We start from the raw sequence: 57,671 nt of genomic DNA on the forward strand, positions 1-57,671 counted from the left end.
GATCACGTTATTGAGCTTGGTCCCGGTTCAGGCATGCTTGGCGGTGAGATTGTTTTTCAGGGCAGCGTTGACGATTTGCTCGGTAAATCGCAATCACTTACTGCAAAATATTTACGCGGAGAACTTTCCCTTGATAAGCCTGAGGAGAGACGCATACCTTCCGAATGGATAAGGATGCGCGGAGTTACAACAAATAATCTTAAAAATCTGGATGTGGACATTCCGCTGGGTATATTGTGCTGTTTCACCGGTGTTTCCGGCTCAGGAAAAAGCTCGCTTGTGGTGGATTCCATGTACAAGCATCTGGCATTGTCGCGCGGGATAAAGGTTGATCAGCCGGGGCAGATTACCGGTATTGAAGGCATTGATAAGATTGAAAAAGTAATTTCAATTGACCAGTCTCCCATCGGAAGAACTCCGAGGTCTAATCCTGCGACCTATACTAAAATATTTGACGAGATCAGAAATATATTTGCGGCGACAAAAGAATCTAAAAAACGCGGATATAAGCCGGGTAGATTCAGTTTTAACGTGCGTGGCGGACGCTGCGAAGCCTGTCGCGGTGATGGTCAGATAAGGGTTGAAATGCATTTTCTACCGGATGTGTACGTGACCTGTGATGTCTGCAAAGGTAAGCGTTACAATAGCCAGACGCTCGAAGTGGACTACAAGGGGCGCAATATCGCTGAAGTCCTTGATATGACCGTCCGGCAGGCGAAAGTTTTCTTTGAAAATCATCCTACTTTGAAGCGTAGACTTGAAGTTTTAGAGCAGGTCGGGCTTGAGTATTTACAGCTCGGTCAGCCGGGAACAACTCTTTCGGGCGGAGAAGCTCAGCGCATTAAAATATCGCGCGAGCTGGGCAAAAGACGTTTGCCCGGTACTCTTTATATTCTTGATGAGCCGACCACGGGATTGCATATGCACGAAGTCGGTAAGTTGATCAAAGTTTTGCAGCAGTTGGTAGAAAAAGGGGCAACGGTTATTGTTATTGAACACAATACCGATGTAATCCGCGCTGCTGATTATGTTTTTGATCTAGGGCCGGGCGGAGGCGAGTCCGGTGGACAGATTGTCGCAAAAGGCACACCGGAAGAGATAATGGAAAATCCCGAGTCGGTTACAGGGCAGTTTTTATTATAGCTTGCGATTGCGGTAAATTAAGCGGTTCAAACAAAAGCTCCGTATAAACTTTCGAGTGAGTTTATATGGAGCTTAACAATCAGTCCATCGGAACATATTCAATCACTATGTTTTCAAGGTAGCTGCGGACCTTGGCAGTGCACTCAGGAACTTCAGCCATGATTTTATCGCAAGCTTTATTTTCAATAAGACTGCCAAGTCTTGTTAGCTCTTCAAAGCCGTAAGATGATCCTGTTCCTTTCAGCTTGTGTCCCAGCATTCTGATTTGGTCGAAGTTCTCAGCTTTTATAGCCTCTTCGAGTTCACCCAATTCTTTATGTCTGATTTCAAGATACCGGGGCATGATTTCTTCGAGATCTTCATCCACTTTTATGATTAATTTGTTGCTCATGGTATTCCTCCAGAATAAAAAAGGAAAGTCGCACTTCTATGAATAGAAGGCATACTTGAACTTCTATTATTAATCCTTAATGGAATCTTTTTCTACTTTTTTTAATTCTTTTTCTTTGTCGTTACTGAGATCAGAGTCTAGAAAACTCTTGGTTTTGGGTAGCTGTAAGAAGAAGCTACTGTAAGATCCGACCTTTGCGACAAGATTTTTGAATTGGCAGCCTAAAACATGTCCGCCGGCAGTGCGGTCTTTGGTAATGAAGTGCCAGTGGAATCCCGGAACTCCTATTCCCTTTACATAGGAAGGGCTTTTGATGCCGATAAGCGACCCTTCTATTTCAGTAAATTTGAAGATGCTTTGATTTTTTACCACTTCAACGAGGGGTGGGTAAGGTTTCTTTTGTTCGGGAACACTTCGTGTCCGCATCATGCTGAATCTGCCGTCTATGCGGATGGCAAAGAAGATGTTTGTAGATGGAAGGGCATTGGTTATTTTCTGGTTTAATTCTTCAAGTGATGAAGTTGAGTCTATTTTCAGTATGGAATCTGTTTTGAAGATGAGGGCATCAGCAAAAGGGACTCGGGTAAGATTATCAACTGCGGCAGCTTTTCCGTTATATCCTACTCTGTAAACTTCACCGTCGATAAAAACCATTTCACCGTTTAGGCCGTTAAAGGTGCCTATTCCGAAGTCTCCGTGTGTCTTTAGTTCGGAAACGGTCAAATCTCCATCATAGTTGCCAAGCAACAAAGAGTCGATAGTTGAATATTGGTAGATTGTTTCGTCTGCATTGGCCGGACTGAAAGATCCAATAAGAATCAGGAGAAAAAAGGCTATAGGGAAAATTTTTTTAAATAATTTCATTTTTTATTCGTGAGGTGACAGGTTGTTTTCAATAGGGTTTGTTTATCAAGTCTTTTAAGCCAGATGTCTCCGCTGTGTGTGGCGAATAAAATCTTTCTTCCTACATTCCCCCCCGTATCCATTGCTTTAGGGTGAAGTCCTATCGCCGATAAGGAATCTAGAGCCATTTGGATATTTCGCCCTCCTACGGCAAAGGAGTTCGGAGCTCTGACTTTTGACAAGGTTAGCCCGCTGGCTCCTCCAAATATTTTGACCTCAAGTTCATTTTTTCTGGTTCCGATGCGGAGCATGCATGCTAGCAAATGGTCAATGGCTGTGTCTACATATCTACAAATTTGGATTGATATTTGTTTATCCGGGTTAATTTCTTTTCTTGAGGGAAGAAATGCGTGGCAGATTGCGCCCTGTTTCATTCGTGGGGAAAACATTGAAATGGCTACACAGGAACCGAGCACTGTTGAAACAATCGTAGGGTTTACTCCGATGAACGCATCTCCGGTGTGGAGAAAGACATGAGGTATGTCGGAGTTCTTCAAAGACATTTATTGATCCTTTTATGCAGAAGATTGGAAAATTATACGGGAAGTTTATTTTGACATATGATCGCGGATTAGTTGGATCACTTCTTTAAATTCTTCAAGTGGAGCCGCTCCAGTTACCGTTACGCCGTTAATAACGAAAACAGGTGAAGCCGTAAATCCAAATTTTTTAGCTTCGTTGAGATCACGGTCAACAATGTTGATAAGTTGAACTGACTTGATGTCGCGATGCAGACGAGGCAGATTACCTCCGGCTTTTAACACAAGTGTGTCGAGTTCTTTCAGCCCGCCTTTATTAATTTTAGACCGATTTGCAAAAAGCAGACTGTTAAATATGATTGCTTTCTGGTGGTCCTGCAGGGCTAAAGCTTCATAATACAGTGCCGCAGGGCGGGACATTTTGTGAAAGCCTTGAGGGTTATGGCGGTAGCGGTAATTAATGTTTCGATCGTTTTTTAAAAGTTCCTTTATTGTTTTGTTTGCTTTTGAACAGCTTGCTGATTGAAAATCAGAGTAAGCAAAGATTGAAATATTCCCATCTGGATTTCCCCATAGCGGGCGATTAGGCATTGGAAGCGGAATATTCGGATTATCCAGTTGTTTTTTCTGTCTGTTCCGTATCTTAGCTTTGTTTTTCTTTTCAAGCCCGACTTGCATGAGGTCGTACAGTTCTTCTTCATGTCCTTTGAAAGCTTCTAAAATTAGTTCAGGGTTGCTCTGTAATACTGTCTTTATTTCTTTTTGGAGCGAAGTCTCAAGGGGGGATTTGGCCTCCGCAAATGAAGAAGGGAGCAAGAGTGTTGCAATTGATAAAATTGAAAGAAGAAAGCGTCTCATTTGGGCTCCTTCTAACTAAGACAGTTCTTTTGCGGCGAGCAGGGCAGATCCATAGATATTAAACATGGAGCCAAATCCTGAAATTTCAAAAACTTCGCTGATCATTCCGGTAATGTTAGCAAAAGCAATTGCTCCGTCTTCAGCTTTCAATCTTTTTGCTGTCGAAAGAATAGCCCTTAAGCCTGCGCTGGAGATGTAATCAAGGTCACCGAGATCGAAAACAATTCTGATTTCACCTTCTCTAATGAATTTGCATATTGCATCTTCAAAATTAGGAGAAGTCAGCGCGTCGAGTCTTCCTTTCATACCGACAATAAGAGCATTTTCAACTTTTTTACTACTTAGTTCCATCGTGGATCCTTATAAACCTTATGTACTATCTTTAGATTGCATATTAGATATTTAAAAAATTAATTTCGTTGATTTATATCTTTTTGTAAAGGGCTGCTCCGATGAATTTTAAATAACATTTGCTTAAGGTGTATTCATCGGGAACATATAAATATTGTGGAGGGTAAAAAGCTGATCTGTTTATGACTTTCGTGGTTTAGCTAGTTCGGTGGGCTTAATCTTACAGCATGATGGTGATAAATTGAAATGGTCAATTTCTTTTAGGCCATGCATATATCAGAACTTGTATCCGAAGGTTAAACTTCCGCCGATGGCGGCATCTTGTTTGCTGGCTCCACCAAATTTATTTCCGTGTTCGTCGTAAGTTTTCATTTCTCTTGCGAAGTAATATTCAGGGCCGACCGAAAGTGAAAATCCTTTGAAGGGTTTCCAGTCAAAATATGCTCCGGTCATCATGCTGCTCGTTGTAATATAGCCCTTAGATGCAACTGTGCTGCTATTTTTTAATCGATATGTTTTCCCGTCTAGGCCGAATTTAAAGCGAATTTTTTCCGTGTTAGAAAAAGCATATCCGGCTTCACTGAGTGCTCCTAATGTCATGAAAATACCGGAGCCGTCTTCTTTGTAGTTTTCGTACATGATGCTTACAAAAGGCATTGCAGAAGTTCGTACACTATTTGTAAAGACTCTGGCTCCAATAAGGGCCTTCCAATTATCATTAAAAATATAACCTATATTTCCGCGAACGGCTGCACCGAAAGAATTACTCATTTCTTCTTCAAAGGCAGAGGTTCCTGTTATGCCTGCTCCATAAAACCAGTTTTTATTAATTTTCCCAAAGTGTGAGTAGCCAATTGCAATTCTGTGCAATGTGTTCCACGGGTCATCTACTCCATTTCCGAAGTTCAGCTTGTCGACATTATCCCATGAATAGTTTTTGCCTTCATAACTGAATGAGAATCCGGTAGCTTTGATGTCAATTTTGCCTCCGGCAACAGTTACTGCCGCTTTAGAGTCTTTAAAGTCAGATCCGCTGATAAAAGATCCGGAAGCTTTAATCGAGATGGGGATAGAACGCTTATTGTCTTCTGCTCCGGCGTTTGCCGTAACGCAAAGCGTTAGAAGTATTAGCATTAATATTTTAAATCTACTCATGGTTTAAAAAAATCCTCCGAGTTCGGATTACATTTTGTTTTTGCTATGAGGTTTAAAATTAAAGTTATGTCTTTGAAAAAGATGTAATTTGCATGTAAAATATAGAAACAGTATAATTAAAATCAGCTATATTCAAGTTAAGAAGTATAAATGTAGAGAAGTTCTAGATGGAAGAATGTCCCTTTGCTGTTAAATTAATCAATACAGTGGTATATAATATAATTTTTTGAATGAGGGATCACACTGTTTTTCACTTTTATAGAGGTGGAATTTAATTTTTTATTACAAATTCATTTTCATTTTTAATTCATGATCAATAAATTGCACAAGAATTAGTGAAACAGCAGATAATGCTGCGGCGCCGAGAAAGACTATGCGGTAGTCCTGCATCCACGCAATGCCTGCCAGAACGGGAATCGCTACTGCTGCAATGTGATTGATGGTAAAGCCTACAGCCATGCTTGGCGCAATGTCTTTTTTATCCGCTATTTTCTGGAAGAAAGTGCGGATACCCATGGCAAAGTTGAAAAATATGTTGTCTAGAATATAAAGTATTCCACCGATCAGAGGGCTTTCGATGAATGCATAGGCAGTAAATATCAAAACTAAACTTGCGTACTCAAGACTCAGTACTTTTCTTTCGCCGTATTTATTGACAGCCTTGGCAATCAAGGGATTTAAAAAGTAGTTAATAACATTATTTACTACAAATAAAATGGTGATATCCTGAATGGAGTAACCAAATTTTTTGACCAGTAGAAAAACTGCAAACGCAACAAATATCTGTCTCCGCGCACCGGCCATGAAGGTGAGTGCGTAGAAAAGCCAGTATCTTGACTTCAGGATCATTTTTTTATGCTGAAGAGGTATTTCTTTAGATGAAGGATCTTGAAAAGAGCAGTATATGCCTCCAAGAATAGCACATGCGCCAGCAGCTATGAACATTTCTTTGTAGTCAAAAAGGCCTGAAACGGCGAAGATAGCCACTCCTACGCAAATGTTTGTAGCTGCTCCGAGACTTCTAAGTCTGGCCATTACAATTGGCGCTTCTGAGTATCCGAAATATTGTAGGGTTAAAGATTGATTAAGGGTTTCATAATAATGAAACCCGAAGGACATGATTATAGTAGTGAAAGCAATGCCCATGAAAGAAGGCATGAACCCTGTTATTGCAACACCTACGCCCATGAGAATGACAGAAAGAGCCGCAAGCCTATGCTCTTTAATGAGAAAGAGAAAATAGATTACAAATAAAGCCAGAAAGCCCGGAATCTCGCGGATTGAGCCTATCAGGCCGAATTCTCCGCCGTTTAGGCCGGCAACATCTATGGCGAAGTTGTTTAAAAGTGTTCTCCATCCCTGAAATCCTATTGCTGTTGCTATAGTCAGAATGAGAAGAAAAATATACATTTTGCGAGAATTCAGCGCAGATTTGGTCACAGGGAAGTCCTTGGGGGATGGAATGTTGGAAAGAATTTTGTCTCAAAATCAGAGTGCGAATGCTAGTCCTGAAGTTTTTGCAATACAAGCAAAAACTTAGCTTTCCAGAATTGAAAAAAATATTGTTACGGAGTTTCTTATGGCTGATTTTCCGCCACCATATTCAATAAGGGTGAGTGCGCGGGCAAAAAATGTGATAATCAAGCTGATCCCTGATAAAGGATTGGAAGTCGTTTTGCCTAAAGGTGTACGGAAGGTTGAAGTTCCGCGATTTCTTGAGAACAAGCGGGAATGGATTTTATCCGCAATTAAACATCTGGAGCAGAAAGGATTTTCACTTTCTCCGCCGGAGTTGGTGTTGCCTGAAAGTCTATTTTTAGTTGCGACTGAAACCGAAATATATATTCATAGAGTGCGGACCAGAAAGCCCGGTTTGCGAGTCCGCAAAAATGTGGACAAATTGATGTTGAGCGGTGCGGCTTGGACTGAGCAGGAAGATATTGGTGCTCTGACAGAGTTCGTCCGTACACAGGCTCGCTCTTTTTTGCTCGCGGAACTTACAAAAATTTCAAAAGAAATAGATATGCCTTTTAAAAAACTGTTCATCCGTTCTCAGCGTAAACGCTGGGGGAGCTGTTCTTCAAAGGGGAATATCAATCTTAATATGAAACTCATGTTCCTGCCGTACAGGCTGGTTCGCTATGTCTTGATTCATGAGCTTTGCCACACCGTTCATCTTAATCACTCTGCTAGATATTGGCAGCTTGTGCAGCAGGTAGAGCCTGAGTTTCAATCGCTTGAGAAAGAACTTAGTGAGGCTAGTCCGCTTGTTCCTGATTGGATTAATTTTTAGATACAAACAAGTTATGAACAAAAAGGCTATTTAGTTTTCCACAAGTGTGCAGAACATGACCATCTAATTAGAATTACAGGTTTAGTTCTGAACATGGGGCGTTCATATTTTGTAGAAAGGTCTTAAGTCGGTTCGCGACTGGCGATGAGATCTAAATGATATTTTTTTTGCTGGAAGGGATTTGTATAGATATGACTGTCTTTTATCAAGAAAAAAAAGAGGGGAGACTTTTATAGTCTCCCCTCTTTTTAAGTTAGCTGATTAAAACTGTGCGATGGCTTTTTTGAACCCTTCGGTTGAGCGTTCGATTACGTTTACGCCTACGCAGAAAGCGAGTCTGAAGTATCCGGGGAAGCCGAAGCCTGTTCCGGGTACTGCGAGAATTTTTTCTTCCTGAAGAGCGGCGCAGAATTTTACATCATCGCCACCCGGAGCTTCGGGGAAGAAGTAGAATGCACCTTTTGGCAATGTGTAGGAATATCCCGCATCATCAAGGACTTTAGCCATTGCGTCGCGTCTTTCAAGGTAGATTTTTTTATCAACCTGAGCGCCGAGTGCTTTTTCAAGCAGCTTTTGTCCGACAGCCGGAGCATTTACAAAGCCGAGAATGCGATTGGCGAGAACCAGTCCTGCGAGCAGGGTCTGTTTTTCAGGCATTTCCGGGTTGATAAGTGCGTAACCGATTCTTTCTCCAGCCAGAGAAAGGTTTTTGGAAAAAGAACTTACCACGACACTGTACGGATACAGCGGTAAAATGGAAGGTACTTCTACGCCGTCAAATGCGAGGAATCTATATGGCTCGTCGGCAACCAGAAAGATAGGTCTTTCGCGGCCGGCGTTGGCTTTTTTAAGGATATCTGTGAGCTTTTCAAGATCTTCTTTTGAGTAAACAACACCTGTGGGGTTGTTCGGGGAATTGATAAGCACAACACGGGTTTTCTCGTTGATGGCTTTTTCGATTCCTTCAAAGTCCAGCTCAAAAGTAAGCGGTTTGGAAGGAACTGTTACCAGTTCTCCGCCGTAGTTCTGTGCGTAGAATCCGTATTCCACAAAGTAAGGAGCCGGGCATAAAATCTGATCGCCCGGATTAAGAATGGAGCGATAGAGAGCATTGATTGCTCCTGCTGCTCCGCAGGTAATAATTAGATCACTTCCTTCAACAGGAACACCTTGTTCTTGCGAAACTGTTTTTGCCAGTTTTTCGCGCAAAGAAGGGTAACCGAAGTTCGGCATGTATCCAAATGCAAAAGGTTCTCCTGCACATTCGGCCAGTTCTTTGAGGCCGTCAGCAATAGCTGCCGGAGCTGGAACGTCTGGATTGCCGAGAGAGAAGTCACATACTGCGTCTTCACCGAATTTTTTCTTTAGGACCATTCCGGTTTCGAACATTTTGCGAATCCAGGATGAGCTGTCAAGGTATCCTTCTACCTGACTTGAGAGCAATTTCATCTTCTATTCTCCGAATATTTTTCTGTTAGTATCTACGGTTTCCACCAGAATTTCTGCCTTGTGGTCTACCACCTTTGCCGGGGCCTCCGGGCCTGTTGCCGGACTGAGGAGGCCTTTTCGCAGGACGTGGCCTGTTACCGCTTGTATCCTGTCCTTCGGACGGAGGCTGCGGCGGGCGGGCGTGGAGCGAGTTTTGATACAGTTCGTCCATGAGCATCCCAACCAAGGTGCATTGCTCATCATCTTGCGCAAGCTGGCGAACAAGTTCTTTGTAACGGTTGATGCGTTCTTTTTCAAGAATAGTTGTTGAGCGGTATTTGGCTTCCAGAATGGTGGTAAGCCGTTCATTGATAGTCTTCAGAATTTCTTTGTCATCCGGCAGGGTGCGGCAGTCAAAATTTATACTGTAAGTTGTCGCAATTCTCTGCAACTCCAGTTTTTGAATAACGTCTACAAGAGAAATCGCGATTCCCGATGATCCTGCTCGTCCTGTGCGTCCGGCCCTGTGAATGTAAGATTCTTTTTCTTCGGGTGGTTCATACAGAATAACGTGAGACAGGTCTGGAACGTCAATTCCGCGTGCAGCAATGTCCGTTGCCACGAGAAATTTAATTTTACCGGACCTGAGGTCTCCAAGAATGCTTTCACGTTTGTTTTGTGAAAGGTCGGAGGTCAAATCTCCGGCGTTGAATCCGAAGTTGTTCAGCACTGCTGTTACGAAATTTACGTTGGCTTTGGTGTTACAGAAAATGATAGCCGAGGTGGGATTTTCCATCTCCAGTACTCGCATGAGCTGTCTTTCGCGGCCCATAGCTGGAACTTCGTAATATGCGTGTTCAATTTCTGCTACATGGACATGTTTGCTGCTCAGGCTCAGCAACTGAGGCTTGTACATGAACTCTTTTGATAACCGCAGCACGTGCTCAGGGAAGGTCGCTGAAAACATGTATGCGCTGATCGGGCGACGGGGCAGATATGATTTTACCTGCTGCATGTCGGGATAAAAACCGATGGAAAGCATGCGGTCCGCTTCATCAAAGATAAGTGTTTTCAGGTCATTCAGGGAGAATGTCCTTCTCATCAAATGGTCAAGAATTCGGCCCGGGGTACCCACAACCATGTGTGCGCCCTTTTCCAATTGTTCTTTCTGTCTGCCGTAGCCGACTCCGCCGTATACGGAAAGAACCCGGAGTCCTGAACCTTCGAAAATTATTTCAGCTTCACGTTCAACCTGTCTGGCAAGTTCCCTTGTAGGAACGAGGATCAAAGCCTGTGTGCGATTAAGTGACGGGTCGAGTTTTTCAAGCAGCGGCAGGACAAATGCGCCTGTTTTCCCGCTTCCTGTTCTTGCCTGAACCATCAGGTCTATTCTGTCTAATTGATAAGGAAGGGATTTTGATTGAACCGGGGTCAGGCTGTCCCATCCGGTTTTTTCCAGCGCTTTTTTTATTGAATTAGGCAGGTCTTCTATGGCGATTTCTTTAAGGGCCTCTTCTGGCTCAACCACTTTGTCAGGTTCTTGATGGGCATAGTCGTTTTTTAGTTCATCGCCCACGGGGTGGTCGTCTTTTGAATTTTTCATATTCTTTTATCCTATAATATTTATGATGTAACCTTTATTACTTAAGCTAGAATAACACATTTGTGCAAAGGGTATTTTGGACGCAAAAAGTTGCTATAAGTTCAGACTATGGAATGTTCCTTTTGTAATAGTTTATAACGATTTGATTTGAATCACTTAGTAAGGATAGTGATGGAACATTAAATTATTGTTCAGTGGGTAAAGGAGCACTAATGGGGAAGGCGAAAATATTTGGAAAGCTTATGTCTGAGCAGGCTTATTTGATTATCAGATGTCTTCTTGCCGTTGTATTTTTTTATGCAGGGGCAACAAAGATTATGGATACTAATGGTTTTGCAACGGTCATCAGCGGATATGGGTTACTGCCTGATTCTCTGGTCGGTTTGTCCGCAATAGTTCTTCCCGTGGCGGAAATATTAATTGCGACTGCGCTTGTCTGGGATCTTAAAGGGTCTTTATTTCTCTACTCGATTCTGCTGCTCGTCTTTATGGGCGTCCTTGCTCACGGAATAAATATGGGACTTGATGTCGATTGCGGTTGTTTTGCTCCGGGGGATGCAGAAGGCGAAGCGTATCATTCACTTCGCGAAGCTCTTTTCAGAGATCTGTTTTTATTCTCCGGCTGTGTATATCTTTATTGGCTTAGGGGAGCGAAAGATTACAGACCTAGATCGATTTTTGCTTTTATTTCAAAAAAATAAAAATTGTTTTTGGAGGTTTTTCAATGAAATTTGTAAGAAATGTTTTTTCACTTGCCGCAGTATGCGCATTGATGTTTTCACTGGTCGGCTGTCTAGGCAGTGATAAATTTGAGCAGGAAGTTTCAAAAGAAACAGGCGCAATCAAACTTGTTCGTGAAATACAGCGCGGTGATTACGATGTGATCTCAACTGCTGAACTTAAGGCTCTTCTGGATAGTAAAGCGGAAGTGCTCGTTATCGACACCATGCCGTATGAAGCCAGCTATAAAAAAGAACATGTTCCCGGCGCAAAACAGTTCCTCTTCCCGATTCCTGATATGGATGAATGGGACGTGACCAAAACTGACGGCAAAACTCAGGAACAGTTTGTCGAAATGCTTGGACCTGATAAAGATAAAGAAATCGTTGTTTATTGTGGATTCGTTAAATGTTCCCGCAGTCATAATGGTGCAGCATGGGCTAAAAAGCTCGGCTACACCAACGTGAAAAGATACCCCGGTGGTATTTTCGCATGGAAAGGTGCTAAGTACCCTGTTGGGTCTGTTAAATAACATCCTTTAGTCTGAATTGTTTTATAGCCTCGACGCATTATGTGTCGGGGCTTTTTTTTTGGCGATCCCGTTGTAGTCTTCATGGTTGCGGATGAAAGGGGTAATGAGGTAAAGCGAATTATATATGATTCGTTTGGTAATTTGCTATTCGATAGTAATGAAAAGTTTGATACTTGCGTGGGTTTTTCCGCAGGTCTGGCCGATAAAGATACTGGCTTGGTTCACTTCGGATATCGTGAATATGATCCCGCCATCGGTAGATTCATAACTCCTGACCCAATCGGCTTCGCTGGCGGGGATGTGGATGTTTATGGGTATTGTCTTGATGATCCTATTAATTTTGTGGATCGGACGGGATTGATGGGTTATGTGCCAAGGATAGCTCAATGTGGTTCTGCTATAGTAAATACTTTAGATCCAAGTAGGCCTTCGTGGCAAGGTGCAGCCCTAAATCTTGTTGTGGATGCTGTTAAAAATCAAGATCTCGATGAAAATATTAAGAAAATACAAGAAGGACGATTCAAGAAGAGAGAACGTAGGCCAGTAAGGACTGATCTGAGGAAAAGTAAAAATAAATAAATGTGATCTCTTAGGCTGCGGGGGCTTCTCCCGCAGCCTATAGGTTTAATAAGGAAATGGAGATATGTCGAAATGAAAGGATATTACTTGTTTTATAGGGATCAGTTGTACATTTGGACAATAGTTGCTTCAATTCTCTTTCTCATGGGAAATCTCATTGGTAGAGGAGTGCTATTTGTCTTATTTTTTTGTGTAATTCTTTCCCCATTCCTTTTATCTGGCGTGCACCAATCTTTTATATCTTATTTAAAAAGTATGTTCACTTCTGTGGGATTAGTGAGAATGTTAATTCTCTCATTATCAGTGCTTTTTATTGTTGAGTCAGTTTTTTTGTTTGTTTGTATTGATTATTTTTTTGATGGCAACACAAACTTCAAAGATATAGTAAAATCATTTTTCTGGGTTGGCGTTTGGGCAATCAGTTTGACTTTTATTTACAGGAAAAAACTGATGCTAAAAGTAAATGACGAAGGAATAATTATTGCTGTTCTTACGTTGATTCTGGGATTCATATTGCAGTCTATAGGTTTAGGATACATTTACTCGTCAGCAAGCTATTTTGGATCGCCGATGAGTGTTATTTTAGATTGTTTTTGTATTGGTAATTTTATTTATATTTTGAATAGTTCTTTACGTTTTAAACAGTAATTTTGTGGACCGGACAGGATAAAGACACGGGCCTCATTCACTTTGGATATCGTGAATATGATCCCACCATCGGCAGATTCATAACCTTCGATCCAATCGGCTTAGCTGGCAGAGCTTTTTTTATTTAAGCCTCAACAGCAATAAGTATCCCCTCCGGTGTAGCCTTGCCTTTCAGCAGCATTTCTCCAGCAGCCTGACATGCTGTTTCAATATCTACCCCCGCAGAAAGTTCACACGCTTCTTTCAGTTCTTTTATTCCTTTACCTGTGGAATCGAACGCGGACAGCATTTCTCTACTATATATAAATAGTCGGCTGTTTTTTTTCATTTCGAAAGTTGAGCAGGGGAGTAACCCTTTTCCCAGTTCGCCTAGCTGTCCGCTTTGGGGTTCAATGAAAACAGTTGATCCGTCAGGTTGCAGCAATATGGCCGGAAGTGATCCCGCATTTACCAGAGTCAGTGAGTCGGTTTCACTATTTATATGAGCATATATCCCGTCAATTTTCATCATTTGATTAATGTCTAGCCGGAATGTTTCGCGTAGTGCAATCCCGACATTTCTGAAAGTTTCAGCAGGAGTATAGAGTGGCCCTGTGTTAAGGGATAAAGCCTTTCTGATGGTGTTCGCTGTTCTGTTGTCCAGTTGCGGAGGAGTGAAATTCAGCAGCAGAATACTTTCAGATTTATTGGGCAGAATGACAGATTCATAAAGGAATGTTTTTGATTTTTCTTGTTTTGCCGGGAATATCGACTTGTTTTTTCTGTGCGGGGAGTTTTCTTCGTGAGCAGGTAAGGCTGAGTTCCGCACTAAAAGTTCTGCTTGATTATTCATCATGAACTTATCGCTTGCGGCTATTTTTAAATGTAGTCTTATTCTGTGTAAAACTTCTCTATACTCGAAAGGTTTTGTAATAAAATCTACGGCTCCGGCATCAAATCCTTTTTGGGTGCTTTTTGCATCATCCAGAGCAGTTAAAAAAATAATCGGAATCTCGGAAGTTTCAGGCGACAGGCGCAAAATGGTTGCGCATTCGAAACCTGTTTCCCCCGGCATCATGATATCCAGTAATATAAGGTCTGGTTGATTTTTTACGGCGAGCTCAATGCCTGTTCTCCCGTTGTTTGCTGTAACAATTTTGTAGCCCTGCTGACGAAGAACCAATTCAAGAAATTCCAGATTGAAAGGTTCGTCATCAATGATCAAAATTTTCGGTATATAGTTTGGCTTTAAGGACATTGTTGTGAACCCTTTGCGGATATTTGTTTGATGTTAAGGTTGTTATTCTATATAACAATAAAAAATAGAATAAAAATCTTTAAACAGCTTTGAAATAGTACATTATTTTCAATTCTTTGTTGCCAGAAAACCCCATCAGGGTAAGTATGTGTTTACTCTGTGAGTGCTGTCTTTAGAGTTTTGTACGTTGCATGGTAATCGATTCAGTTTACACGGTAACAGTACATCAATAAAGCTTAGGTTTGCAGAAAGATTTATGTGAAAATTCGAAAGCAACGGGTTTGATTCTTTTGTTGTACGGAGTTTCTTTCGTTGCATGGTTCATTGGTGCATAATGACTTATGGAGTCATGCTGCATAAGGTTTTATCATAACGTATATTCCCCGGGAGTTGATGAAATGCTTATTGGTATTCCTAAAGAAGTTAAAACTATGGAAAACAGGGTCTCAATGACTCCTGGAGCAGTTGAAAGTCTTGTCCGTCGCGGTCATACCGTTGTTGTTGAAAAAGAAGCCGGCATTGGAAGTGGACTTCCGGATGACGAGTATCTTTCTGCCGGTGCTAAGATGGTCACGGCTGATGAAGCCTGGGCTGCTGAAATGGTCATCAAAGTTAAAGAACCAATTGCTTCTGAATATAAATATCTCCGAAAAGGTCTTTTGCTTTTTACATATCTCCACCTCGCCGCTGACAGAGCTCTTACCGATATCCTTCTTGAGAGCGGAACCACCGGCATTGCATACGAAACAGTTCAGCTTCCCGACCGTTCGCTCCCTTTGCTCACTCCTATGAGTGAAGTTGCAGGCCGTATGGCTGCTCAGGAAGGCGCTCTGCATCTTGAAAAACCTAAAGGAGGCAGAGGTGTTCTTTTGGGCGGGGTTCCGGGAGTTGCTCCTGCAAATGTAATGATTCTCGGTGGCGGTGTTGTTGGAACCAATGCTGCTAAAATCGCTGCGGGCATGGGCGCAAGAGTTACTATTTTTGACGTAAGCCATTCAAGACTTCAGTATCTTGATGATATCTTCAACGGTAGAGTTACAACCATGACTTCTACCGAGCCTAACATTCGCGCTGCAGTTATGCTGGCGGATCTTGTAATCGGTGCGGTTTTGATTCCGGGGGCCAAGGCTCCTAATCTGATTACCCGCGGTATGCTTTCAACAATGAAAGAAGGGGCCGTGATTGTTGACGTGGCAGTTGATCAGGGCGGATGTGTTGAAACCATCAAGGCTACGACTCACACTGATCCCACTTATGTGGTTGATGGTGTTATTCATTACGGCGTAGCAAATATGCCCGGAGCTGTTCCCAGAACTTCTACCTTCGCTCTGGTTAATCAGACACTGCCTTATGCAATGCTGCTTGCTGATAAGGGGCTTGATGCTTTGCGTGCCAATAATTCATTAAAACTCGGGCTTAATACTATAGATGGTAAGCTTACCTTCGCAGCGGTTGGCGAGGCTTTCGGGCTGGAAACAATTACTCCTGATGAGGCTCTTGCTTAATTTTATTGATTAATATGTTTTTAGTAATCTTTAGGGATTACGTGGAAATGGAGGTGAAAGCAGATGCTTTCACCTCTTTTTTTTGTCCTTTTAAATTTGGAAAGATTTAATTCAGTTGAACAAATTTAATTAGAAGTCTTTTGTTTTATTTGTATGGATGATAACTTTAACTATATTTTTGAGTTTTAGATTCTTTATATTGGCAGAAATATGGAGGAAGGCATGACCATACGGACAGGGGTTACTGGAAAACATTTGTTGTATGCCTTTGCTTTGGTAATATTTTTATTTTGGATTGGTGAAAGTCTTTTTGAGTTTATTTGGTTTAACCCCGAAGGGAAAAGTTTTACTTCACAGTTACTTCCGCTTCATAATTCACATGAAATGTTTATGCGGGTAATGACATCCTTTACATTCTTAGTATGCGGATTTGTTGTTTCAAGGATGTATAACAATCTTGCCGATTCAGAGAGTCAGGCTCGGGAAAGTGAAAATAATTTACGGATAACATTTGATTCAATCGGGGATGCTGTCATTGCAACCGATGTTGAAGGAAATATTGTACGAATGAATCCGGTTGCGGAAACATTAACCGGATGGGATTTTACTCAGGCTGAAGGTTCTGCTCTGACAGATGTAGTTAAGATGATAAATCCCAACACAAAGGGGCTGTCCGATAATCCGCTTGAGGGAGTCCTGCGGGATGGAGAAGTCCGGGAGCTTTCAAATCATACAATCTTGATTTCCAAGCAGGGAAAGAAATTTCATATAGCTGATTCCGCTGCCCCGATCAGACGGGATGACGGGGAAATGTCCGGAGCTGTTTTTGTCTTCAGAAATGTCACTGAACGATATAAAAATGAGGCAGAGCTTCGCAGTTTGCGTAATTATCTTTTTAATATCATTGATTCTATGCCGTCAGTTTTGCTTGGAGTTAGCGGTGACGGACAAGTGACTTTGTGGAATCGGGCCGCAGAGCAGGCAACCGGTATTTCTGCTGAAGCTGCGCAGGATAAAAAATTGTTAGAGATTTTCCCACGAATGGAAACGGAGATGGGCAGAATTTTTGAAAGTATCAGGTCGAAGGAAATAAGCCGGGAGCAAAAAAAGATTCGTCATTCGGAGACAGGGGTTTGCTATGAGGATGTGACAATCTTTCCTTTGGCGTCCAATGGGGCTGAAGGAGCTGAAGGTGCTGTGGTCCGGGTCGATGACGTGACAGAGCTTATCAGATTGGAACAGGCTATGATTCAGAATGAAAAGATGATGTCTGTCGGCGGGTTGGCGGCAGGAATGGCTCACGAAATAAATAATCCTCTGGCTGCAATATTAGGGCATACCCAGAATATTAATAATCGGGTTTTCGGGGATCTTGAGAAAAATGAGGAGATTGCTGTAGCATGTGATGTTTCTCTTCATAAGGTTAGGGAGTACTTAGAAAAACGGGGAGTCCCTAGGATGCTGGATGGAATTTATTCATCAAGCAGTCATGCTGCAAAAATTGTCAGTGATATGATCAGGTTCAGCCGTAAGACTGAAAGTAATATGGGGCGACACCACCTTTTTGAACTGTTGGAAGATACGTTGGAGTTGGCAGCAAATGATTATGATTTGAAGATGCATTATGATTTTCGCAAGATAGAAATTGTTCGTGAGTATGACAATAGCGTTCCTTCTCTTTATTGCGAAGGGAGTGAAATTCAACAAGTCTTTTTAAATATTCTCAAGAATGGCGCACAGTCTATGATGGAAAAAGAGTATCGCGGCGAGCATCCCCGGTTTATTCTCAGAGTTCGGAAAGAAGAGGATGTGGCTGTAGTTGAAATAGAAGACAATGGTCTAGGTATGGATGAAAATGTTATTAAACGAATTTTTGAGCCTTTTTATTCTACCAAAAAAGTGGGGCGAAGTTCCGGTCTCGGGTTGTCTGTCTCATATTTTGTTGTAACCGATCAGCACAATGGAAGCATGGAAGCACATTCTTTGCCCGGAAGCTGGGCGCGTTTTATTATTAAACTGCCGTTAGCCGTTGAGGTGTAGTTCTTTTGTCGTTTTTATACAGTCTTGCGGCTTCGTGTTTATTAGCATATTTATGATCTTCCTTTATCTTGAGAGACTCGGGGAGAGACAGTGGCTAAGAAAAAAGAAGAAGATATTATATATGTTATCGGTAAACCAGACACCGAACCGCCGCATGAAGAGGGGTTGCCTCCATGGATGGCCACTTTTGCCGATATGGTTACTTTATTGCTTTGTTTCTTTGTTCTTCTTTTGTCTTTTGCCAATCAGGATATTGCCAACTTTGAAAAACTGAAAGGTTCAATGAGAGATGCTTTCGGTGTGCAGTTTGAAGACAGAACAGGGCGTAAGGTTGCTTACTCTGAAAGTCCTTTTTCTGCCAGTTCCGAAAAAAAAGCGGCTAAAAAAGATATGGCGGCTTTGGAACTTGATATAAGAGCATTTATTAATGCCGGTAAGGTTTCAAAGCTTATGTCGGTAAATACTGATCAGCAGGGAGTTTTAGTTCGTGTCCCTTCCCGTGCCATTTTTAAGCCCGGAACGGCAACTCTGGCCCCCCGTATTTATAAAGTTCTGGATAAAATTTCGAGTATAATGAAGACAAAAAAATTTAATCTGGTAGTCAGAGGACATACAGATGACCGGGCTACACACAATAATGTTTATGATTCAAACTGGGAATTGTCCTCTGCCAGAGCAGCATCTTGTTTGAGGTATGTTTTGCAGAAATCAGGAGTTTCTCCGACTAGAGTCAAGGCTGTCGGTTATGCCGGGACAAAGCCTCTGGTTCCAAATACATCCGACCGTAACCGGGCAATTAATCGAAGGGTTGAGTATTATTACCAGCCTCCATCAAAAATTTGGTAATTAAGTGTTCAAAAGCCCGAAGTTCAACTCGCATAAGCGGGCATGAATTTCGGGCTTTTATTATAGCTGAGAGTCTCAGTTATATAAGATTTAATCTTCTACCTTTTTCCGCCTTTCCCAGAGCCGCATTTCTTTCATTTTTTTACGACGTTCGCGTTGAAGCGATTTACAGACTAAAGGCGTTTTTTTAGCATATCCCCATTTTTCCCGGTATTCTTCAGGCGTAATATCATATTTTGCAAGGTGTCTTTTGGTGAGAACTTTAAATGGTTTTCCAGATTCCAGACAGATGATAGTTTTTTCTCTGATCGCCTTCTTGGGATCCACCGGAGCAACCTGCGCAGTTGTAGAAGACTTTTCTGTCAGTCCTTCCCCTATTTGCATGATGCCGAATGCCAGTTTTTGAACCATGGATGTGATTTCATCTTCGGTCATGGTTCTGACGCTTGCTTGCGCTTTAACAATTTCAAGAGCTGCTTTTAAATGGTCTTCCATTCTCCCCCCCCTATGGTTTATCAATTGTGTTCTTCAAAGAAGGTTCCGGTTTTTGTAGTGTTTTAATAATACATAAAACAGGTTTTAGCCTATTTTAAAGATTATACCAGTTTAACATTATATACGCATAAAGGTGAAGAAGAATGTTAAAAAAGATTTGTATGCTGAACTAAATGTCAATTTGTATTGAATGATGTGTAAATATGAAAAAGTTAACTGCGTTGAAAATATAAAAACAATTTTTATTACTTTCTTATGAGTTGTGCGCTATATTGATACAATAATTCTATTTCTTGAAACCAGCGAGGTTGTATCATGTCGACAAAGGATTCCGACGTAGTATTAGAAGAAATGGGCGGACTGGACTCCGAATCATTAGTTGAAAGTATTTGTCAGCATCATCTTTCGAATCTTGGCAGGGATTACGGTAGATCTGACAAGTTTTCACTCTATCAGGCTTTGGCATATTCTCTGCGAGACAGGCTGGTGGGTAACTGGATAAAAACGCAACGCTCTTACTATAATCGCAGCGCAAAAAGCGTTTACTATCTTTCACTTGAATTTTTAGTGGGTAAATCTCTTACAAGTAATGCTATTAATCTCGGGATTGAAAAGGAAACAGAGGAAGCTCTTGGTAAATTCGGAGTTACGCTGGAAGATGCCGAAAGTGCAGAGGTGGATGCCGGACTCGGTAACGGCGGACTCGGAAGGCTTGCCTCATGTTTTCTTGATTCAATGGCTACACTCGGGATTCCGGGTTACGGATATGGAATAAGATACGAGTACGGAATTTTTAAACAAGCCATTGAAAACGGTGAACAGGTGGAACTGCCCGATGATTGGCTTCATTCGGGAAATCCGTGGGAGTTCCGCAGAAGGGGATTTGTTTTTACTATCGGGCTGTATGGCAGAGAAGAAAAGTATACTCATGACGATGGCTCTTTGAGGCATCGCTGGACCGATACGGCAAAAGTGATGGCAATGCCTGTGGATATGCTTATTCCGGGGTATAAAAACGGTAATGTAATAAATATGAGACTTTGGGAGGCCCAGCCTGCCAGAAGATTTAATCTCGATCTTTTCAACAGCGGTGACTACATCCGCTCAATGGAAGATGCTGTTAAGACGGAAACAATTTCCAAGGTGCTTTATCCGAGTGACAAACTCAGTGAAGGACGTGAGTTACGTTTAGTTCAGCAGTATTTCTTTGTTTCGGCAACTATTCAGGATATGCTTCGCCGGTTTGAGAAAATAAAACTGGACTTTTCAGAGCTTCCAAACAGGGCGGTGGTTCATTTAAATGAAACTCATCCGGCAATAGCTATACCTGAATTGATGCGTATTTTAATTGATGAACATATGCTCAACTGGGATCAGGCATGGAGAATCTGCCGGAGAACTTTCGCTTATACTAATCATACAGTAATGCCGGAAGCTCTTGAAAAATGGTCCCTTGATATGATGCGTAAGGTTCTTCCCCGCCATGTTTCGATCATTTTTGAAATTAACCGCCGTTTCCTTGAAGATGTAAAAAATTGTTTTCCGGGGGATGAGGAAAGGCTTTCCCGCATGTCCATAATTGAGGAAGGGGAATATCCGCAGGTCCGTATGGCCTGGCTTGCTGTGGTGGGGAGTTTTACCGTGAACGGAGTTTCGACTCTGCATGGAGAATTGATTAAGAAAAACATTTTTTATGATTTTGTTGAAATGTTTCCGGGAAGATTCACCTCGGTCACCAATGGAATTACTCCGCGCAGGTGGCTTAAACAATGCAATATTCCGCTTTCAGAATTGATAACGGAAAAGATAGGTAAGGGCTGGGTTACCGATTTATCAAGATTGCATCAGCTTGAGTCTCTGGCGGAAGATGAAGAGTTTCAGAATCGCTGGTATGATTGCAGGCTGAAGGCTAAAAAGAAACTCGTAGAATATGCTCAGAAGGAATACGGGTTGTATATGCCTGCCGACTGGATGTATGATGTTCAGGTGAAAAGAATTCACGAATATAAGCGGCAGGTGTTGAATGTTCTTCACGCGATTACTTTGTACTGTCGTCTGAAAAAAGATCCGTCGAGTGTGGCTGTGCCGAGAGTTAAGATCTTTGCGGGTAAGGCCGCTCCGGGATATTTTCTTGCCAAGCGGATTATCCGGCTGATTAACTCTGTCGGAGCAGTTATTAATTCCGATAGTGCAGTGAATCATAAACTGCGCATTGCTTTTTTGCCCAACTACAGGGTTTCACAGGCTGAGTATATTATTCCGGCCACAGACCTTTCCGAGCAGATTTCGCTTGCAGGAACAGAGGCTTCCGGTACCGGGAATATGAAATTTGCTCTTAACGGGGCTTTGACCATAGGAACCTTGGACGGGGCAAATATCGAAATTATGGAAGAAGTCGGTAGAGAGAATATCTTTATATTCGGTATGAATGCAGACGAAGTTGAAAAGCGTAAACACGAAGGTTATGTTTCCGGTGATGTTGTCGGGGGAGATTCAGAGTTGGCAGAGGCCCTCAATCTGCTCGCCGATGGAACTTTCTCTGAAGGTGATCGCGACTTCTTTGCCCCCATATTGGATTCTTTATTTGCCGAAGGAGATCAGTACATGACTCTGGCAGATTATAGAGCTTATGTTGATGCTCAGGATGCACTTGAGCAGATCTGGCTGGACCGTAAGAAGTGGCTTAAAATGTCCATTTTAAATACTGCTGGTTCGGGGCATTTCTCCAGCGACCGAGCTATAATGGAATATGCCACAAGTATATGGGGAGTTCACCCCATGGAAAAAGAATCGTAGACGGACATAATCGTTTTGTTAATTAGAGCCCGAAAGTGAAGTCCGTTATCGGTTTCATTTTCGGGCTTTTTTTTATGGAATCATATTAGTTCCAGCTACGTTGCAGGGAAAAAAATCTTGATTCGCATGAAGCTTTGCGTTCAACAGAAAATTCTCATATATTGCGTTTGCGAAATTTAATAAGATTGAAACTTAAAAGGATCATAATGTCTGTACGTCCTCTGACTATCGCTTTGCTTGTAGTACTCCTTCTGGTGACGGCTTCTTATGCTTTGTTCCATTTCGGAGTGCTTGATCCTTTTCTTTCCGGATATTCAGAAGTCAGTGACAAGAATGATAATACCGGTCCGGTTGTTCGCCATCCGGTGAGTAATCTTGTTTTGCCGTTGCCCTCCTCGAAACAGCAGGTTGCCCAGTCCGTGAATGGTTCTTCCGAGGTTGGTGCTGAAACAGAAACTGAAGCCGGGACTGACGTTGTTACCGAGGTTCAAAATGCTGGGGACACTCAGCCTGTGCAGGTTTCTGCTGTTAAAAAAGTTGCGGCAATAGCTGTTACAGAAGTTGCCCAAAAAGATGTCGCCCCAAAAAAGAGCAAAGTTGAAAAGGTCGTTGCCGGGACTCTTAGCCGTGTGAAACTTGATTGCTCGAGTGATTCCTTAACTTTGAAAATTTCTCTTTCACAGCCAAGCGACAGAATCACATGGTTTAATCTCAATGATCCTAAAAAGTTAATTGTGGATATTCGTGGACATTGGAAGAATTATGCAAAATCAATTTACAGATTAAAAGACTGTGCTGTCGAAAAGATTGTTCTCGGAGAGAATTCTGATAGATTTCGTCTTGTTTTTTATATTAACAAAAAAGATTTGCCCCTTAGAATCAGGCCCGCGATTAAAAAGCTTTCTGATGGGATAGAAATTAAAATTAAATTATAGTCTGAATATTTTTATTTTCCCTCCTCTTTTTTTCATATCTGTTGCCTCTCAACATTCTCTCCTTTCGATCAAATATTCTCGCGTAACTGAAATGTAACAAACGAGTCATTGCTTTGTAACGCTTGGCGGCTAGGTAGTTGTTGTCGCGCTGTTACGGAGATTCTTTGTTTGGCGCATATTGTGAGAAAGTCTTTTTAGAATGGAGAGTGTTCCAATGGGGCAAGCTGTTAAAATCGCTTCCAGACATCTAGATTTTTATTATGGAGACTTCAAAGCTCTTGAAGATATCTCTATGGATTTTGTTGAAAACAGAGTTACCTCGCTCATCGGGCCTTCCGGTTGCGGTAAGAGTACGTTTTTACGCTGTTTAAACAGAATGAATGATCTAATTCCCGGCACAAAAGTAGACGGGGAACTTACTCTGGATGATGAAAATATATATGCACAAGGTCTTGATGTAGTGACTTTGAGGAGACGCGTAGGAATGGTTTTTCAGAAACCGAATCCTTTTCCTAAGTCTATTTTTGAGAATGTTGCTTACGGGCTTCGTGTCAACGGCATTAAAGATAAAGAGTATCTGGCTGTAAAAGTCGAAGAAAGTTTGAAAGGCAGTGCTCTTTGGGATGAAGTTAAAGATCGGCTTCATGCTTCCGCATTGGGTCTTTCAGGCGGGCAGCAGCAGAGACTTTGTATTGCAAGAGCCTTGGCTGTAGAGCCTGAAATTCTGCTTATGGATGAACCTGCGTCTGCTCTTGATCCTATTGCTACTCAGAAGATCGAGGATTTGATTCACGAGCTTAAAAAGAAATTTACTATTATTATTGTCACTCACAGCATGCAGCAGGCAGCCAGAGTTTCCGACCGGACAGCCTTTTTCTATATGGGCCGACTGATTGAAACCGGCAAGACTGAAACAATGTTCACTAAGCCTAAAAACAAACAGACGGAAGATTATATCACCGGACGTTTCGGTTGATAATTGTAGCATGCGTGCGCTTGATGAGTTGTATTAATTTTAAGTTATTTTGAGGAGATATAGTATGGAGCAGCGTGGTCATTTCACCAAAAAAATGGATGATCTTAAAGTTCAGATTCTGCGTATGTCGAGCATGGCTGAAATCGCGATGCATAATTCGGTTAAAGCGCTTCTCGAGAATAATGCAGAGCTTGCTGAAGAAGTCATAATGAATGACATTAAAATTAATGAGTTGGAATGCGAACTTGATAAATTTAATATCGGATTACTGGCTTTAGATCAGCCTATGGCTAGAGATTTAAGATTCATTGTCGGGTCTATGCGTATCAGCAGCAACCTTGAAAGAATCGGAGATGAGGCAGTTAATCTTGCTCAGCGCAGTGTTTTTTTAAGCACCAGACCTCTTCTTCCTTTTAATCATAAGCTTGAGCAGATGACTGTGATTGCGAGAGATATGGTTACGCTGGCTGTAAAGGCTTTTGCGGATGAAGATCCCGTTCTTGCCGGAAAAGTTTGCGGTATGGATAATGATGCCGACAGCCTTAACTTAAGAATTTTAAAAGGTCTTATTGAAGACATGGTTTCTGAGACAAGACTAGTTGAAAGAGGTGTTCATTTGATAATGGCTTCAAACCACCTTGAACGTGTGGCGGATCAGGCAACAAACATTGCTGAATCTGTGATATTTATTGCTCAGGGAGTGGACATAAAACATCATTTCCGGGGCTGACTTAGGTCTGCTCATAGCAGAGTCTCTTTTGTTTTAAAAGCAAGGCCGGATTTATTCCGGCCTTGTTTAATTTGGAGTTGCCGTTGTTAAGATTTGAGTCTTCGGATTATGAAAGGAAGGCGAATTTTGTTTACATATGTATTTTTTTGGGATAGAAGCAGTTCTCTTAATCTCAAGAGGAAAATCCGCATAGTTGGTAGCCGCGAACAAAACGTTGTTGCCGATTGGATCAGCTCTTGAGAGACCCTTTTAGGGCATTAGGGATAAAGTGTGGCTTCAGAGCCAATGGTCAATTTGTGTATCGGCTGCCTCGGAACGCATGCTCAGGTTGATTTCAATGCACTTGTCTCATTTTAATATATGCCGAAATTTTGTCCGAGGACATCGTTGTTGGAGGTAACTTATGGAAAATAATGAAAACTTGAACTCCGAAATGGAGATGGACTTTGAGGCTGCCCTTGAAGACTATCTGAATGCCGATTTCGGAAACCTGGATGAAGGAAGTATTGTTGTCGGAGAAGTTGTTAAGGTTGATAAGGATTTCGTTCTTATTGATGTTAACTTCAAATCTGAAGGACAGATTGCTGCATCTGAATTCCTTGATGTTGATGGTGAGATGACCGTAAAGGTCGGTGACAAAGTTGACGTTTTTGTTTCAAACAAAAACGAAAACGAAGGAACCATCAATCTTTCCCGTGACAAAGCCAAACGCATGCAGCTCTTCGACAAACTCGAAGAAATGCAGGAAAATGAAGGCATTGTCGAAGGTAGAATCGTTCGCCGTATTAAAGGCGGTTACACTGTCGATCTAGACGGCGTTGAAGCGTTCCTACCTGGTTCCCACGTTGATCTTCGTCCCGTCCCTGATATGGACGCTCTCGTTGATCAGACATACGAATTTAAGATCCTTAAGATCAACCGTCGTCGCAGCAATGTTATCGTTTCAAGACGTGTTCTTCTCGAAGAACAGCGTAATGAAATGCGTTCCAAGCTGCTTGAAACTCTCGAAGAAGAGCAGACCATTATCGGTAAGGTTAAGAACATCACTGAATACGGTGTGTTCATCGACCTCGGCGGTCTCGACGGACTTCTCCATATTACCGACATGTCTTGGAAGCGTATTAAGCATCCTAAAGAAATGGTATCTCTCGGTGACGAACTTGAGCTTAGAGTTCTGAATTTTGACCAGGAAGGACAGAAAGTCTCTCTTGGACTCAAACAGCTCGTTCCAGATCCATGGGAAGATATCTCCGGTAAATACCCTGAAGGTTCCAAGTTCTCCGGCAAAGTTACTAACCTTGCTGATTACGGTGCTTTCGTGGAACTCGAAGCCGGTGTTGAAGGACTTGTTCACATTTCTGAAATGTCCTGGACCCGCAAACTCCGTCACCCTTCACAGATGGTACGTGTAGGCGACGAAGTTGACGTTATTGTTTTGGGTGTTGATCCCGACAAGAAGCGCATCTCTCTCGGTATGAAGCAAGTTAAGCCTAATCCTTGGGATGTTGTTGCAGAGAAGTTCCCTGAAGGAACTGTTCTTGAAGGCCAGATCAAAAATATCACTGAATTTGGTGTATTCATCGGTATCGAAGACGGTATTGACGGACTTATCCACGTTTCTGATATCTCCTGGACAAGAAAAGTACGTCACCCTTCAGAAGTTTACAGTGTTGGCGATTCCGTTCAGGCGAAAGTCCTCACTGTTGATAAAGAAAACGAAAAGTTCACCCTCGGCGTAAAGCAGCTCTCCGATGACCCATGGTCTCAGGTACCTTCTAAGTACCCCGTCGGCTGTACCCTTGAAGGACTTATCACCAATATCACTGACTTCGGTCTCTTTGTTGAGGTTGAAGAAGGTATTGAAGGCTTGGTTCACGTTTCTGAAATCTCTCATAAGAAGATCAAGAATCCTTCTGAGATGTTTAAAGAAGGCGTTACTATCCAGGCGAAAGTCATTCACGTCAGCGCTGATGAACGCAGACTCGGTCTGTCCATCAAACAGCTGAAAGAAGAAGACGACAAGCGTAAACCTAAAGAATTCCGTTCAGGCCCTGCTGATGCAGGTAACACTCTGGGCGAACTTCTTAGACAGAAGCTTGAAGATGCAACCGAAGCTAAAGCTGCAGCAGAGACTGAGGATGACGAATCCTAAGCTCAGTTTCTCTGTAAGGCATCCGTTTCTATTCGGTTTCAGCCTAGTTATAATGGCTGTGGTCCTCCTATGGGGGGCCGCAGCCTTTTTTAATGGGAAAGCAGGGCTTATGCTGGGAGCTGATTCAATCGGGATTGTCACGGTACAGGGAACTATTACAGACTCATTGCCCACGGTAAAATTTTTGCGTGAACTTCGTAAAGACGATTCAGTTAAAGGTGTTCTTTTGCGGGTTAATTCTCCGGGTGGAACCATTGCTCCGTCACAGGAATTATATCTTGCGGTAAAGCGTTTTGCAGAAGTTAAGCCTATCGTTGCGTCTTTCGGAACTGTTGCGGCGTCCGGCGGATATTACGCTGCGGCCCCGGCAACTCAGATTATTGCGAACTCCGGTTCAATTACCGGAAGTATCGGTGTTAAGGCCGAGTATGCGAGTTTCAGAAAGTTGATGGACAGAGTCGGCATTAAGCCTATTATGATCACCAGCGGTGCTCTGAAAGGTGCAGGATCTCCATTCACTGAATTGACTCCGGAGCAGCATGAATATCTCGTGGGGCTCATTATGGACATGCACAATCAGTTCGTAAGTGATGTTGCTACAGCTCGTAAACTTGATCGAAAAGAAGTTGAGAAAATTGCAGACGGAAGAGCTATTACCGGGCGCGAGGCAAAAGAGTTAGGTCTTGTTGACAGAATCGGCGGATTCGAAGACTCGATCACAGTTTTAAAAGCTCTTTGCGGTATAGAAGGTGACGTTGCTGTCAGGGAAGGCCCTGAAAAAGATGAGCCATTTATTAAGGAAATATTAGGCATGTTAGGGCTTAAGCCTTCCGGCTCTTTTTCTGGCGACGGTTTTACCTTTTCATATTAGTTATTCAACTTGTAAATTATATCTTAAGCAGACTGAGAGTTACTTTAAGTAATTGATCAGTGTGTTCTCAGAGAGGTTACCATGGAATGTAAATTCATAGGTGTAGGTGACGCTTTTGATGGAAAACACACTAATACAAGTCTGTATGTCAAAATTAAAAATAGAACTTTATTATTTGACTGCGGATTTAATTCAGCTCACTCCTTTTTTCAGCTTGTCCCGAATTCTCTTGATTTAGATATCGTTTGGATCTCTCATTTTCATGGAGATCACTGTTTCGGCTTGCCAATGCTTTTGGGAAGTTTTCATACTTCTGATAGGAAAGACCCCTTAACTATTTGCGGTCCGGTCGGAATCGAAGAAAAAGTTCGAGCCTTGACAACTCTTGCTTTTCCTAGATTATTATCAAAGCTTTCATTTGAACTGAAGTTCCAAGAATGTTCTCCTGAATCTACTCAGGATGTTGCCGGGGTAAAGTTGAGTTCTTTTCAAACTGATCATACTGAATTGGCAGGGCCAGCTCTTGCTGTTCGGGTTGATTATGAAGGCTTTTCTTTTTTCTATAGTGGCGATGGAGCCGTTTCTTCGCAGTGTCTCTCACTGGCAAGCGGAGTTGATCTGGCTGTTTTTGAAGCCTACTATCTTGAAGAAACAGAGAACGGGCATTCGTCAGTTAAAGGGTGTCTCGATTTTGCTCTTAAGGCAAAAATCAATCAAGTAGCACTTGTGCATATTAATCATTTTGTGAGAACTTACCATTTAGACGAAATATTGAAGCTTATAAAAGATGTTGAAGCGGTAAGCGTCTTACTTCCGGAGGAAGGGCATTTGTTGCGTATTCCCGGCAATTAGGAAGTAGCATTAGACGCACTGCGGTTTGAAGCGAGGGAATAAGTGGCAACAAATTACGATCAAATTGTTCGCGAATATTTTGATGGACGTTCAGGATATACAATCCTTTTAAGTGATGAACCTTCATTTTATAAGCTTCTGAGAGGAACTTTATATAAGATTTTGGCAATTCGCAGAGATTGTTTAAGTTATTTTCAAGAGCAAGCACCTGCCCTAAGTGAGATTAAAGATAAGGCTGGAGAGGGCGTTCCTGTACTCGTTTTTGTCGAGAGAATTTTAAAAGGCAGGCCTTCTGCTGATTTTATTTTGACTGTTCGCAAGCTTTTTCCAGATGTTAAGCTGGTTGTTTTGACCGGAGAGATCGGTGAAGATGAGCTTATTTATCTTCATGAGATCGGTGCAAATAATATAATTACCAAACCTGTTTCTGTGGACAGTCTTGTGCAGAAGCTTGCTTTTACGATTAAGCCGCAAGGTAAATTGAATCAGTTGGTTCAGGTCGGTAAGGAATTACTCCGAAAAGGTGATCTCGAAAAGGTCATGCTTGTCAGCGCTAAGATCCTAGAAATTAAGCCTGACAGCCCCGCTGCGCTAATGCTTCTTGGTGACGCTTTAAGCGGTCTCGGGAGGCGAGACGAGGCTCTCAAGGCTTTCATGAAGGCTCACGAACAGTCGACTGTGTTTATGGAGCCGATTAAAAAGTTGGCTGAATTCTATAAAGACAGCGACGATAACCAGTATCTATTATATTTAAAGAAGCTCGATAAAATCAGTCCTCTCAATACTGAGCGCAAGTGCGAAATAGGTCGAGTTCATCTTGAGCGCGAAGAGCTTGATGATGCTGAAGTTTTTTTTGATCAGGCAGTAAAATGTGCAGTAAAAGAGGCTCATAGTTATCTTTCGCAAGTTATGAGCGGTATTGCTGAATCTCTGTTTGAAGTTTCTCCTTCAATGGCTGAAAAGTATTACAGTAAGCTTCTTTCGGTTAAATCAGCTAATCTTACCAGTGAGGATCTTGAGACTTATAATCGTCTCGGGATTGCCATGCGAAAACAGGGTAAGTGGGAAAATGCTGTTGCTAATTACAAGGAAGCGCTCAGAGTTGCTCCGAAAGAGGCTGGCCTATATTATAATATAGGGATGGCTTATACGGACGGCAAAGAGTATGCTAAGTGCGCGCAGTCTTTTAAGAGAGCTCTTAATTCCGGTCAGGATATTCATAAATCTTCGGCGGCGGTTGCTCGGAATATAGCCGGTATTTTTTTGAAAGTAGGTATGACTGATGATGCGCGAATCATTATTGAAGAAGGGCTGACGGTTTTTCCGAATGATTCCGGGTTAAAAACGTTACTCAAAAAAGCGGTTTCTTAAGTTTAATTATCTGGGCGGTTTTGTTAAAAAATAAATCAATAATTACTGATTCTAGCTGAAATACTTGAGTCGGTGTCAGGGGTAATTATAGATGTATTTAATTTCTGCACTTGTTTTAGGATTCATAATCTTTATGATTATTTATGCCCGCTACATGAATGTCAGTGGGGATATTGCCAGACGCAAGATGCAGCTTGATAATTTCCGCGATCAGGTTGAATTCCGGGTGAAGAGACTCGTAATCGGAACGCGGCAGATAAACGAAGACATAGCTCTGGAGAGTGAGAAGCTTGAAGATTTGAAGAGCGAGTTAAAAAATATCGGTGGCAGTAAATGATAATATTTCTCGTTCTTTCAGGCGGGTTTATGATTCTGGCGCTGATTATCAACAATATGATTACGACATGGCATGCCGACAGATTGAAAGCTTTTAAGATCGAAGAAGTTAATTTGAGAAATCGACTTGATGGGGCTATAGACAGGCAGAGAAGTGTCTTGATTGAGCTTAGAAATATCAAGTCTGAAATTATTAATTATGAGAATATGATAGAAAGCCAATATATGGATGAAGGTTTTGACTAGAAATTTTGGCAGATAGCTTTTTTTAGCCCCCTCAGATTTTGGTCTGAGGGGGCTTTTTATTTATCGAAAGTCGTTAGAAGTGGATGTCATCAATAGTGATATTCGTATCAAGATCTGCAATTAGCGTATTTCCTCCGGCTTCATCACCGTTTGAATCATACCAGAGTTTCTGAGCATTCGTGTCAAAGACAAAGTGGGCGTCTTCGTCGCCTCCGAATAAGTCGTCACTTCCAGAGTAATCCCCTGCAATAGTGGCGAATGTCGAAGTCTTGGCAGAAGAGTCAAAATTACCACTGAATTTAAAATAGTCTTGTCCGCTCTTGAAATTTTGGATTTGGTCGTAATTATCATCGCCGGAACTTGCAATGGACGTATATTCAAGTTCCGATACTGCCAGATTATCAAGATTAATGGTGTCAATTCCTTTGCCGCTTTGGAATGTTTCAGACCCGGAACAAGTCAGACCGTTGAAAGTGTCACCTTGTGCTGTTCCAATAACATGCTGGATGTTCGTGAAAGTATCCTCGAAGGAAGAGGGCGAGCCTTCAGTGGCTTTTCCTACTCCTTCAGCGGTCATATTAATTGTCATCTCTTTGTAGAATGACGCATAACTCAGTATGTCATGGCCGCCACCGCCATTATAAACGTCATTTTCTAAGCTCCAATTGAAAATTTCGTCTCCAGAACTACCTGTAATATTATCGATATCTGCTGTTCCGGTGAATCCTTCAATGTTTGAGAGAGTATCTGTCCCATCGCTATGTGTTACAGTCGCTTCTCCGCCGCTGGATATAGTAAAGGTTACACCCGTTGTAGATCCGGCAAAAGAAACAGTGTCAATACCGTCTCCGCCGTCAATTACGTTGTTTCCTTTGCCTCCGAAGAAATGTTCATTACCCGTGCTTCCTGTCATGTTGTCATTTTTGTCAGAACCAATGAAGCTTTCAATGTGTGCTATTGTGTCAGTTTCTCCGCCATGGGTTGCAGAGCCGGTTACGGCATTTATTATGACGTCGGTTGTTGAATGGATATAGGAAACCGTATCGAATCCAGATCCACCGTCAATAGAGTTAGAGCCGTTTTCTCCAAAAAGAAAATCATTACCATTTTGACCGAAGATAGTGTCGTCGCCATCCAGTCCGTGAATAATGTCATCGCCGCTGTTACCATAAAGGATATTTTCATCGTTTGAACCAGTGATGTTATCCGCATTTGCGGAGCCGAGAACATTTTCGATGCTGGTTAGAGACGAGATGTATGTCACACTTTCATCGGGTGTCATTACGAATGTGGTGGTATTAGTAAGGTCGACTGTCAGGTTGTAGTCACTGCTAAGTGTTTCATACTGCACCCAGTCGGAGCCATCGCCTCCATTAATAACATCATTTCCAAGTAACCCTTCAAATCTATTGTCGCCGTCGTCTCCGGTCAGTACGTCATCATGAGAGGACCCAATGACACCTTCTATATTAACCAGAGTGTCATGCCCGTCCGCACCTGTTGCGGTATGGGTGCTTAGATCTACGGATACAGAAGCAAGAGCGTCCGAGTATGAGGCGAAGTCTACATCATCACTGGATGTTCCACCGTCCAGATAATCATTTCCAAGGCCGCCGTTCAGGATGTCTTTCCCGGTTCCGCCATAGAGGGAGTCGGCACCTTCTTCTCCGTATAGTTTGTCGTCTTCGGTTCCGCCATATAAAATATCGTTTCCATCATCACCTGTGAGAATATCTTTTCCAGCATCACCACTGAGATAGTCATTACCCTCTCCGCCGTTAAGCAGGTCTTCTCCGGTTCCACCGTAGAGGGAGTCGTCGCCGTCCATTCCGTAAAGTTCGTCATCGGCGCCAAGTCCTAAGATAATGTCTGCGCTGGAAGTTCCTGTGAGGGTGTTTGCGTTATCATCTCCGGTGATGGTGTTAGAATTTGAATTGTCATCCTTACCAGTGATGGGTGTCGGTTTAGGGTCGTTTATGGGATCTATTGGATCTATTGGATCATCTTTTGGATCATCTTGCTTCTCTCCTTTCGGTTGAGGAGGTGGAGTGGCGCCTAGCTCTGGCCTTTCATGTGGTTGACCTCTCTCTAGAGGTTCTTTGACAACTGGCTCAATTACTTGTCCCGGTAATAGTCCATTAGCTCCTTGCAGGCCACCTTCGCCTCCCTCTGGCTCCCCGCCTCCGGGGTTGACATCTTCCGGAAGAGCGTCGCCGTCCTGTCCTTCACCCTCATCCTGCTGGTCATCGTCTGGAGTGTCTTCGTCTTCATCTTGTTGATTGAGGATCTCTTGTTCCTGCCGGATATTGGCGGGTGCGATTCCGCGAAATTCTTGTAATTCCTGCATCGAAAGGGGGCGTACGAGGCCAAGTGCACCGGATGCGAATACTTCTACTATTCCTTGTGGCTGTGCAATCTGGCGTATTCCGCCTGTAATATTACTTTGAATAATAAGTGCCTTACCACTGTGAATTTCTTCAACCCCGTGTTTTTCAGCACCTCCGGCAATAACTTCATGAACCGTAATGGTGCCGCGAATACCAATGGTGGCAAGCGGAGACCCTACTTTAAATCTTTCAGGATTTTGTTCGGCTATTTTACCCGTAACTACGCGGAATGTGCCTTCGGTGATTTGGAGTAATAGTTCGGAAGCAGAACTTTCGCTTGTGTCATATATGTAGTCATCAAGAGTTATGCGGGAATTGGCACCCTGCGATAAAAGCGTATCGTCGATAAATCTTACTTCGACATTTCCGGCAGGACCGGTGATCAGATCCTCTCCTTCAAATATCGGGCTTCCAGGTTCAAGAGCGCGCGAACCTGATTCGGACTCAGCGTAAGCTTGTCCTGTTAGTCCGGTGACGACACCGATTTCATTTGTTGATGGCTGAGAGTCTGGCATTGCTGCTCCGAATATGGTGTGGAAAGTATAAAATTTGATTTACTATAAGTTAATTTTTTTATCATTTTTTATAACGGATGTCATTCTTAAATGGTTTGAAAACATTGGCTATAGGTAGCAGGCATATATAGTTAATATTATACGTAGTTTACTTGATATGACTTATGCGTAAATGAAAAGGGGGCTGTGTTTGTTTGATTGCGCTATGTCGCTTGTCTAAGAACGTGAATATAGTGTAGAGTTCTATTATCGGTTTAAATTTCGTCTATATATCTCTGCTGGAGGGCGTAATGGGGGTTTTAAAAAATAGTGCATCATCAGGGGACAGGTTCCCTGTATGGCTCAGGATTGCAATTCCCACAGTTGCCTCTCTCCTGTTGTTTATTTTTGTTTTGTTTGTTGTGCATATGCCCGCCGTGAAAGAAACGATGGTTTCGCAGAAGAAGGCTTCTTTAAAACATATGACGCAAGTCGCAATAAGTTTGCTGGAGCACATTCGCACTCAGGAAAGAGAGGGCTTGCTCACTGCCGAAGAGGCCAGAAAAAAAGGATCAGATTTATTGCATTCTTTACATTTTGGACCTGAAGATAAGGATTATTTTTGGATTACAAATGTTGATATGCAAATGGTTATGCACCCATACAGGCCGGATCTTGAGGGTAAAGATTTAACAGATTTTGTGGATCTCAGGGGCAATTATCTTTTTCAAGAGATGAAGAATGCAACGGAAAAAACAGGCGAAAATTATATTACCTATTATTGGCAGTGGAAAGATAAGTTGGGAACGGAAGCTCCGAAGCTTTCGTATGTAAAAAGATTTGAGCCGTGGGGATGGATAGTAGGAACAGGTCTTTACCTGAAAGATGTTGAGGAGGAAGCAGAAGCTCGAAATAGAGAACTTGTTTTGTTGACTCTGGCTGTCCTAGCTGTGATTAGCTTACTGTCGGTGTATTCAATAAATCAAAGCAGAAGGGCGGGCGAACAAATTCAAGATAGTGAAGCTCTTTTCAGAGGAGTTTTTGATAACAGTTTCCAATTGATGTGTGTGCTTAGTTCTGATGGCATTTTGCAAAGGGTAAACCAGACAGCTTTAGACCATGCAGGAATTGAAGCTGAAGATGTTTTGGGAGAGTATTGCTGGGAAACACCGTGGTGGAGTTATTCTTCTGACGTTCAACTTCACTTGAAAACTTTAATTCAGAAAGCTTCTCTTGGAGAAGTTTGTAAAGATGTTGTCATACATTATGATAGTGAGGGGAATCAATTTTTTATTGATTTCTCTATTACGCCTGTGTCCGATTCTGTCGGGGAAGTGCGTTTTATGATCCTGGAAGGACATGACGTTACAGCCTTGAAGGAAGTTCAAGAACAACTTGCTATAAGCGAAGCAATGTTTAAGGGCGTCTTTGATCAATCCTTGCATTTTATGGGGGTTCTTTCAGTTGATGGAACTCTTCTCGAAGTCAACAATGCCGCTCTACTCATTAGAAATGTGTTGGCTTCGGATGTTCTTGGCAAGCCCTTCTGGGAAGGTCCATGGTGGCAGGAGCCACAGGCTTTGATTCCAATGTTAAAGGACGGCATCAGGCGTGCGTCCGACGGTCAGACTATCCGTCGTCAGATAGCGACGCATTCAGAAGAAGGTGAAGCTAGATACATCGATTTTTCATTGAAACCAGCCTTTGGGGCCGATGGAGAAATGCTTTTTCTTATTGCGGAAGGACGCGATATCACCGAGCTCAAAATGGTTCAGGACCAGTTGAAGGATTTAAATGCAGAGCTTGAGCAGAAAGTTGAAGACAGAACTAAGGAGCTGCGTGAATCTATTGAGCGTCTTGAGAATGCTCAAACTCAGTTGATTCAATCTGAAAAAATGGCGGCTCTCGGTGATCTTGTGGCAGGAGTTGCTCATGAAATTAACACGCCTATAGGTATCAGCGTAACAAGTATCAGTTATATGGAAGAAAAACTGAACGCTCTTGTTGAGAAAGTTAAAAATGGAGAACTGCGTAAATCAGATCTGGATAAATTTGTATCAATTGCTCAAGAAGCTACAAAGTCCAGTATGCTTAACCTGCACAGGGCTGCGGAGTTGATCGGTAATTTTAAGCAGGTGGCTGTTGACCAGACCTCCGGGCAAAAACGCAAAATTAATTTGCATGAGTATCTTGATGAGATTTTGCTCAGTCTTCGCTCAAAATATAAGAGGACTCAGCACAAAATTAATGTGACCTGTCCTGACGATCTTGTTCTTAATACGTGGCCCGGCGCGTTTATGCAGATTTTTTCAAATCTGATAATTAATTCGCTGCTTCATGGATTTGAAGGAGTAGAGGCCGGAAGTATATCCATAAGAGCTGAAGTGACTGAGGATTCTCTTGTGGTTCAGTATAGTGACGATGGGAACGGCATGCCCGAAGAAAGCGTTTCTAAAATTTTTGAGCCATTTTTTACCACCCGCAGAGGAAAGGGCGGCACAGGGCTTGGCATGAGCATTGTTTATAATCTTGTGACCAGCCGTCTCGGCGGCTCAATCAGCTGTACAAGTGCCGCGGGACAGGGGACAGCTTTTATTATCAGCCTGCCTTTAGATATTGTGAAAGTATAATATTGATCGTTTCCTTACTCTTGACGGTTTGATATTAATAAATATCTTTTGAAGACCGCGTTTATTTAACGCGGTCTTTGTTGTTGTCTGAAAATTAATAGGAGAAGCCGCATTGGCTTCGTTTTATCATAATATTTATTCGATAATTATCGGAGGGTTTTCTTACATGACCAGTCAGATTAAAACTTTTTTTCTTCTTGCTGCGCTTACAGCAATTATTCTTTTTCTCGGTGGCATGATGGGAGGCCGGACCGGGCTGATTCTGGCTTTCGGATTAGCCATGTTTATGAATGTGGGTAGCTATTGGTATTCAGATAAGATTGTACTTTCAATGTATAAAGCAAGACAGCTTTCCAGAAATGATGCTCCGCAGGTTTTTGCTATGGTTGAAGAACTTTCCGCTAATGCGGGTATTCCCGCACCCAGACTTTATGTCGTTGATCAGGATTCACCCAATGCTTTCGCAACGGGCAGAAATCCTGAAAATGCTGTGGTTGCGATTACCAGCGGCATCATGCGCATCCTTACACCGGAAGAGTTGCGCGGGGTTATCGCTCATGAAATAGGGCATATCGCAAATCACGATATTTTAATTCAGTCAGTTGCGGCAGTGCTTGCAGGAGCGATCATGATGATTGCGAATATGTTGCAGTGGGCCACACTTTTCGGTTTCGGCAGCAGTGAAGATGACGATGGCCCAAGTCCATTGGCTGCTATCGCGCTTGCCATTATCGCGCCTATTGCCGCGTCTGTGATTCAGATGGCTATTTCGCGTTCCAGAGAATATCTGGCGGATGCCACCGGTGCTAGAATTTCTCGTGATCCCAAGGCACTGGCTTCCGCTTTATATAAGCTTGATGCAACTGCCCGTAATATCCCTATGGATGCCAATCCTGCCACTGAAAACATGTTTATTATCAATCCTTTCAGTGGCGCGAGTATGGCTAAGTGGTTCAGCACGCATCCTTCTACTGAAGACCGTATTTCCAGATTGATGGAGATTTCCCGTAATCTTTAATTCAAGAAAAATATGAATCCTGTGTACAGAAAAATACCGTTTACTCTTTTTGCCATAGTTGCTGTCGTTCTTTCCGTTTTGTCGGCAGGCAATGCCCGCAGTGAAAATCTGCGGGTAACGCCTGTTGTCCGCGCTGTGCAAAAAACTTCACCTGCGGTTGTGAATATAACTGTTACACGCATCGTTGAACGGGGAGTTTCTCCATTTGCTCAGTTTTTTAAAAATGATTCTTTTGATATGTTTTTTGAAGGAGGGTCCGGCGGGCAGACTCGTAAGTTCCGTTCTTTAAGCACTGGTTCCGGCGTGATTATTAACGGACAGAAAGGGTTTGTGCTTACTAATGCTCATGTGCTTGCGGGCGGAAGCGATATAAAAGTCAGGATGATTAACGGCGAAGAATTTGAAGCTGAAATCATCGGTTCTGATGCTGATTTTGATCTGGCTGTTCTGAAAATAAAAGGTGCGGAAGGTTTACCGCAAGTTGAGATGGGGGATTCCTCTGATATCTACATAGGGGAAACAGTCATCGCAATCGGTAATCCCTTCGGCTATACGCACACCGTTACGACCGGAGTTGTTTCCGCTCTTAAGCGGACCGTGAAGTCCGAAGATGGCGCGTTCACAGATTTTATCCAGACCGATGCCGCGATTAATCCGGGTAACATCGGCGGTCCGCTGTTAAATATCATGGGGGAATTAATCGGCATTAATACTGCCATGCAGGCCCGAGCTGAAGGTATTGGTTTTGCCATCCCCATTAACAGGGCAAAACGGGTTGTTAAGGAGCTGCTTGCTTCCGGCAAAGTTTCTCCTGTCTGGCTGGGACTCAGCGGACAGGATTTAGATCAGAGTTCAGCCAGTTATTTCGGACTGCCCCGCGTTTACGGGTTGCTTGTCAGCGAGGTTTATCGAGGCATGCCTGCTGAGAAGTCAAAGCTTGCTCCTGGTGATGTGATTCTGACCGTGAACGGTATAGAGGTCGAAGATAAGGATAGTTACGTAGCTTTGCTACGCGCGCAGACTCACGGTGATGATGTTGTTCTGGAAGTTTTGCACAGGGGTAAGAAAGTAAAGATTAAAGTTCGCCCTGATACCCTTGCTCCGCAACAGGTTACAAACTTTGTCTGGTCGAAGTGGGGCATTGCTACAGGAAAAGACAGCCGCGGATACGGGCTGCTGGTTTCAGCTGTTAAAAAGAATAGTCCTGCCGCAAAGCTCGGTCTCAAGCCCGGTGATAAAATTCATCAGATAGGGAACAGGCGCATTAATACACAGCAGGATTTTCTTGATTCTTTCCTGCGCTATCGTCTTAACGGCAATGTTCTTATGAAAGTTCAGCGTGGCAGAAATTACTATCACGTAAAATTGAACTCGTAGCCCTTGTATATGGATCTTAGTCGCGCCCTTTGTACGCCTTAAGTTTTGTGTAGATTGGGCCTGAAGGCGTCAGTGTGCTTTGATACAGGGCAAATTCTGTTACAGTGCACACAGGAAGGGGAATCCGGCTGATTTTTTCCGCAAGATCCGCCCAATTATCTTTTGCCCGTTTTTTTACTCTGCCCAGCGTTAGATGAGCGTGATAGGGCTTGGTATTCTTTTCGAAGCCAAGTTCTGCAAGCTTATTGTCTATTGTGATGGCATTGTCACATATTTCTTTGGATCCATTCGTTAAACCAATCCAGATAATGCGCGGATTTAGCGGGTCAGGAAAAAAGCCGCCCGGACCGGCACTTATTTCAAACGGTTTAAATGGAATTTCTTTTAGCGCGGAATCTATTTGTGGAACAGACTCTTCTGAGATCTCTCCGATAAATTTCAAGGTGAAATGTATGTTTTCAGGTTTTACCCATGCTATTTTGGACTGCAAGTTTTGATTTAACTCTTCAGCGTTTTCTAAAAACGCATTTTTCCATTCTTCCGGAACGGGATGTGCAATAAATGTTCGTATCTTTTGCATATAATTACAGCCTTTTAATAAAGTTATGATCAGGGTGTGGAAAAAGAGAAGAAAAATTTCAACATTCCGAACACAATATCATCATTACCATTATTTGCCAGAGAGTTCGATACATAAGTTAAATCCGGAACAATCGAGAAATTGTTGCTGATTTTGATCTGGTAGAATGTTTCATAATGGAATTCCATATCCTTATTTGCGGTGTGTTTGTTTCCCTGCACGCCGCCGGCTGCAACTCCCCACACATCTTCATCTCTGCCCGGAATACACGCTTGCCAGTTCGTGCCGAGTGACCAACTCCATGTGATGTTGTTTACAGCGCTGTTGCCCTTCCCTACTCTCGCAAATATACCGAAGTCTTTGGTCAGATTCTGGTCCATGTTGAAGGCGAATCCCCAGTTTGCAGAGTCGCCGTTTCCATCAAGGCGAGTTTGTTTATATGTATTGGTCCAACCGAAAAGACGATAGTTGCCCGGTAAATTGCCAAATGATGGAGAGTAGGTCAGTTGCCCGCCTAAAAAAGGGTCGTCTAACAGGTCATCAAATCCTTGTTTTTGCTGATCTCGTGGCAAAGCTGATCTGCTGATGGATTGGGCAAGGAATGTGAATTTGAATTCTTCAACAGGGCTGTAGCCCGCAGCAATGATAGGATGGTTTTCATCAACTAAGTCAAAAATAGGTTCGTTGTTGAATATCGTATTGGTGAATTGTGTTCGTCCGTTTCCGGCAAAACGGTTGGCATCAAGAAAAGATTCAGGTTCACTCCAACCTAGAGTTACGAAAAATTTATCTTTTGCAAAATGATGAGTGTACAGGACATCTGAAATAGAAGCCTGTCCACCTGCTGTTGTACGTGAGGCGAGCGAGTTTAGAGGTGTGGCAACCATTCCCCGGCTTGACGGGTTGCTGCCTGTATCGGCTTGTCCGCCTTGCAGCTGTATGAATAGTTGTCCATCTTCAACAGGTTTCCAATTGAGTCTGAGACGAGCTTTGAATCCTCCGTAGTCTCTGCCTTCCTTCTTGTCCCCGGAAATTTTTGAATCTGCATAGCCCTGCCAGTAACCGAGCACATCTCCATCTATGACCAGCGGGCCTGTTGCATTCTGCACTTCCGCCCATGATTCGCGGAATTGGTTCATAAAACCGATTTTCCGTTTGTCGGCATCCCCGTAGAGGTCTAGCTGTTTATACAGATTGTTTGAGGTGTAAGCCAGACATGTTCCGGGAGTGAGAATGAGCAGTAGCAGTATGGAGAATATTCTTGTCATTGAAAGTTCCCGGTTCAGCTGGTTTTGAGAATTTCGAGGAGTCTTTCCAGTATTTTATGCAGGCTTTGCTGCTTAACACTTATACGATCTCCGGGAAAAAGAAATTTTTCTGAATAGGTGGTTCCGTTAACATGCCAGCCCATCCATACCGTACCGACAGGTTTTTCCGGGGTTCCGCCGGTCGGTCCGGCAACACCTGAAAGAGATACTCCTACGTTTGTGCTAAGCGCTGTGCAGACTCCCTCAGCCATAGCTCTGACTGTCGGTTCGCTGACTGCTCCGTGTTCTATTATGATTGCTTCAGGGACGTTTAGAAGGGCTATTTTGACTTCGTTTGAATAGGCTACGATGGCTCCTGAGAACCAGGATGAGCTTCCGGAAAAGTCTGTAAGAGTCGCTGAAACCAGACCTCCGGTGCATGATTCAGCCGTTGCCATGGTCCACTTTTTATCAATAAGGATATTTCCGATTGAGGGTACTGTATTTATCATGCAGGAACTCTATACTTAATTTAATGATATTTGAAGAGGGAAAGATATAGGTGGGGGATTTCAGCTATTCAGTCGGCTTTATGGATTTGTATTTATTTGTGATCTTTTCGTATGTCCCGTCATACTTCATTTCTTGAAGCGTTTTTACTATCTGAGGGATTAAGGAGATATGCTTTATATGAATGTAAAGGTATAAATTACTTAAAAGTATTGCGGGAGATAAAGGGTATACATTAGTGATGCCTAATTTTTTAAGCATTGCTGATCCAGTACTCAGGCCAAAAACACCTACGTCAGCCCGTTCTTTTGCCAAGAATAAAAATAGCGCTTTTTCACTCCTGACTCTGGTTACGCTTTTAGCCTTACTCAGCTCACGATCACAATTTTTCCAGCCCTTAACCCAGACTACGCGATAAGGAAGTAAACTTTTCCATCCGTCTATTTTGATATTTTTATTGTGTGAAAAGGCTACGATCGTGTTTACATAAAAAGGCTCTGGAACCATGATTAAATTAGGGTAGGATTTTGAAATTCCTTCAGTCCGTAGAAAGTTGCCATCTTGAGTCCCGGCATTTGCATTATATAGTGAGCGTTCAGATGGCATGGGGATAATATTAATTTTTATATTCATGCGATTGAAACAAGTTGTCAGCAGTTCTTTCATTGCTTTGGTGCGAGCGTCATCCCTGTCATCTCCCGTTGTGAATGTCAGGGTTTTGTTTTCTGCATTTGCCGCCGGCACTGCTAAGAGCAAATTAAAAATAATGAGTATCGCTAAATAACGCATGGCCTAATTCCCTCCTAAATGCGTAGCAAGTTGGAGTGTGAGTCTTTACGATAACACAGATAGTCAATTTAATTTAGTTTGTTTTATATCTAATGCTGAGCTTGCCAGAGAAAGTGATAGGGCATACTTATCAGAGAGTTGTGCTGTGAATCATTTATTATTTTGTAGTAAAATGGTTAACCTTGATATTATAATAAACAAATGAATTTTAGAAAACATATAAATTTTTATTGGCAGAGACATCAGAGCCATTGGAACTGGATACTTGGAGTTCTCGGGTTCGGTGTTTTTCTTCTGGCCTTGTGGCATCGATCTTTTTTTATTTTTTTAATTTCAATGGCCGGCTTGTGGGGATCATTGATAAAACTTCCCGATCCTACGCCTCCCTTTACCTATATTGAAAAAATCCTTGAAACGGAAAGATCATGGATTGCTAAGCCTTGGGGATGGAAAAAGGGATTTCAGGTTTTCGGGCTTGTTGCCGGGTTTATTTTTGTATTAGTTGCCTGCTGGTCAGGAAGTTTAATGTCATTACTTCTGTTTATCGGGCTTTGTGTTAATATATGGTGTGTTCATGACAATAAACTTATGGGCATTGATGATTTGTAGGTTGGGTTTTTCCGCCGATGTTTAAAAAATCCCCTTTATTACTGTGCTGACATTGGTTACAGCAAAGGCAATGACCAATATGGGGAGAATATGAGGAGAACTAAATGCTCGATTTAAAATTTGTTCGTAATAATTTGGATGTTGTCCGCGAAAGTCTGAAAAACAGAAATTCCAAGCTGGACGTTGAAGAGTTCAATGAGCTTGATGGCCGTCGCAGAGAGCTTGTTCAGGAAGTAGAAGTCCTGAAAGCTGAGCGCAACACCACTTCCGCTGATATTGCCAAGATTAAACGCGAAGGCGGAAATGCTGATGGAATTATTGCCCGCATGGGTGAACTTGCCGGCAAAATCAAGGCTCTCGATGAAGATTTAAAAGATATTGAAGTCGCAGAACATGACTGGCTTGTATCTGTTCCTAATATTCCCGACGAATCCGTTCCTGTGGGAGCGAGTGAAGATGATAACCCCGTCATAAGGGTGTGGGGCGAAAAGCCTGTGCTCGATTTTGAACCGCGTGAGCATTGGGATCTTGCTGTTGAGCTTGGCGGAGTTGATTTTGAACGTGCCGCAAAGCTTACCGGGGCGCGTTTTGCCGTTCTGCGTAAATGGGGTGCAAGGCTTGAAAGAGCTTTGACATCTCTTATGGTCGATATTCAGACTATGGAGCACGGTTACATTGAAATAATTCCTCCATATATTGTTAACCGTGATTCTCTTTACGGAACAGGGCAGCTTCCCAAATTTGCGGAAGATCTGTTCAAGCTTGAAAATTCAGAATACTTTTTGATTCCTACAGCGGAAGTGCCTCTCACTAATCTTCATAGAGATGAAATCTTAGATGAATCTGAATTGTCGGTTGCCTACTGCGCACCTACTCCTTGTTTCAGATCAGAAGCCGGGTCGTACGGTAAAGATACAAAAGGGCTAATTCGTCAGCACCAGTTCCATAAAGTTGAAATGGTTCGCTTTGCACATCCTGATAAATCTTTTGAAGAGCTTGAATTGATGACTTCTCACGCAGAAGAGATTCTTAAACGTCTTAATATTCACTATAGAGTAATAACTATTTGTACTGGAGATATAGGATTCGGTGCAAAGAAAACTTATGATCTCGAAGTCTGGCTTCCCGGTCAGGATAAATATCGTGAGATTTCGTCTTGTTCAAACTGCGGTGATTTTCAGGCCCGCAGAGCAAATATTAAGTTTAAGCCCAAAGATTCCAAAAAAGCACAGTATGTACATACATTAAACGGGTCGGGACTTGCTGTAGGGCGTACTTTTGTTGCAGTGGTTGAAAACTACCAGCAGAAAGACGGAACTATTTTAATACCTGACGCTTTGAAACCTTACATGGGCGGACTTGAAGTCATTAAGCCTGAATAGTTAATCCTGTTTTATCTTATAAAAATAAAAACGGTCCATCTGCTCAATATGCAGGTGGACCGTTTTCTTATTTGTAAGGCTGCGTAGTTTTTAGAGATTGAGCCCTGTTTTCTTGTAGTCGTTCAGCTTGTTTCGCAGTGTGCGGACTGAAATCCCGAGCAGGTCGGCAGCTTTGGTTCTGTTTCCGCTGGTTTGATCCAGACTTCGTATTATGAGCTGTTTTTCCATTTCTGAAATAGTCACAACTCCTGAATGCGCTGACCCCCCGACGGGCATCGCCGTGTTTGCTGTCTGCTCTGATCCGGTGGCAGATGCTCCCGGTTCTGAGGATTCAGATATCGGTTGGAATGAGTCTTCCGGCATCCATGCGTCCGGGTCATTCAGAAAGTGTTTTGATGCAATAGGTCCGGCTCCAGAGAGGAGAACGGCTCGTTCCATAAGGTTTTGCAGTTCACGTACATTACCGGGCCATTCATATCCAAGGAGCCACTTCACAGATTCATCTGAAAAAGCAAGCGGAGTGAGTCCATATTCCCGGCAGTATTTTTCAACGAAAAATTTTGCAAGCAGCATTATGTCGTCGCCGCGCTGGGCAAGGGCCGGAAGTTTCAGCGGGATAACATTTAATCTGTAAAAAAGGTCCTGCCTGAAAGATCCTTCTTTTACTGCGCCTTCAATATTGCGGTTGGTAGTGGCAAGAACCCTTACATCCACCTTTACCGTTTCTACTCCGCCTACACGGTCAATTTCACCTTCTTGTAAAACTCTTAGAAGTTTGGCTTGAAGGCCTAGTTCCATTTCAGTTATTTCATCAAGAAGTATTGTTCCGCCTGAAGCCAGTTCAAATTTACCCAGCTTTCGGCTTATTGCTCCGGTGAAGGAACCTTTTTCGTGTCCGAAAAGTTCAGATTCCAAGAGATGTTCGGGAAGGGCTGCGCAGTTGATTGCAACAAATGCACGGTCGCTTCGGTCTGAATGATGATGCAAAAATCTGGCGAACATTTCTTTACCGGTTCCGGATTCGCCGGAAATAAGAACCGTTGCTTTTGATTTAGCGACTTGTTTGGCAAGGCCGAGGACCCGCTGCATTGCCGGATGGTTTCCGATAACCTGATAACGGCCTTGAGTTCCCTGTGAGCCGCTTTTTGCGGGAGGGACAATTTCGTCAGGCAATTGGGCCGGATGTTTTTTTTCAGGGAGCATCAGCTTGATTTTTTCCCATGAAAGAGGCTCAAGCCAGTAGTCGCGTGCTCCCAGTTCTAAAAATTTCTGAGCTTCATCCGCAGAACCGTTACGGGAAAAAATAATTACAGGAGGAAAATTCTCAATATTGACTGCTTCTGCCAAAAGGGCCTGAGCTGAATATCCCTGCATAACCGGTCTGGTGAAAATCAGGCACGGTTTTGATTTTTTTATAAAATTTATTGCGCCTGCGAGGTTGTCAGCAAGTCCAGCCTGAAACCCCGCTTCTTTTAGTGGAGAGAAGACGGAAGTCACGGATTGTGGTTCGGCGATGAATAGTAAAGTATTATCAGGCATGTTTGAACTCATATCCGTAACTGGCAACCTTTTCAACTCCATTATATTATAGACATGAATAAAAAGTGAGCCGAAAACAGTGGCAAAGAGATATCTGAAGAGGCTAACGTCTCTTGTTTACAGTAAAAAACATAGCCATCATGCCTATTGTGATGAAGTATTTTAAAGAAAACGTAAAAAAATGTAATTAAATTTCTTTTTTCGAAATGAACAAATTTGTCAGAAATGATGGTTTAAGTAAAAAGTTAGGCATCTTTTGATTATTCAGTATTTTTTGCGTGAAATAATTCCTAAAAACGTCAAAAGCAGAGCTTTAAGCTAAAAATGGAGAGGGCTTGCCGAATTTTTGTCCATTTGATAATTGCTCAAGCTCTTTTAAAGAATAAAATATACAACGGGTTTATACAAAAGTGATAAAGTTTAATAATGTTAATAAATACTATGGTGAGTATCACGCCCTGCGTGATTTAAATATTCATATTAAGCAGGGTGAAGTCGTTGTTGTCTGTGGTCCTTCAGGGTCTGGTAAAAGTACCATGATCCGCTGCATTAATCGTCTCGAGCCGATTCAGGAAGGCGAGATTATTGTAGAAGGGATTGATGTCAACGGACCGAGAGTAAACCTTCCTTTGCTTCGTGCAGAGATCGGGTTTGTTTTTCAGTCGTTCAACTTGTACCCGCATATGACTGTTTTAGAAAATATAATGTTAGCGCCGACCATGGTGCGCAATATGAAACGCAAGGATGCAGAAGATCTTGCTATGGAATTGCTGTCCAAGGTCAATATTCCAGATAAAGCCAGCGATTATCCTGCACAGCTTTCCGGTGGACAGCAGCAGCGTGTGGCTATTGCACGCGGTCTTGCCATGCATCCTAATATTATGCTTTTTGATGAGCCTACTTCTGCCCTTGATCCTGAAATGATTAATGAAGTTCTGGACGTTATGAAGGCTCTTGCCCGTGAGGGCATGACCATGGTTTGTGTTACGCATGAAATGGGTTTTGCCCGTGAAGTTGCGGACAGGGTTATATTTATGGACGAAGGCGCTCTCATAGAACAGAATACTCCGGATGAATTTTTTAACAATCCGCAGCATGAACGTTCTAAATTGTTCCTAAGTAAGATTCTCTCACATTAGCTGAAAGCGGTTTCCTCTTGTAGGGGAAGCCGCTCTTTTTTTGTTTTTTTATTTTTATATCTGGAGGAAAAAATGAAAAGATTGATGATTATGGCCCTTGCGGCTTCTCTGGTTTTGGCTTTTGCGGCTTCTGCTTTTGCCGGAGCAACTTACGATCAGGTAATGAAAGATAAAGTTGTTCGTGCCGGTATCATGACAGACTCCATCCCCGGAGCTTTCTACAATGCAAAGAAAGAATGGGTTGGATTTGACGTTGATATCGCTAAGGCTATTGCAGACAAAATGGGTCTTAAGCTTGAAATGGTTCCTGTTAACAACAAGACTCGTATCGGATTCCTGCAGCAGGGCCGTATCGACATGTCTCTTTCCAACATGACCCACAAACGCTCACGCGACAATTCCATCGATTTTTCCATTACTTACTTTTTCGACGGACAGAAAATGCTTGCTCCTAAAGGCAAGTTCAGCACTCTTAAAGATTTCGTAGGCAAAAGAGTTGCTACCATGCAGGGTACAACTTCTGAGCTGAACGTTGTTGCAGCACTCAAAAAACTTGGCGATCCAGCTCCTAAAGTTATTTCTTTCCAGAAAGAATCTGAGTGTTTCCAGGCTTTGCAGATGGGTCGTGTTGACGCATGGTCTACTGACTCCACCATTCTGCTCGGCTATGCTGCACAGATTCCCGGCAAGTTTGAACTTGTAGGTGAATTCTTCTCCAACGAGCCTTACGGTATCGGTCTTCCTGAAGATGATTCCAAATGGCGTGATTCAGTTAACTTCACTTTGCAGGATATGTGGAACGACGGAACTTACCAGAAAATCTATGACAAATGGTACGGTCCTGACACCAAATATTATTTCCCTATGACTGATAAAATTGAAATGTGGCCTTAGCGGACACATAAATCTCACTTAATCGCGAGATCAGACGGGACCGATACAAGTTATCGGTCCCGCCATTTTTTTAAAAAATCGAATCAATGAGAAAATTCAGCAATGATTAATCGTTATCTTGAAAAAGCTTGGGTGCAGTACCTGTGTCTTGCAACACTGACAGCTCTGCTGGTTTATTATTTCGGCTGGGTTTTTGACTTCGGCTATAAATTTGACTGGAGTGTTCTTTATAAAAAGGATGCGTCTTATGGCGTTGTGCTGGGCGACATGCTCATCACCGGACTGGGAAACACCATAACCATCTCCCTTATCAGTTCGGGAATTGCGTTGGGACTGGGTGTTTTGTTCGGTTTAGGCCGACTGTCACAATTTAAGCCTGTGAATTGGTTCGCTTCCGCTTATGTTGAGTTTTTTAGAAATACACCGCTTTTGATTCAACTTTTCTTTTGGTATTTTGCTCTTCCCATGGGACTGCCGGAAGAATTGCGTAATAAACTTTTCGATTATAATTATGAAATGGTCGCGGCGACTCTTGCTCTCGGCATATACACCAGTGCTTTTATGGCTGAAGTTATTCGCGCGGGTATTCAGTCCATTCCAAAAGGGCTTCTGGAAGCATCATATTCATCCGGCCTTACGCCGTTCCAGACCCTTAGCAAGATCGTTCTTCCTCTGGCTTTCAGAGCTATTATTCCTCCGCTCGGCAGTGAGTTCTTAAACAATATGAAGAACTCATCGCTTGCTATGGTTGTTGGTGTTACAGAGCTTTGCTGGGCTTCTCAGCAGATAGAATCCCTTACATTTAAAGGTTTTGAAGCGACTACTGCGGCAACGATTGTGTATCTTTCACTTTCGCTGATTATTGCCGGAATTTTGAATCTGGTGAATCTTAAGCTTCAAATTATTCCTAAAAAAGATAAAACAATCGGTCACGCTTTTGCTGATATTTTTTTCTGGCCTTTTCTGGCTCCTCTTTCCTTATTGTCCGCGCTCAGCAGTTGTTGTTTCCGCAGACGTTCAGAAGATTTTAATCTTACCCGTGCTCAGGCTGCCAGAAAGGCTTTGTTGAATAAAATTAAGAAAATTTTCTCTCTGGTATGGAAAGCTACTTTCGTTTCATTTTTGTTATTTGTAGTTGTTATGGCGGGAGTCGGTTTATCCGGATTTAATTTTCAGGTTATATGGGACAATCTCGGAACGCTCATTTACTGGAGATTTCCTAGCGGCGGTCCTAACGAAGTTTTGTGGGGACTCGGCGGATTATCCTTCTCGATCCTTATGTCTGTCATAGCGATTTCAGTAAGTTTCTTTATTGGGCTTATTGTTGGGGTCGGCAGAACTTCCAAGAATAAATTGTTTTTTATACCCAGCACCCTTTATATTGAACTTATCCGCGGTAACCCGCTGATCATGGTTATCTTCTGGATTTATTTCTTTATTCCCATTTTGACCGGAACATTTTTGAATGTTTTCTGGAGTGCTACCATTGCTCTGACTGTTTTTACCGGCGCTTATCTTGCTGAAATTGTGCGAAGCGGTATTCAGAATATTCCTCCGGGGCAGCTTGAAGCAGCCGTGAGTACCGGGCTGACCTATCTTCAGGCCATGCGTAAAATTATTCTTCCACAAGCCCTGAAACAGATGCTTCCCGCTATTGTCGGACAGTTTATTGCGATTTTTAAAGATTCCTCTCTGGCCTTTGTTATCGGAGTCCTTGAGCTTACTTTTGTCGCACAGGGGCTTAATAACAGGCTTATGATTTATCCTTTTGAGATATACACAACCGTGGCAGCTTTGTATTTTATCTGTTGCTACATGATGAGCATCGTGGCAAGACGCCTTGAGCGGAAGTTGTCAACGGATACCTTCCGGTTGCAGATGTAATTGATTTCCTCCCCCTTGTGTTTGTTGTTTGCAGGGGGGATTCTTAATTGAAGCGTCCGGAGAAGCTCATGTTTGGTAAGAGTATACCTGTTTTTTGTTATCATGCCGTCTGCGAAGAAGACGGTCATTCGCCTGAAACCTTTGCTGCTCATCTCGATACTATTGTTGAGATGGGATTTAAAACTATCAGTGCGAGTCACCTGTATGACATATGTTTGGGTCGGCGTAAGCTCGATAAAAAATATGTAGTTCTTACTTTTGATGACTGTCATATCAGTAATTGGCTGAATGTTGTTCCTATGCTCGAAGAGCGTGGAATGACCGGAGTCTTTTTTGCTGTCAGTGATTTTATCGGTGAGGGAAAAATTCGATTAAAATCGGATGTTCCTGAAATCCTGCCTATGCGCGAAGCTTTCATCAAAGCCTTATCCGAAAAAGACACCTCACAATTCATGAATGAAGCTGAACTTAAATCTCTTGTCCACGACAAGGGAATGGAAGTTTATGCTCATACCTGCAATCATCAGGGATGCTTTAAAGATTTCCGGTCCCGCGGTAATTTTTCTGCTGATTCCCATTGGTCCACTTGGGGCATTTATCGCAGATTTAATCCAAAACTTTCTGTTTTTGATAATGGCAGTGCTTTTGCGTACAATGGTTTCTGGCCTATTTTCCGTAAAGGGCGTGTGCTTTTCAAAAAGCGTACTGATGAGGAAAGAAGACAGTTCTGTCGAGAAGATTTCAGCCGTTGTATGGAAAAAATTAAAGAAATAAACGGGGCAAAGCGTCAATTTTTTTGCTGGCCTTGGGGACACTTTGATTCTCTTTCCATGCAGGAAGCTTCAGCCTGCGGTTTTGAAGGAACTTTTACGCTGGAAAGATCCGCTAACATGCTCGGAACTGATCCTATGCGCATTAACCGCATAGGTGTCGGATCAAGTAAGGACGCTGCGTGGATTCGCAAACGTCTTCTCATGTATTCGAACGAAGCGGTTGCGGTGGGATGTTTTAAATTTTTCAGCAAGAAAAACGACATCGGCCGGGTTTTATATATCACTGATACCGGGAAACTTTCCGGCGGCAGCAGGCAGCTTATCAATAGTGCCAAAGCAATGCGCTCGGCAGGTATGGAAGTTGTGGCAGTGTTGCCGCCAGAGTCCGCTCTTATTGCGGAACTGGAAGGCATCGGAGCCGAAGTTGTTGTACTGGATGACTTTAAGAATCTGTTTACAGCGGCGAATTTCCTTTCTGATCTTATTTCTGAAAAGAATATAGATGTCGTTCACACTTATCATAATCGGGCTGTTAAAATTGCGTGTATTGCAAAAGGGTTGTCTCTGTTCGGAAGGAAGAAGTTCAAACTCTTTTTTAATCGGGGCGTAATTTATAAGCCGAATCCGCTCGCTCCTCTTTTTTCAATGATAGGCAACGGATATATTTGTAATTCCGTTAAATGCCGTGATGTGCTTTTGAAGCATGGAGTTCCGTCCAAAAGGGCGCATGTTGTGTACAACTCCTTTGCCGGAGGAGGGCGTAAGCCTCGTCGTTCCGTTGCTACATCTGTTATCTATGTAGGCAATTCAGGGTATGCAAAAGGGCCTGACGTTTTCATCAAAGCTGTTGATAATCTCCTTTCACAGGATTCGTGCGAGGGTGTGCGTTTTATTGCTGTCGGTCTGGAAGATCTTTCAGCTTATAAAGATATTGTTTCGCCTGCGACGCTTGAGCGCATTGAATGTCCGGGCTACGTCAGTCATGACGATACGGTTCGTTTACTCGCTACTTCCCATATTTACGTCATGAGTTCCCGTCAGGAATCAATGCCGAATACGCTTATTGAAGCTTTTGACGCAGGACTTGCCACGGTGTGTACTGATGCCGGAGGTACTTCTGAGCTTATTCGTGACGGGGTGAATGGTTTTATGTGTCCTGTCGAAGATGTTTCAGCCATTTCTGATGCAATTAAGAAATTGATAGATGATGGCGACCTTCGCAAAAATATGGGCAGACTGAATCGTAAAATCGTCAGAATCCTTATGAGTAACTCTGCAAAGTCACGCGCTCTACTCGGTGTTTACAGTTCTTACACTAAGGATGATCCGAAGACCGAACCTCTTGATATTGACGCTATTATGGAAGAGTAGGTTCGGTTTAAAGCTGTTTTGACACTTTTATGATGCGTGCTGTATGCCTTTATGGTCAGCGTGCGGCAGTTCGTAACAAGTGAGGAGTGGCATTAGTAATGGAAGCATCCGCTATTGAAAATTATTGGGCCGGAATAGACGGTTCCGTCCGTCCGAAATTGCTTTTAGGCTCAGTCGGTGGAAAGCATTTATTAGAAACCGGAATGCGGTGTCTGGAATCAGATCCACAGCTTGCGGTTGAAATCCTGCTCGCGGCATATGCGGCGAATCCTTTTGACGGTAATACTGCGCAGCAGCTTTTAAATATTGAAACGCTTGTTTCTTTTTTTCCGCTGTCTGTCGCCCGATGCATTTCAGCCGTCGGTGAAAATTGGATACGACCGGATAATATTTCTTATTTTTTACGAATCACTTCCAAGCGAGACACCCGGAAAATCAGCTCTTACATTCTTTCCTGTATTGAGAAAGAACCGCGTAATTTATTCTGGATTCAACAGGGCCTTATTTATGCCGGTGCCAATTCAGATTTTGAATTTGGTGTAAAATTACTTTCCGCAGAATTCAGTCCTGAACTTATGCCTGCTGTTAATGCGGCTAAATCCTTTTTTCTTTTTATGTCCGGGGATAATGTTCAATCTTTCAAGTCCTTGCGTTCCGCTTCCGAGTCCTTCGGCATTGAAAATTTTGCAAACTTAGCGGCTTCCGTTGCTTTGGCGCTTGATGACCGGGAATCTGCCGTGAGCCTTCTTTCCGGCTCTGTGCAGGTTCAGCCTTGGCGAAGCTCCGAGACTTTACGTCTGCATGATCTGGTGCGCGGTTTAGATGTTCAAAAGGATCAGCTTGCCGGCAGTGTTGCAATACTTTTATATTCTTTCAATAAATTTGAGGAGCTGGATGCAACCCTTGGGTCTTTGCATCGCTCTGAATTAAATGATGCCAAAATTTTTATGCTTGATAACGGTTCAAGCGATTCCACTGCTGAAGTTCTTGATCGTTGGCAACAGGAATTCGGGGACCGGATGGTCCGTATTGATCTGCCTGTTAATGTCGGTGCCGCTGCTGCGCGGAACTGGCTGATGAATGTGCCGGAAGTTAAAGAATGCGATTTTGCGGTTTATCTTGATGATGATGTGGAAGTTCAACCGGACTGGCTTATGCGTCTCGGGTCCGCTGTTCAGGAATATCCTGATGCCGGAGTCTGGGGTTGCAAGGTTGTTGATTATATTTCGCCTGCAGTGATGCAGTCCGTTGATTTGCATCTTATTCAGCCGCCGGGAGAGGAAGGAGCCGGGCCGGAAGTTGATTTGACCAGAATTGCTCCTAATCCTTTTAAAGTTTCCGATCTTCACCACCAAGTGCTTGATGGTGGATATTTCGATTACATGCGTCCCTGTGCTTCCGTCACGGGGTGCTGCCACATGTTCAGAACCGAGAAGCTTCTTGACAACGGGGGCTTTTCCCTGTTCCTTTCTCCGTCTCAATACGATGATATGGAACACGATCTGCGAAACTGTCTTAAAGGCGAGTTTGCCGTGTATCAAGGGCATCTTCGTATACTGCATCGGAAGAATACCGGCGCGGCAAGCCGTGTTTCCGTTATGCAGGAAGGAAATGCACTTGGTAATAAATATAAAATGCAGGCCATGCATCCACGAAGTGAAATATTGGGAATTATGGCTGATGAAGAAAGGCTTCTTCAGCGTGACCTTGAGAAAAAGATTAAATATCTGGCTGAAAATGGCTTTTTAGAAAGCCTGTCGCCTGAATCCGATACGGAGGAATAATGTCTGATCACGATAATACCCAAGATTTTTTGAATAATTTGCCAGAACTTGAAGCTGGCAAAACTTTTGCTTTTTCATGTCATCCCGGAATTTCTTGTTTCAACGCCTGTTGCGGCGACTTGAACCTGATGCTCACTCCGTATGATGTGCTCAGATTGCGTAAGGAACTTGGTCACGACAGCAAAAAATTTATTCATAACCACGTAGACATCAGCCGTACTCCCGGTATCGGTTTCCCCATGACGAAGCTCCGTATGCTGGATAATTCAAAGCGCAGTTGTCCTTTTGTGCGTGATGAAGGCTGTTCTGTTTATCCGAACAGACCCGGTGCTTGCCGTACTTATCCGCTGGGCAGGGCTTCCAGAATGGGTGAAGAAGGCGAGATGATCGAGCAGTTTTTTATTGTAAAGGAACCACACTGTCGCGGGTTTGAAGAAGAAAAAGAATGGACCAGCGAAGAATGGTTGAAAGATCAAGGTCTTGAAGACTACAACGGAGTCAATGACCGCTACATGCGCATCATGACCCGTGCTCGCAAGGCCGGAATTGTTCTTGATGATAAAAAACTGAATATGGTTTTTCTTGCACTGTATCAGGTTGATAATTTTACGAATTTTGTAAGAGATATGAATGTATTTGCTAGACTTGAAGTCTCGGAAGAAAGACAGGCTGCTATCCTCAGCGATGAGGAAGAATGTCTTAACTTCGCCCTCGACTGGGTGGAACTTATTGTTCTCGGTTCTTCTGAGAATTTACAGCCTAAGAAATAGTTTTAAAGCAGAAATGGTTTTGATGACCCCGGTAATGGCAAAGGCTGTTATCGGGGGTTTTATTTTTTTATTTTCTTACAATAGTAATATAAGTTTTGATCCTCTGAAATTAAGTGACAATTCCCGTCCGCAAGCGCCCGCCAGTTACGATCTATGATTTGATCATTTTCCCCTGTGCAGTAATAATACATATTTTCATTTTCTATTAAGTTACACTGTCCTTTTGCCAGATAGCGTAAGTCCTTATTTTTAATAAATTCAGGTTCTTTATTGCAAAGGTGATAAAGGTCTGAATCTATTATCTGGTTGCAGTAATCTTCACATAATCCGGTTCGGGCAGTAATTAATAAAAGTAGAATTGCAGCAAGGAAGATTTTGTACATTTATATTCCCCAGAAGTTCGAAGCCTGCCCTGAAAAGGACAAGTAGTTTATAATATAATGAGCAACGATGGTCGGCAGAATTGATTTTGTTTTCCACATGCAGATCATAAGTCCTGAACCTGTAAGGGCTGTGGCAACAACTGCAACAGGTCCGGCGGACCAATGGATCAAACCGAAGGCGATGCCGGAAATTATGAATATTGCGGCGGGTGAAACCCCTTTTTCTTTTAGCACAGTGAATGTCAGTCCACGAAAGATTATTTCCTCTGCAATTGCTACAAGCATGAGGCCAACTGTCATATCAAACGTGTATAGCGTTGAATCCGCGCCTATGGGGATTGTTCCAAGTTTGAAGGATGGCAGTATTTTGTTCCAGAGTGCAAATCCCGGTTCATCAAGGCAAAGTCCCAGAAGTGTAATTCCTATGGTCCATAAAATAAATTTGATTGGTGAAAGGGGTATTAAACCGAGGTCTTTCAGGTTCAGAATTTTCTTTCCGACCATGTAGAAAATGAAACCCAGCGGGATTAATTTAAGCGAATAATCGATGAGAAGCCACGGCAATTCTGCTTGAATAAAAATATTTGAAAAGTCGTTAAGGTAGAACGGGATAGCTGTGATAATTAAAATGAGAGATTTGTTTTTGATATTCACAAAAAATTCTCCTTGCCAACTTTGTTAAGCTGATTATTATCTGTGTTCTTGAGAGCTTGCTTTTTTACGCATTAAAACTGAATTTATATTTTTTAGAAGTAAATTGGAGATATGGCATTGCCGGAAAAATTAAATATTGATCTTAACAGCCCGAAGATACTCTCTGTTGATGAGTTTGAAAAGATTAGATCAAACATCGGTGCGGATCAAAAAATAGTTTTCACCAACGGGTGTTTTGATATTCTTCATGCCGGGCATGTTGACCTGCTTGCACGGGCAAAAGCGCAAGGTGATATCCTTGTTTTGGGGCTGAACAGTGACCAATCTGTACATTCCATTAAAGGTGAAAAAAGGCCCGTTGTTTCTCAGCAGCAAAGGGCTTTTGTTCTAGCCGGGCTTGCCAGCCTTGATTTTGTAATAGTTTTTGACGAAGATACTCCCTATGAATTAATTAAAAAAGTTCAGCCTGATGTTCTTGTTAAAGGCGGCGACTGGACTGTTGATAATATCGTAGGGCGGGATGTCGTTGAGGGACGGGGCGGCGTTGTGCTTAGTCTTCCCTTGCTTCCCGGATATTCTACTACCTCTGTCATCCGCTTTATCAGAGAGAATGAGGTTGAATAGACAGTCTCTTGTTTAAGTCTTTGAGTAATTGTGTTAGGTAGTTATTACGTTTTTTGTTGGTTTAATTTTTCTGAACACTTGACAAGGTTGTCAAAGTTGGGCTATTTAGCTCGCCTCTCTTGGGAAAAAGGGCCAATAGCTCAGTTGGTAGAGCCCCCGGCTCATAACCGGATGGTCCCAGGTTCAAGTCCTGGTTGGCCCACCATCAAAATATCATATGGATGCATCTCAAAAACTATCCAGAATTTTACGACTTTCTTTTTTAGAAAGATGTTGTGCTCCCAGGGGGTAGCCCCGAGGGAGCATCTTCTTTTCTTCGAAATTGATATTTTGTGGTATTTGTAAGCGAGAGACCTTTTCGTCTTAAAAGTGCATTTGTTAGTAACGGCGCGAGAGTGTACGGTGGTTTTTATGAAAACATCGAATGTCATCAGTCTTATTGAAACGCTTGCACCCTCAGGTTTTGCTGCATCGTGGGACAACTGCGGTGTGCAGATTGCCGGACCTGAGAAAGAAATCAGAAAGGTGGCAGTGGCTCTTGATCCTCTGCCGCAGGTTATTTCTGATGCCTTGGAATGGGGCGCAGATTTTATTCTGACGCATCATCCATTGGCTATAGATCAGAAACTTCCTGCTGAGCTTGGCTGGTTTCGCGATGTGATGAAACAGGTGCTTTGCGCAGATGTAACTCTTTGTGCCGCACACACATCACTTGATGTGCAGTTTCGGGGAGTTGTTTCATGGCTTGGGCGTGAACTTGAGCTTTCGGAACTAAAGGTTCTTGATCCTGTTGCAAAAGATGATTCGGGTGAAATTCTCGGGTATGGTTGCATAGGTGATCTTGAATCTGCTCTGCCTTTTGAAGATTTTGTAGAACGGGTAGCTCAGGCTACGGGATGTGAGGTTGTCGCTCTTTGCGGGCCTGCTCCTGAAAAAGTCAGAAAAGTTGCCATGTGCCCGGGTTCAGGGTCATCGTTTATGGATAAGGCTTTCGCACAGGGTGCGGATGTTTTTATTACCGGCGATGTTAAATATCATCCGGCACAGGAAAGTGTCGGAGCCGTTCTCGATGTGGGGCATTTTTCTCTTGAAGAGGAGATGATGCGTCGCTTTTCTGTGGTTTTAGGGCAGAAGTTAGAAAACGGAATTGAAGTAAAATTTTTTAACGGGCACAATCCTTTTGCATATCATTTGCTGGGGAAGGGTGTCTGTAAGTCCTCGGCAGGACTTTTATAGCGCAAGAAAAATTAAGGTTTCGTATAGGCCTTACGAAGCCAGAATGTGTTTTTATTACGGGACAGACCAGCATAGCCGGCTCATAGTTTCCGAACATCGATGCGGTGTAGATTTTTAAGAATCATTCGCAAAAGGGGACCCATAATGTATGAAAAACAGGTAGAACAGCTTGTAGTTTTGCAGAAGGTTGATGATGACATTCTTCTTCTTGAAGCAGAAATCGACCAGGCTCCCAAGGATGTGGCAGCTTTAGAATCTCGTCATGCTTCGCTTGAAAAGCGTAAAGAACAGCTTGAAGAGAAACTTGCCCTTCTTAAAGAGCAGCAGAAAAAGCTCGAATTTGAAATCGAAGAAGACGGCGTAAAAGTTAAGAAGAGCAAAAGTAAGTTGATGCTGGTTGGCACAACTAAAGAATATCATGCAATGATGCGTGAAATGGACAGCCTCGAAAAGCTCAACAGATTGCGCGAAGAAGAAAAGATAACCGTTCTTGAAGAAACAACTCGTCAGAACGAAATGTATGAAGAAAACAATACGAAGATCGAAGCTTTGAATGTTGAGCTTGGCGAGAAACGTGTTGGACTTAAAGCTAAGCTTACAAGTGCTCAGAGCAAGCTTGATAAGCTGAACAGGCAGAGAGGCAAGTGCGGACTGGTTGTACCGGCGCCTATCCTCGGCAGATATGAATTTATCCGTTCACGCCTTGCTCATCCGGTAATTGTTCCCGTTATTGATTCCTTTTGTACCGGGTGTAATATCATGATTCCTCCTCAGGTTTACAATAGCCTGCAAGAAGGAAAACAGATTATCAGCTGCCCTAACTGTCAGCGTTTGACTTACTGGATACCTAGTGAGCCTGAGCCTGAACCAGTTAAGCCTGAAAAGCCTAAAAGAGCTTCAAAGGCGAAAAAAGCTGTTAAAAAATAATAAAGTTTTGATATTTGAATAAAGTACAGGGGAGTTTAGCTCCCCTTTTTTTTGATGGAGTTGGACGGATCATCGCCGCGGTTTTAAAACCGGGGAGGAAAGTCCGGGCTCCGAAGGGCAGGACGCTGGGTAACTCCCAGCGGAAGTGATTCCGGGAAAAGTGCCACAGAAAACAGACCGCCCCGGTGTTTTATACACC

The 57,671-nt window shown here is 42.8% G+C and carries 53 protein-coding genes, 1 tRNA gene and 1 other RNA gene (2 of these 55 cut by a window edge); 36 read left to right on the forward strand and 19 right to left on the reverse strand.

Features of this window, described 5'->3' with window-relative positions; all coding sequences use genetic code 11:
- A protein-coding gene (gene uvrA, locus BLT41_RS04405) for an excinuclease ABC subunit UvrA (protein WP_092158607.1) crosses the window boundary here: on the forward strand, positions 1-1,143 show its 3' portion. 1,605 nt of this gene lie to the left of the window's left edge; 1,143 of the gene's 2,748 nt are visible here — the last part of the coding sequence; the start codon falls outside the window, past its left edge; its stop codon occupies positions 1,141-1,143.
- Between the two features lie 79 nt (positions 1,144-1,222).
- Here the strand turns inward: uvrA and BLT41_RS04410 are convergent, their stop codons facing one another.
- From BLT41_RS04410 to BLT41_RS04440, 7 genes are all read right to left on the reverse strand, one after another.
- A complete protein-coding gene (locus BLT41_RS04410) occupies positions 1,223-1,534 on the reverse strand; it encodes an Hpt domain-containing protein (RefSeq protein WP_092158618.1) in 312 nt (103 codons plus the stop codon).
- Between the two features lie 69 nt (positions 1,535-1,603).
- Positions 1,604-2,398, reverse strand: coding sequence for an acetolactate decarboxylase (budA, locus tag BLT41_RS04415; RefSeq protein ID WP_092158620.1), 795 nt, complete (start codon positions 2,396-2,398; stop codon positions 1,604-1,606).
- A complete protein-coding gene (locus tag BLT41_RS04420) occupies positions 2,395-2,940 on the reverse strand; it encodes a chemotaxis protein CheD (protein ID WP_092158627.1) in 546 nt (181 codons plus the stop codon). Before BLT41_RS04420 ends, budA begins: the two co-directional genes overlap by 4 nt.
- A 45-nt stretch (positions 2,941-2,985) precedes the next feature.
- Positions 2,986-3,774 (reverse strand): DsbA family protein, encoded by a 789-nt coding sequence (locus tag BLT41_RS04425; protein WP_092158629.1) that lies wholly within the window; start codon positions 3,772-3,774, stop codon positions 2,986-2,988.
- 15 nt (positions 3,775-3,789) lie between these two features.
- Positions 3,790-4,125 (reverse strand): STAS domain-containing protein, encoded by a 336-nt coding sequence (locus BLT41_RS04430; protein ID WP_092158631.1) that lies wholly within the window; start codon positions 4,123-4,125, stop codon positions 3,790-3,792.
- A 276-nt stretch (positions 4,126-4,401) separates the two neighbouring features.
- Positions 4,402-5,280, reverse strand: coding sequence for a hypothetical protein (locus tag BLT41_RS04435; RefSeq protein ID WP_092158633.1), 879 nt, complete (start codon positions 5,278-5,280; stop codon positions 4,402-4,404).
- 282 nt (positions 5,281-5,562) lie between these two features.
- Positions 5,563-6,690 carry an MFS transporter gene (locus BLT41_RS04440; protein ID WP_092158836.1) on the reverse strand — a complete coding sequence of 376 codons (1,128 nt, stop codon included), beginning with the start codon at positions 6,688-6,690 and terminating at the stop codon, positions 5,563-5,565.
- A gap of 169 nt (positions 6,691-6,859) precedes the next feature.
- Between BLT41_RS04440 and BLT41_RS04445 the strand changes: the two genes are divergently transcribed.
- Positions 6,860-7,573 (forward strand): M48 family metallopeptidase, encoded by a 714-nt coding sequence (locus BLT41_RS04445; protein WP_092158635.1) that lies wholly within the window; start codon positions 6,860-6,862, stop codon positions 7,571-7,573.
- Positions 7,574-7,834: 261 nt separating this feature from the next.
- On the opposite strand, the gene BLT41_RS04450 is transcribed toward BLT41_RS04445, so the two are convergent.
- Together BLT41_RS04450 and BLT41_RS04455 are read right to left on the reverse strand one after the other, a co-directional pair.
- The gene (locus BLT41_RS04450) at positions 7,835-9,022 is read right to left on the reverse strand and encodes a pyridoxal phosphate-dependent aminotransferase (protein WP_092158637.1); all 1,188 of its coding nucleotides are present in this window, start codon (positions 9,020-9,022) and stop codon (positions 7,835-7,837) included.
- Positions 9,023-9,047: 25 nt separating this feature from the next.
- A complete protein-coding gene (locus tag BLT41_RS04455) occupies positions 9,048-10,604 on the reverse strand; it encodes a DEAD/DEAH box helicase (RefSeq protein WP_092158639.1) in 1,557 nt (518 codons plus the stop codon).
- 212 nt (positions 10,605-10,816) lie between these two features.
- On the opposite strand from BLT41_RS04455, the gene BLT41_RS04460 reads away from it, so the two are divergent.
- The 5 genes from BLT41_RS04460 (at position 10,817) to BLT41_RS17815 (ending at position 13,211) form a co-directional block, all read left to right on the forward strand.
- Positions 10,817-11,305: a MauE/DoxX family redox-associated membrane protein gene (locus tag BLT41_RS04460; protein ID WP_244512190.1), complete on the forward strand. Its 489-nt coding sequence runs from the start codon at positions 10,817-10,819 to the stop codon at positions 11,303-11,305.
- Positions 11,306-11,328: 23 nt separating this feature from the next.
- A complete protein-coding gene (locus BLT41_RS04465) occupies positions 11,329-11,856 on the forward strand; it encodes a rhodanese-like domain-containing protein (protein WP_092158641.1) in 528 nt (175 codons plus the stop codon).
- A gap of 39 nt (positions 11,857-11,895) precedes the next feature.
- Entirely contained in the window at positions 11,896-12,435 is a 540-nt protein-coding gene (locus tag BLT41_RS04470) for an RHS repeat domain-containing protein (RefSeq protein WP_092158643.1), read from the forward strand.
- Between the two features lie 72 nt (positions 12,436-12,507).
- A complete protein-coding gene (locus tag BLT41_RS04475; RefSeq protein ID WP_092158645.1) occupies positions 12,508-13,083 on the forward strand; it encodes a hypothetical protein in 576 nt (191 codons plus the stop codon).
- 2 nt (positions 13,084-13,085) lie between these two features.
- Positions 13,086-13,211 carry an RHS repeat-associated core domain-containing protein gene (locus BLT41_RS17815; protein WP_211477647.1) on the forward strand — a complete coding sequence of 42 codons (126 nt, stop codon included), beginning with the start codon at positions 13,086-13,088 and terminating at the stop codon, positions 13,209-13,211.
- On the opposite strand, the gene BLT41_RS04485 is transcribed toward BLT41_RS17815, so the two are convergent.
- Positions 13,208-14,320, reverse strand: a complete 1,113-nt coding sequence (locus BLT41_RS04485; protein WP_092158649.1) for a response regulator — start codon at positions 14,318-14,320, stop codon at positions 13,208-13,210. The two genes, BLT41_RS17815 and BLT41_RS04485, sit on opposite strands and share 4 nt — an antisense overlap.
- A 398-nt stretch (positions 14,321-14,718) precedes the next feature.
- Between BLT41_RS04485 and ald the strand changes: the two genes are divergently transcribed.
- The 3 genes from ald to BLT41_RS04500 all read left to right on the forward strand — a co-directional run bounded on the left by ald (position 14,719) and on the right by BLT41_RS04500 (position 18,711).
- A complete protein-coding gene (gene ald / locus BLT41_RS04490; protein WP_092158651.1) occupies positions 14,719-15,825 on the forward strand; it encodes an alanine dehydrogenase in 1,107 nt (368 codons plus the stop codon).
- Positions 15,826-16,047: 222 nt separating this feature from the next.
- A complete protein-coding gene (locus BLT41_RS04495; protein ID WP_170830303.1) occupies positions 16,048-17,865 on the forward strand; it encodes a PAS domain-containing sensor histidine kinase in 1,818 nt (605 codons plus the stop codon).
- A gap of 90 nt (positions 17,866-17,955) precedes the next feature.
- Complete coding sequence (locus BLT41_RS04500) at positions 17,956-18,711, forward strand: OmpA/MotB family protein (protein ID WP_092158654.1); 756 nt, start codon at positions 17,956-17,958, stop codon at positions 18,709-18,711.
- Between the two features lie 90 nt (positions 18,712-18,801).
- Here the strand turns inward: BLT41_RS04500 and BLT41_RS04505 are convergent, their stop codons facing one another.
- A complete protein-coding gene (locus BLT41_RS04505; RefSeq protein WP_092158656.1) occupies positions 18,802-19,206 on the reverse strand; it encodes a Ros/MucR family transcriptional regulator in 405 nt (134 codons plus the stop codon).
- Between the two features lie 315 nt (positions 19,207-19,521).
- Between BLT41_RS04505 and BLT41_RS04510 the strand changes: the two genes are divergently transcribed.
- The 10 genes from BLT41_RS04510 (at position 19,522) to BLT41_RS04555 (ending at position 30,471) form a co-directional block, all read left to right on the forward strand.
- Positions 19,522-22,002: a glycogen/starch/alpha-glucan phosphorylase gene (locus BLT41_RS04510; protein WP_092158657.1), complete on the forward strand. Its 2,481-nt coding sequence runs from the start codon at positions 19,522-19,524 to the stop codon at positions 22,000-22,002.
- Positions 22,003-22,208: 206 nt separating this feature from the next.
- Complete coding sequence (locus tag BLT41_RS04515; RefSeq protein WP_092158658.1) at positions 22,209-22,937, forward strand: AMIN domain-containing protein; 729 nt, start codon at positions 22,209-22,211, stop codon at positions 22,935-22,937.
- A 214-nt stretch (positions 22,938-23,151) separates the two neighbouring features.
- Positions 23,152-23,913 (forward strand): phosphate ABC transporter ATP-binding protein PstB, encoded by a 762-nt coding sequence (gene pstB / locus BLT41_RS04520; protein WP_092158659.1) that lies wholly within the window; start codon positions 23,152-23,154, stop codon positions 23,911-23,913.
- A 64-nt stretch (positions 23,914-23,977) separates the two neighbouring features.
- A complete protein-coding gene (phoU, locus tag BLT41_RS04525) occupies positions 23,978-24,643 on the forward strand; it encodes a phosphate signaling complex protein PhoU (protein WP_092158660.1) in 666 nt (221 codons plus the stop codon).
- Positions 24,644-25,046: 403 nt separating this feature from the next.
- Positions 25,047-26,795 carry a 30S ribosomal protein S1 gene (locus BLT41_RS04530; protein ID WP_092158661.1) on the forward strand — a complete coding sequence of 583 codons (1,749 nt, stop codon included), beginning with the start codon at positions 25,047-25,049 and terminating at the stop codon, positions 26,793-26,795.
- The gene (sppA, locus tag BLT41_RS04535; RefSeq protein ID WP_092158662.1) at positions 26,782-27,666 is read left to right on the forward strand and encodes a signal peptide peptidase SppA; all 885 of its coding nucleotides are present in this window, start codon (positions 26,782-26,784) and stop codon (positions 27,664-27,666) included. Before BLT41_RS04530 ends, sppA begins: the two co-directional genes overlap by 14 nt.
- Before the next feature lie 81 nt (positions 27,667-27,747).
- Complete coding sequence (locus BLT41_RS04540) at positions 27,748-28,518, forward strand: MBL fold metallo-hydrolase (RefSeq protein WP_092158663.1); 771 nt, start codon at positions 27,748-27,750, stop codon at positions 28,516-28,518.
- Positions 28,519-28,560: 42 nt separating this feature from the next.
- The gene (locus BLT41_RS04545) at positions 28,561-29,889 is read left to right on the forward strand and encodes a tetratricopeptide repeat protein (protein ID WP_092158664.1); all 1,329 of its coding nucleotides are present in this window, start codon (positions 28,561-28,563) and stop codon (positions 29,887-29,889) included.
- Positions 29,890-29,980: 91 nt separating this feature from the next.
- The gene (locus BLT41_RS04550) at positions 29,981-30,226 is read left to right on the forward strand and encodes a hypothetical protein (protein ID WP_092158665.1); all 246 of its coding nucleotides are present in this window, start codon (positions 29,981-29,983) and stop codon (positions 30,224-30,226) included.
- Positions 30,223-30,471 (forward strand): hypothetical protein, encoded by a 249-nt coding sequence (locus BLT41_RS04555; protein WP_092158667.1) that lies wholly within the window; start codon positions 30,223-30,225, stop codon positions 30,469-30,471. Before BLT41_RS04550 ends, BLT41_RS04555 begins: the two co-directional genes overlap by 4 nt.
- Before the next feature lie 73 nt (positions 30,472-30,544).
- Here BLT41_RS04555 and BLT41_RS17745 read toward each other — a convergent pair whose 3' ends face one another.
- Positions 30,545-33,373: a FecR domain-containing protein gene (locus tag BLT41_RS17745; RefSeq protein WP_092158669.1), complete on the reverse strand. Its 2,829-nt coding sequence runs from the start codon at positions 33,371-33,373 to the stop codon at positions 30,545-30,547.
- Between the two features lie 290 nt (positions 33,374-33,663).
- On the opposite strand from BLT41_RS17745, the gene BLT41_RS04565 reads away from it, so the two are divergent.
- From BLT41_RS04565 to BLT41_RS04575, 3 genes are all read left to right on the forward strand, one after another.
- Positions 33,664-35,982 carry a cache domain-containing protein gene (locus BLT41_RS04565; RefSeq protein ID WP_092158671.1) on the forward strand — a complete coding sequence of 773 codons (2,319 nt, stop codon included), beginning with the start codon at positions 33,664-33,666 and terminating at the stop codon, positions 35,980-35,982.
- 166 nt (positions 35,983-36,148) lie between these two features.
- The gene (gene htpX, locus BLT41_RS04570; protein WP_092158840.1) at positions 36,149-37,000 is read left to right on the forward strand and encodes a zinc metalloprotease HtpX; all 852 of its coding nucleotides are present in this window, start codon (positions 36,149-36,151) and stop codon (positions 36,998-37,000) included.
- A gap of 12 nt (positions 37,001-37,012) precedes the next feature.
- Positions 37,013-38,377, forward strand: coding sequence for a trypsin-like peptidase domain-containing protein (locus tag BLT41_RS04575; RefSeq protein WP_092158673.1), 1,365 nt, complete (start codon positions 37,013-37,015; stop codon positions 38,375-38,377).
- Positions 38,378-38,393: 16 nt separating this feature from the next.
- On the opposite strand, the gene thpR is transcribed toward BLT41_RS04575, so the two are convergent.
- The 4 genes from thpR to BLT41_RS04595 form a co-directional block, all read right to left on the reverse strand.
- Positions 38,394-38,957, reverse strand: coding sequence for an RNA 2',3'-cyclic phosphodiesterase (thpR, locus tag BLT41_RS04580; protein ID WP_092158683.1), 564 nt, complete (start codon positions 38,955-38,957; stop codon positions 38,394-38,396).
- Positions 38,958-38,986: 29 nt separating this feature from the next.
- Positions 38,987-40,225, reverse strand: coding sequence for a carbohydrate porin (locus tag BLT41_RS04585; protein WP_092158685.1), 1,239 nt, complete (start codon positions 40,223-40,225; stop codon positions 38,987-38,989).
- 14 nt (positions 40,226-40,239) lie between these two features.
- The gene (locus BLT41_RS04590; RefSeq protein ID WP_092158687.1) at positions 40,240-40,716 is read right to left on the reverse strand and encodes a CinA family protein; all 477 of its coding nucleotides are present in this window, start codon (positions 40,714-40,716) and stop codon (positions 40,240-40,242) included.
- Between the two features lie 64 nt (positions 40,717-40,780).
- Positions 40,781-41,503: a substrate-binding periplasmic protein gene (locus BLT41_RS04595; protein WP_092158688.1), complete on the reverse strand. Its 723-nt coding sequence runs from the start codon at positions 41,501-41,503 to the stop codon at positions 40,781-40,783.
- A gap of 201 nt (positions 41,504-41,704) precedes the next feature.
- Here BLT41_RS04595 and BLT41_RS04600 point away from each other — a divergent pair, with 201 nt between their 5' ends.
- Complete coding sequence (locus BLT41_RS04600) at positions 41,705-42,112, forward strand: hypothetical protein (protein ID WP_092158689.1); 408 nt, start codon at positions 41,705-41,707, stop codon at positions 42,110-42,112.
- Positions 42,113-42,216: 104 nt separating this feature from the next.
- Complete coding sequence (gene serS / locus BLT41_RS04605; RefSeq protein ID WP_092158690.1) at positions 42,217-43,494, forward strand: serine--tRNA ligase; 1,278 nt, start codon at positions 42,217-42,219, stop codon at positions 43,492-43,494.
- Positions 43,495-43,584: 90 nt separating this feature from the next.
- Here serS and BLT41_RS04610 read toward each other — a convergent pair whose 3' ends face one another.
- A complete protein-coding gene (locus BLT41_RS04610; RefSeq protein WP_092158842.1) occupies positions 43,585-45,033 on the reverse strand; it encodes a sigma-54 dependent transcriptional regulator in 1,449 nt (482 codons plus the stop codon).
- 410 nt (positions 45,034-45,443) lie between these two features.
- Here BLT41_RS04610 and BLT41_RS04615 point away from each other — a divergent pair, with 410 nt between their 5' ends.
- The 6 genes from BLT41_RS04615 to BLT41_RS04640 all read left to right on the forward strand — a co-directional run bounded on the left by BLT41_RS04615 (position 45,444) and on the right by BLT41_RS04640 (position 53,648).
- Positions 45,444-46,172, forward strand: coding sequence for an amino acid ABC transporter ATP-binding protein (locus BLT41_RS04615; RefSeq protein ID WP_092158691.1), 729 nt, complete (start codon positions 45,444-45,446; stop codon positions 46,170-46,172).
- Between the two features lie 72 nt (positions 46,173-46,244).
- On the forward strand, positions 46,245-47,066 hold the full coding sequence (locus BLT41_RS04620) for an ABC transporter substrate-binding protein (protein ID WP_092158693.1): 822 nt from the start codon (positions 46,245-46,247) through the stop codon (positions 47,064-47,066).
- A 102-nt stretch (positions 47,067-47,168) separates the two neighbouring features.
- Complete coding sequence (locus BLT41_RS04625) at positions 47,169-48,950, forward strand: amino acid ABC transporter permease (RefSeq protein WP_092158695.1); 1,782 nt, start codon at positions 47,169-47,171, stop codon at positions 48,948-48,950.
- 68 nt (positions 48,951-49,018) lie between these two features.
- On the forward strand, positions 49,019-51,094 hold the full coding sequence (locus tag BLT41_RS04630) for a glycosyltransferase (protein WP_092158697.1): 2,076 nt from the start codon (positions 49,019-49,021) through the stop codon (positions 51,092-51,094).
- Between the two features lie 98 nt (positions 51,095-51,192).
- Positions 51,193-52,878: a glycosyltransferase gene (locus BLT41_RS04635; protein WP_092158699.1), complete on the forward strand. Its 1,686-nt coding sequence runs from the start codon at positions 51,193-51,195 to the stop codon at positions 52,876-52,878.
- Complete coding sequence (locus BLT41_RS04640; protein ID WP_092158701.1) at positions 52,878-53,648, forward strand: YkgJ family cysteine cluster protein; 771 nt, start codon at positions 52,878-52,880, stop codon at positions 53,646-53,648. Before BLT41_RS04635 ends, BLT41_RS04640 begins: the two co-directional genes overlap by 1 nt.
- A 59-nt stretch (positions 53,649-53,707) precedes the next feature.
- Here BLT41_RS04640 and BLT41_RS04645 read toward each other — a convergent pair whose 3' ends face one another.
- Entirely contained in the window at positions 53,708-54,031 is a 324-nt protein-coding gene (locus BLT41_RS04645) for a hypothetical protein (protein ID WP_092158703.1), read from the reverse strand.
- Positions 54,032-54,685 (reverse strand): CPBP family intramembrane glutamic endopeptidase, encoded by a 654-nt coding sequence (locus tag BLT41_RS04650; protein ID WP_092158705.1) that lies wholly within the window; start codon positions 54,683-54,685, stop codon positions 54,032-54,034.
- Between the two features lie 111 nt (positions 54,686-54,796).
- On the opposite strand from BLT41_RS04650, the gene rfaE2 reads away from it, so the two are divergent.
- The 5 genes from rfaE2 to rnpB all read left to right on the forward strand — a co-directional run.
- On the forward strand, positions 54,797-55,309 hold the full coding sequence (gene rfaE2 / locus BLT41_RS04655; protein ID WP_092158707.1) for a D-glycero-beta-D-manno-heptose 1-phosphate adenylyltransferase: 513 nt from the start codon (positions 54,797-54,799) through the stop codon (positions 55,307-55,309).
- A 129-nt stretch (positions 55,310-55,438) separates the two neighbouring features.
- A tRNA-Ile gene (locus BLT41_RS04660) sits at positions 55,439-55,514 on the forward strand.
- A gap of 206 nt (positions 55,515-55,720) precedes the next feature.
- A complete protein-coding gene (locus tag BLT41_RS04665; RefSeq protein WP_092158709.1) occupies positions 55,721-56,545 on the forward strand; it encodes a Nif3-like dinuclear metal center hexameric protein in 825 nt (274 codons plus the stop codon).
- A gap of 144 nt (positions 56,546-56,689) precedes the next feature.
- Positions 56,690-57,472, forward strand: a complete 783-nt coding sequence (locus BLT41_RS04670) for a zinc ribbon domain-containing protein (protein ID WP_092158711.1) — start codon at positions 56,690-56,692, stop codon at positions 57,470-57,472.
- A gap of 56 nt (positions 57,473-57,528) precedes the next feature.
- Positions 57,529-57,671, forward strand: an RNA gene (gene rnpB / locus BLT41_RS04675) — RNase P RNA component class A; it runs 228 nt beyond the window's last position.

The sequence above is a fragment of the Maridesulfovibrio ferrireducens genome (assembly GCF_900101105.1).
Classification (GTDB): Bacteria; Desulfobacterota; Desulfovibrionia; order Desulfovibrionales; family Desulfovibrionaceae; genus Maridesulfovibrio; species Maridesulfovibrio ferrireducens.

What these genes read in the sequence shown, in the direction of transcription:
- BLT41_RS04410 (WP_092158618.1), bottom strand. Translation starts at nt 1,534, where the DNA reads ATGAGCAACAAATTAATCATAAAAGTGGATGAAGATCTCGAAGAAATC.
- budA (WP_092158620.1), bottom strand. Translation starts at nt 2,398, where the DNA reads ATGAAATTATTTAAAAAAATTTTCCCTATAGCCTTTTTTCTCCTGATT.
- BLT41_RS04420 (WP_092158627.1), bottom strand. Translation starts at nt 2,940, where the DNA reads ATGTCTTTGAAGAACTCCGACATACCTCATGTCTTTCTCCACACCGGA.
- BLT41_RS04425 (WP_092158629.1), bottom strand. Translation starts at nt 3,774, where the DNA reads ATGAGACGCTTTCTTCTTTCAATTTTATCAATTGCAACACTCTTGCTC.
- BLT41_RS04430 (WP_092158631.1), bottom strand. Translation starts at nt 4,125, where the DNA reads ATGGAACTAAGTAGTAAAAAAGTTGAAAATGCTCTTATTGTCGGTATG.
- BLT41_RS04435 (WP_092158633.1), bottom strand. Translation starts at nt 5,280, where the DNA reads ATGAGTAGATTTAAAATATTAATGCTAATACTTCTAACGCTTTGCGTT.
- BLT41_RS04440 (WP_092158836.1), bottom strand. Translation starts at nt 6,690, where the DNA reads ATGTATATTTTTCTTCTCATTCTGACTATAGCAACAGCAATAGGATTT.
- BLT41_RS04445 (WP_092158635.1), top strand. Translation starts at nt 6,860, where the DNA reads ATGGCTGATTTTCCGCCACCATATTCAATAAGGGTGAGTGCGCGGGCA.
- BLT41_RS04450 (WP_092158637.1), bottom strand. Translation starts at nt 9,022, where the DNA reads ATGAAATTGCTCTCAAGTCAGGTAGAAGGATACCTTGACAGCTCATCC.
- BLT41_RS04455 (WP_092158639.1), bottom strand. Translation starts at nt 10,604, where the DNA reads ATGAAAAATTCAAAAGACGACCACCCCGTGGGCGATGAACTAAAAAAC.
- BLT41_RS04460 (WP_244512190.1), top strand. Translation starts at nt 10,817, where the DNA reads ATGGGGAAGGCGAAAATATTTGGAAAGCTTATGTCTGAGCAGGCTTAT.
- BLT41_RS04465 (WP_092158641.1), top strand. Translation starts at nt 11,329, where the DNA reads ATGAAATTTGTAAGAAATGTTTTTTCACTTGCCGCAGTATGCGCATTG.
- BLT41_RS04470 (WP_092158643.1), top strand. Translation starts at nt 11,896, where the DNA reads ATGTGTCGGGGCTTTTTTTTTGGCGATCCCGTTGTAGTCTTCATGGTT.
- BLT41_RS04475 (WP_092158645.1), top strand. Translation starts at nt 12,508, where the DNA reads ATGAAAGGATATTACTTGTTTTATAGGGATCAGTTGTACATTTGGACA.
- BLT41_RS04485 (WP_092158649.1), bottom strand. Translation starts at nt 14,320, where the DNA reads ATGTCCTTAAAGCCAAACTATATACCGAAAATTTTGATCATTGATGAC.
- ald (WP_092158651.1), top strand. Translation starts at nt 14,719, where the DNA reads ATGCTTATTGGTATTCCTAAAGAAGTTAAAACTATGGAAAACAGGGTC.
- BLT41_RS04495 (WP_170830303.1), top strand. Translation starts at nt 16,048, where the DNA reads ATGACCATACGGACAGGGGTTACTGGAAAACATTTGTTGTATGCCTTT.
- BLT41_RS04505 (WP_092158656.1), bottom strand. Translation starts at nt 19,206, where the DNA reads ATGGAAGACCATTTAAAAGCAGCTCTTGAAATTGTTAAAGCGCAAGCA.
- BLT41_RS04510 (WP_092158657.1), top strand. Translation starts at nt 19,522, where the DNA reads ATGTCGACAAAGGATTCCGACGTAGTATTAGAAGAAATGGGCGGACTG.
- BLT41_RS04515 (WP_092158658.1), top strand. Translation starts at nt 22,209, where the DNA reads ATGTCTGTACGTCCTCTGACTATCGCTTTGCTTGTAGTACTCCTTCTG.
- pstB (WP_092158659.1), top strand. Translation starts at nt 23,152, where the DNA reads ATGGGGCAAGCTGTTAAAATCGCTTCCAGACATCTAGATTTTTATTAT.
- phoU (WP_092158660.1), top strand. Translation starts at nt 23,978, where the DNA reads ATGGAGCAGCGTGGTCATTTCACCAAAAAAATGGATGATCTTAAAGTT.
- BLT41_RS04530 (WP_092158661.1), top strand. Translation starts at nt 25,047, where the DNA reads ATGGAAAATAATGAAAACTTGAACTCCGAAATGGAGATGGACTTTGAG.
- sppA (WP_092158662.1), top strand. Translation starts at nt 26,782, where the DNA reads ATGACGAATCCTAAGCTCAGTTTCTCTGTAAGGCATCCGTTTCTATTC.
- BLT41_RS04540 (WP_092158663.1), top strand. Translation starts at nt 27,748, where the DNA reads ATGGAATGTAAATTCATAGGTGTAGGTGACGCTTTTGATGGAAAACAC.
- BLT41_RS04550 (WP_092158665.1), top strand. Translation starts at nt 29,981, where the DNA reads ATGTATTTAATTTCTGCACTTGTTTTAGGATTCATAATCTTTATGATT.
- BLT41_RS04555 (WP_092158667.1), top strand. Translation starts at nt 30,223, where the DNA reads ATGATAATATTTCTCGTTCTTTCAGGCGGGTTTATGATTCTGGCGCTG.
- BLT41_RS17745 (WP_092158669.1), bottom strand. Translation starts at nt 33,373, where the DNA reads ATGCCAGACTCTCAGCCATCAACAAATGAAATCGGTGTCGTCACCGGA.
- BLT41_RS04565 (WP_092158671.1), top strand. Translation starts at nt 33,664, where the DNA reads ATGGGGGTTTTAAAAAATAGTGCATCATCAGGGGACAGGTTCCCTGTA.
- htpX (WP_092158840.1), top strand. Translation starts at nt 36,149, where the DNA reads ATGACCAGTCAGATTAAAACTTTTTTTCTTCTTGCTGCGCTTACAGCA.
- BLT41_RS04575 (WP_092158673.1), top strand. Translation starts at nt 37,013, where the DNA reads ATGAATCCTGTGTACAGAAAAATACCGTTTACTCTTTTTGCCATAGTT.
- thpR (WP_092158683.1), bottom strand. Translation starts at nt 38,957, where the DNA reads ATGCAAAAGATACGAACATTTATTGCACATCCCGTTCCGGAAGAATGG.
- BLT41_RS04585 (WP_092158685.1), bottom strand. Translation starts at nt 40,225, where the DNA reads ATGACAAGAATATTCTCCATACTGCTACTGCTCATTCTCACTCCCGGA.
- BLT41_RS04590 (WP_092158687.1), bottom strand. Translation starts at nt 40,716, where the DNA reads ATGATAAATACAGTACCCTCAATCGGAAATATCCTTATTGATAAAAAG.
- BLT41_RS04595 (WP_092158688.1), bottom strand. Translation starts at nt 41,503, where the DNA reads ATGCGTTATTTAGCGATACTCATTATTTTTAATTTGCTCTTAGCAGTG.
- BLT41_RS04600 (WP_092158689.1), top strand. Translation starts at nt 41,705, where the DNA reads ATGAATTTTAGAAAACATATAAATTTTTATTGGCAGAGACATCAGAGC.
- serS (WP_092158690.1), top strand. Translation starts at nt 42,217, where the DNA reads ATGCTCGATTTAAAATTTGTTCGTAATAATTTGGATGTTGTCCGCGAA.
- BLT41_RS04610 (WP_092158842.1), bottom strand. Translation starts at nt 45,033, where the DNA reads ATGCCTGATAATACTTTACTATTCATCGCCGAACCACAATCCGTGACT.
- BLT41_RS04620 (WP_092158693.1), top strand. Translation starts at nt 46,245, where the DNA reads ATGAAAAGATTGATGATTATGGCCCTTGCGGCTTCTCTGGTTTTGGCT.
- BLT41_RS04625 (WP_092158695.1), top strand. Translation starts at nt 47,169, where the DNA reads ATGATTAATCGTTATCTTGAAAAAGCTTGGGTGCAGTACCTGTGTCTT.
- BLT41_RS04630 (WP_092158697.1), top strand. Translation starts at nt 49,019, where the DNA reads ATGTTTGGTAAGAGTATACCTGTTTTTTGTTATCATGCCGTCTGCGAA.
- BLT41_RS04635 (WP_092158699.1), top strand. Translation starts at nt 51,193, where the DNA reads ATGGAAGCATCCGCTATTGAAAATTATTGGGCCGGAATAGACGGTTCC.
- BLT41_RS04640 (WP_092158701.1), top strand. Translation starts at nt 52,878, where the DNA reads ATGTCTGATCACGATAATACCCAAGATTTTTTGAATAATTTGCCAGAA.
- BLT41_RS04645 (WP_092158703.1), bottom strand. Translation starts at nt 54,031, where the DNA reads ATGTACAAAATCTTCCTTGCTGCAATTCTACTTTTATTAATTACTGCC.
- rfaE2 (WP_092158707.1), top strand. Translation starts at nt 54,797, where the DNA reads ATGGCATTGCCGGAAAAATTAAATATTGATCTTAACAGCCCGAAGATA.
- BLT41_RS04665 (WP_092158709.1), top strand. Translation starts at nt 55,721, where the DNA reads ATGAAAACATCGAATGTCATCAGTCTTATTGAAACGCTTGCACCCTCA.
- BLT41_RS04670 (WP_092158711.1), top strand. Translation starts at nt 56,690, where the DNA reads ATGTATGAAAAACAGGTAGAACAGCTTGTAGTTTTGCAGAAGGTTGAT.